Raw genomic sequence first — 57671 nt, forward strand, 5'->3', positions numbered from 1 at the left:
TGTCACCACACCCAGCAACTATCAACCAGTGGTAGAAGAACCAGATCCAGATGATATTCCGTTTTAGGTGGGGATTGGGAACTCTTAAGAAGCAGAGGGGCAGAGGGGCAGGGGAGCAGAGGAGCAGGGAGCAGGGGGAGTAAAACTCTTCAATTTTGAATTTTGTAGGCGCAAGCCTTGCCGTAGGCTATTTTGAATTTTGAATTGATTAGCCCATTGCGAATTGGTATTACGCCGCGCCCCTGCCCCAATTCCTCTTATCCCCATGCCCCACACCCAACAAATATTTAAGCTATTCTACTGAAATGCAAAACTACTGTTAAAATCCAAATAATTTTTACTCACTATTCATACCGTAATCCTATGAGAGAAACTATCCTAGAAGTTCGCAATCTCCAAGTAGAATTTTCCGGTGATGGGGATACTATCAAGGCTGTTGATGGTATTTCGTTTGAGCTAAAACGAGGAGAAACTCTAGGAATCGTAGGAGAATCTGGTAGTGGTAAATCAGTCACATCGCTAGCGGTGATGGGTTTGTTGCAGCATCCCGGTAGAATTAGCGGTGGGGAAATTAGCTTTTCTGCTCAAGCGAATGGTAAACCAATTAATTTAGTCGAGTTATCGCCAGAGGAAATGCAACTATACCGAGGCGGCGACATCGCGATGATTTTTCAGGAACCCATGACTTCCCTGAACCCGGTTTATAACATTGGATTTCAACTGACAGAAGCCATTCAGCGTCATCAAAATGTGACGACAGCCCAAGCCCAACAAATTGCGATCGCAGGTCTACAAGAGGTTAAACTGCTACCTAGTGATGAGCAAATCAAACAGCAATATATCGATACCTGGCCGCAAACTAACCCCAACACTCCCCTTGATGAATACAAGTTGGCGCAGTTAGTTAAGCAGCATAAAGAAGCTATCTTAGAACGTTACCCGCATCAACTTTCGGGTGGTCAATTACAACGGGTGATGATTGCAATGGCTATTTCCTGCAACCCATTGCTACTAATTGCAGATGAACCCACCACAGCCTTAGATGTCACAGTTCAAGCTACAATTATTGACCTCCTCAGAGAATTGCAGCAAAGCCGTGACATGGCGTTGATTTTTATCACCCACGACTTGGGACTAATTTCCGAAATTGCCGACCAAGTAGCGGTGATGTACAAAGGTAAAATTGTCGAATACGGTGCATCAGAGCAAATTTTCAACCATCCCCAGCATCCCTACACCAAAGGTTTGGTTGCTTGTCGTCCCACACTCACCCGCCATCCCCACAAACTTCTGACAGTCTCCGATTATATGACTGTGGAGGAAACAGCAACGGGACAGTTGATGATTCAGGCGAAAGAACCCTCACAACCGCCAGAAATTTCCTCCGAAGAAATCTATACGAGATTGGCAAAGTTAGAAGAACAGCCACCCCTGTTAAAAATCCAAGATTTGAAAGTTGGTTTTCCTGTACGTGCTGCATTTGGTACTAAGAAACGCTACCACATGGCAGTCAATGGTGTTTCGTTTGATGTCAAACCAGGAGAAACCTTGGGCTTAGTGGGAGAATCTGGTTGTGGTAAAACCACACTGGGCCGAACCTTGCTGCGATTAATTGAGCCAATGAGTGGTCAAATTATCTTTGATGGGCAGAATATTACCAAACTCAAAGGCGAACCATTGCAAAAACTGCGGCGAGAAATGCAAATTGTGTTTCAAAATCCCTTTAGCGCCCTTGACCCCCGGATGAAGGTTGGGGATGCAATTATGGAACCTTTGTTAATTCACTCTGTAGGTAAAACCAAAAAACAACGGTTACAAAGAGTAGCAGAACTGTTAGAAAGAGTGGGTTTAAGTGCAGATGCCATAAATCGCTATCCGCACCAGTTTTCTGGTGGTCAACGCCAGAGAATTTGTATTGCTCGTTCCTTGGCGTTAAACCCCAAATTTATTATTTGTGATGAGTCGGTTTCAGCTTTGGATGTGTCAGTACAGGCGCAGGTATTGAATTTATTGAAAGAATTGCAAGATGAGTTTCAACTCACTTATATTTTCATTTCCCACGATTTAAGCGTCGTGAAATTTATGAGCGATCGCATTTTAGTCATGAATCGTGGTCAAATTGTGGAACAAGGTACAGCCGAAAGCATCTACCGCGAACCTAAAGAAGAATATACACAAAAATTAATTGCTTCGATTCCCACAGGTAGTCCAGAACGGGTACGCTCTCGCCATATCCGCACAGCTTAAATATAGGTTACAGGCGATCGCTCAACTCATACCAATTCTCTATGAGGTTGCATCAAATAAATGATGTAGAGACGTTGCATGCAACGTCTCTACAGTACAGAATAAAGTGCATCTTGATCAAGAAACGGTATCAGCACTTCGAGTCTAGAACTTGGAATTTCGAGTTTGGAACTTGAAACTTCGAGTTTGGAACTTAAAACTTCGAGCTTGGAACTTGGAACTTCGAGCTTGGAACTTGGAACTTCGAGCTTGGAACTTGGAACTTCGAGCTTGGAACTTGGAACTTTGAGATCAGAACTGGAATGACCGAGATTTTTACTGCAATGATGGTGAAGGGAAGGCGATCGCTCTCATTATGATCACCATCTCTCCCATAATTACCAGCATCGGTGCTGTAATTATGTATTATTTTTCCCCAAGTTATACTTAACCTCAATCTCAAAATTACTTTCTGCCGAGCCTTCAGTTAAAAATGGGATGCCTGTTTTACCACCTAACTTGATGCCAAACTTAACTGTTACTTCCTCTGCTTCTGGTAAGTTCTTGAATGCACCAACAGCTAACTTGGCATAACCCCGAATCTTGTCTTGAAAGTCTTTAATATTTAGCGTAGGTAAACCATCACGATATCCTGGTTCTTCCTCTTCTATCTCTTCAGGAGCAGTCTTAGATTCTACATAGATTGTGTACTCTTGATCATCGTCCTTGACAATCAGACTTTGTACTTCTGACATTTAAGAGCCTCAGTTAGTTTTTTAGTTAATATTCTAGTAATATTACGGAAAAACATCTGCCAAGGAAATATGGCTCGATATGCTCTGGTAATTGGCATTGCCAAGTATGACAACTTCGATAACCTACCAAAAACCGTCAATGATGCCGCACAAATCACACAGCTACTCAGAGAACATGGTCGGTTTGATGTGCAGCCATTACCAAGGAAGTTAATCGAGAGTGAAAATAGTTGGCAAGTCACGCCTGATAAAAAATTAACAGGACAAGAACTCGGACAGGCATTAAACACATTTTTGTTAGAGAAAGCCAAAGGTGCTGAGGCGTTAATTTATTTTGCTGGACATGGCTTTGAAGCAACTAGCAACACAGGAGTGAAGAAAGGGTATTTAGCGACATCTGATTGTGCTAAAGATGGAGTAAAGGCGATCGCCTTTGATGATTTCAACACCCTGATTAGTAAATCCCAACTCAGCAGCTTGGTGGTACTGTTGGATTGCTGTTATGCTGGGTCGTTACTAGAGAGAAGCTTTATCAACTCTAGTTTTCCGGTGTTTAACAGTAAGACTGACTATTGTTTAATTACCGCTTCCCGTGCGTTTGAAAGAGCTAGAGAAGATGCGGAAGGCGGAATTTTTACCCAAGCTGTGCTGAAAGGATTAGCTAGTTCCCAAGCTGATGAGGCTAGGGGAGAAATTAACGTTAATGACTTGATAAGTTTCATTTCACGGGAACTGAAGGACAGCGGCCAAGAACCAATATATATGGGTGGCGGTAGATCAATTCCTTTGGTTTGGTATCCGCCGAGAAATCCGGTAGCTGTTGGGGTGGTGAGTGAAGAATGTCCCTATCGAGGCTTAGAAGCTTTTGAGAAACAACACGCCAAGTTCTTTTTTGGTCGGCAAAAAGTTGTTAACTATATCCAACAAAAACTAGCTCAAGCGAATTTTGTCCCGATTATTGGCGCGTCGGGAAGTGGTAAATCTTCTGTGGTGCGGGCGGGTTTAATTCCGGTGTTAGAAAAAAATGGTTGGCGCATCTTAGAACCAATTTTACCGGGAGTTGAACCGTTAGCTGAGTTAAAACGAGCCTTTACACAGTTGTTTGAACGCACAAAAATTAGAGAAATTTCAGCTTTGATTGACACGGAAGGTTTATCTTCAGTAATTTCGCAGCTGACTGGTTCTGAACGTTGCTTGTTGGTGGTAGACCAATTTGAAGAAATTTTTACCCTTGGTGCTAAGGAAGAAGAGAAACAGCGATTTATTGAGTTGTTAACTCAAGTTGATGAAGGGCGGTTAGCAATTGTCACCACAATGCGAGCTGATTTTTTGGAATACTGTTTAAGCTATGAGTCGCTGACACAACTAATTCAGGAACAAGCTGTGTATATGCCGCCATTACTGGGGGCAGAATTAGAAGAAGCGATCGCATCCCCAGCCATGTTACAAGGTTATCAGTTAGAAAGGGGATTATTGGGAGCGATTCAGCAAGAAGTATTAGGACAAGAGAAAGGCTGCTTACCATTATTGCAGTTTGCCCTAACTGAACTTTGGGAACAACGCGATCGCACAACTCACCAGTTAACAGTTGCTAAGTTTAACGCACTAGGTGGAGTCATTGGGGCGTTGAATCGTCATGCAGAACAGATGTATGCAGGTTTTTCCGAACAGCAGCAAGCTTGGGTAAAGCGGATTTTCTTAAAACTGGTGCGTACTGGTGCAGCAGATAAGGATACGCGACAGCGACAGCCAAAACAAGAATTGCTAAGTCTTGCTGGTGAGAACTCAGGCAATCAGGAGGCTACAAGTGACATTTTAGAGCAACTAATCCAAAGTCGTCTGTTGGTATGTGACACTGAAAATACGGGGGAAATTTGGGTCGATTTGGCGCATGAAGCTTTGATGGAAGGTTGGGAGCAGTTTGCTGAATGGCGTAAAGAAAACCGACCACTTCGACGACTGATTAACTTGGTTGAAGATGCTTTTCAAGAATGGGTGAAAAATCCGCAAGAGGAAAATTTAATGATGGGAGGATTATTAAATCAAGTAAGGAAACAATGGACACCATTAGAGTTGAATATATCTCCCCCAATAGTAGCTTTTTGCCAGTTAAGCATGGATACAGAGGTACAACTTCGTTATAAGTCAGAGGTAGGCATTCGTATAAGAGATGAGTTTTTAGCTGTAATTTCCCATGAATTACGAACTCCACTCAATGCCATCTTAGGTTGGTCACAATTGCTGCAATCTCGAAAACTGAATGAAGTACAGACTAAGCAAGGTCTAAAAACCATCGAACGTAATGCCCGATTTCAAACCCAATTAATAGAAGATTTACTGGATATATCAAGACTCGAACAAGGCAGAATGCGTCTCAATATTACAACTTGCGATCTGGTTTCTGTGATTAAGGAAGCGATGGAGACTGTACACTTAGCAGCTGAAGCCAAAGATATTAAAATTCAAGCTATGCTTAACCTTAATTCTATTAATGTGTTAGGCGACCCATTGCGTTTACAGCAAGTAATGTGGAATTTACTATCTAATGCTGTTAAATTCACTCCTTCGCAGGGACAAATTCAAATTAACTTACAAAAAACTGATGTCAATGTTGCAATTACTGTGAGTGACACAGGAGAGGGTATTAAACCTGAATTTCTTCCCCACATTTTTGATAAATTTCGTCAAGAAGACAGATCCGTTATCAGACGGTTTGGTGGACTGGGATTGGGGTTAGCAATAGTGCGCCAAATAGTAGAATTGCATGGTGGGACAGTTTCTGCCAATAGTCCAGGAGAAGGTAAAGGAGCAACTTTTATTGTTAATCTACCGATGAAAGCAGTTAGTTAATGTAAAAATTTTCAGTGGTAGTAGAAAAGTAGGTTGGGTGGAGCAACAGCGAACCCCAACAACAGTATTAGCTCAAAATATTAACTGAAATGTATTGAGATAAAAACAGAAATTTTTGAGAGAGGAACACGAAAATTCAAGCTCAGAATCCAACATCCGATATTTGATCTGCAATGTGATGGTGAGTGAAAGGCGATCGCCCAGTGTAATATTACTTCGGGTTCTCTTTTATTGGCATTGCTTGCTCATATTTGGCGATCGCTTCCTCAATGACTTCATTACCAACATCAGAAAGATCAGATTTAGAATAAATTGTAGTGAGGATGATTTCTTGTTCTGTTTTCAGATAATAAATTACTCGATAACCGCCACTTTTTCCTTTTTGGATATCGCTATTCTTGAGGCGAACTTTGAAAACCTGATATTTAACTCCAGCAATTCTATCTCCAGGAGTCTCCCCTGCTTGAAGTTGTTCAATTAATTGTTGCATATCGCTACGAATTGAACGATAACGTTTAGCTAGTTCTCGCAGATCCTTTTTAAAACGAGGAGTAAGAGAGATTTGAATTGGTGATTGTTCACTCTGCATCAATACCTTCCCACATTTCTGAGAGGGGTATAGTTTGTCCATCCAATGCCTCTCGTATGCCTTGGTGAATGCCTTCAATTACTATTTCAGTGGGTGTTTCCTCAGCAGATAACTCTCCCTTTAAGCCTATGCAAAAATAGTGAATTATGTCGTAAATTTCAGCTAATTTATCTTCGGGGATGTCTTGCAGTTCTTGGACAATTTTCTGGATCAGCATAAGTCAAATCTTTAGTATTGGGTGGTTAATCGGGTTGATGCTTCGTTTATTATGGCTCATCTTGAGAATACGGCAGAACAGCACTTTGCTATAAAAACAGGAAGTTTTGAGTTTGAAACGACTGGAGCAGCAATCATGGTGTGTAAAGAGCGATCGCCCACTGTACGCGCATTTCTCACAAACAGTAGGGGCGGGTTCACAGATATGCTCGAATCATTTATGAATATTTCGCTCAACCCGCCCCTACGGACTCTGGACTGAGGTTGCAAGAATTGGTGAGAAATCCGGGTGTAATCTTTCTTCCGGTTCTCTTCTATTGGCATTGATTGCTCATATTTGGCGATCGCTTTTTTAATGATGTTGGTTGGGAATTACCTGAATCAGTCCAGTTTGGAAGACTGCATCATAAGTGATAATGGGTAAACTTTCGAGTTCCGCTTGAGCCATAATCATGCGGTCAAAAGGATCTCGATGAGCAATTGGTAGGCTTCCGGCTCTGATTGCATGGGCTGAAGTGATGGCAAGTTCCACAAATCTTGCCTGATGTAATATCTGTGAATATTGCTCAACGAGTTGTTTTGCTTCTGATAATTTACCAATACGGTATTTAGTAGCAATTTCCCAAGCAGATGCACTGCTAACGAAAATGCGGTTATCGGGATTGCGAATGATATCTTGGCAGTCTGTATCAAGTTTTGGGTCATTAAAGAGCCACCACAATAGGATGTGTGTGTCAATCAGGTAGCTCATTCCCATTGCTGAAGCTCTTCCTCTGGTAATGGCTCAAAAAAAGCATCGCTGAGTTTTCCTGTTAGTATACCTGGGGTGCGTGGCTGTGCGGCTTCCCGATCTAAACCTATGCGAAAATAGTGAATTATGTCGTATATTTCAGCTAACTTATCTTCTGGAATATCTTGAAGTTCTTGGATAATTTTATCAATCAACATACATCAAATTCTCTGTTTGTTGCTAGTTAATTATTAATATTCTGCTTTATTTATTATCGCTCATCTCCACCGTCTTGAGATAAAAACAGGAATTTTTGAAATAGGAACACAAAAATTCAACCTCAGAACTACAACATCCGAGAGTTGAACTGCAATCATGGTGAGTGAAAGGCGATCGCTGTCATAATTACTAATGAACTACTTCTTCAGCAGTCAATGACGACACAAATGACATTTAAGGTGGAAGCATTTTGGGATTCTGAAGCTGAAGTCTGGGTTGCAACTAGCGATGATGTACCTGGATTAGTGACAGAAGCTTCTACGATAGAGATTCTGGCGCAAAAACTGCGGGTAATCATTCCAGAACTCTTGATTTTGAATCAAGTGCTGATCAGCAAATCATATAGCCGTTTGCAGTTGAGTCCAATACAGACCTAACCCCCAACCCCTTCCCTACAAGGGAAGGGGAGTAAGTTTCAAAGCCTCTCTCCTTGTAGGAGAGAGGTTTGGAGAGAGGTCAGAGTGTATTGCATATACAATGAGAATCGCTATAAATGCGATCGCCTGTTTGGTGCGATAGACAGAAGGGCTTGGAATGATAGATTATTGATGCTGACTTATAAGTACATCATTAATCAAAGCTATAGAGCCAGAATTATTATGAAATTCCTGCACCGTCCTCATCTATACGGCTGGTCCTATTTCAACCCAGCGAGAAATATTGATTTCAATGGAATTGCCTGGATTCGTCCCGGTGGTAACATCCTGATTGATCCCGTGGCGCTATCTAATCATGATTGGAATCACTTGGAATCTTTGGGTGGTGTGGATTGGATTATTATCACCAACTCTGACCATATTAGAGCAGCTAAGGAAATTGCTGATCAAACCTATGCCAAAATAGCCGGGCCTATAGCAGAAAAAGAGTCTTTTCCCTTAATGTGCGATCGCTGGCTAGGGGATGGTGATGAGTTTGTCCCAGGACTGAAGGTGATTGAACTCCAAGGTTCTAAAACTCCCGGTGAGTTAGCACTACTACTAGAAGACACTACCTTGATTACCGGGGATTTAGTCCGAGCCTACAAAGCAGGTAGCTTGGGTATCTTACCCGATGAAAAATTGCTCAATAAAGCTGAGGCTATAGCTTCAGTTCGCCGATTAGCAGATTTAGAACAAGTAGAAGCCGTATTAGTCGGAGATGGTTGGTCTATATTTCGAGATGGACGCGATCGCTTAAAGGAACTGGTCGCAACATTAGGATAAGTTACAGGCTAGCGTTATTTAGTCCCTCATCTGCAAAAAAAGCGTCTAATTTTCATGCAATTTGTGGCATAAATTTAGTGAATTTGGGCGATATGTACATAGCAGCATTGATCACTGGGTATTGAATTATGACTAACCACACCTTCAAATTAGAGGATTCCGCAATTACACTGCCGATTTCTCAAGCGGCTCGTACAACTGCTCAACAGTTTGCCCATCGCCAGCCTACTCCAGCAAAAGCTGAGGAAGTGAGACGCAATACTTTGGCTGTCTGGGTGGTGAATGACTATCTACAAATGATGGATGTTCCTACTAATCTGACAGCTAGCGATAGTTGGAACCCAATTATGCAGCTTTGTGCGAATGTGGCGGATTTGGAGGTGTCGTCAGTTGGTCGTTTGGAATGTCGTCCTGTGGGTTCCCAAGACCAAGAATGCTTGATTCCTGCGGAAACTTGGGAAGAACGAGCAGGTTATGTAATTGTGCAAATTGATGACTCCTGCCAAGAAGCAAAATTGCTAGGTTTTATCAAAACAGTGGCAACTGAAACACTACCTTTGAGTCAATTACAACCCATCGAAGCTTTAATTGATCGCCTCGGACAATTGCAAACTTCCCCAGTGGATGCGCTAGTAAATCTGAGTCAGTGGTTTGTTGGGCAAGTGGAAGCTAGCTGGCAAACAGTGGAATCTTTATGGAATTCTTTAGAAGCCAGACCAGTATACGCTTTTCGTAGTCCTTTAACTACCACAGATGGCATAGTTGGGCAGTCAGACGCAGTGACTAGAAGAGCTAAATTAATTGATTTGGGTATTCAAATTGACAATCAACCAGTCATGTTGATTGTGGAAATTGCCCCCGAAGCTAACCAAAAAACTGGTATCCGGCTGCAACTCCACTCTACAGGTAATCAACCATACTTACCAAATGGGGTGCAACTGAAAGTGTTAGATAACACTGGCGCAGTATTTTTAGAAGCTCAAGCTAGAAGTGCAGATAACTACATTCAGTTACAGTTTCGGGGTGACATTCAAGAACAGTTCAGCGTTCAGGTATCATTGGGTGATATGAGTATTACAGAGAACTTTGTCATCTAGTAGTGTATAGATTATGTTTGTCCGGTAATTGGTGATGGGTAATTCCAGAATTTTTGATGTCTAAAATTCCAGACCTGTTGGCTGGAATTGTGCATTTTCAGGGCATGAGCAGATCAGAATTTCAGTGATTGGGAATCGGAGCAGAACGACAGTCATGGCTAAGTTAGTAGTGCTGAAATTCGGAGACGGTAGTTTAGATCAGGGGTTTACTGTTACTCTCCAAATTGGGGAAGAAAGCGATCGCCCCGCCACCGAAATCACAGGTAAACTGCCGCCTTGTCCAGAAATGACGCTTTACTACACCCGTTGGCAATCTAGCTATCTCCAATTGGGTAATCGTTATCGCTTAGATGCAGACAAAATCCAGGTAACAAATGTATCAATTACCCAAGACTGTCACGAATTAGCCCATATCTTACGCGCCCGTTTTAATGCTTGGCTACAAGCAGAAGGGTTTCGTTCCCTGCGGGAAAAATGGCTAGAGAAATTGCTGCCCACAGATGAAATTAGAGTCATTCTGCAATCAGAAAACAGCCAATTGCTCAAGCTACCTTGGCACGCTTGGGATTTACTAGAACGCTACCCCACAGCAGAAATTGCCCTTTCATCTCCCAGTTACGATCGCATTCATAAACGTCACACCCCCAACTCGGTAGTCAACATTTTGGCAATAGTCGGTAATAGTCAGGGGATTGATACCCAGGCAGATCAAGCTATTTTACAAAGGTGCCGCAATGCCGATGTATGTTTTATGGTGGAACCACAACGCAAGGAATTGACAGACCACCTGTGGGGAAAAAAGTGGGATATCTTATTTTTCGCTGGACACAGTTCTAGTCAAGGCAATGATACCACTGGGAAAATTTACCTCAATCAAAGCGATAGTCTCACCATTGGTGAACTCAAGTATGCCCTCAAACAAGCGATAGAACGGGGTTTACAACTAGCAATTTTTAACTCTTGTGATGGGTTAGGTTTAGCGCGAGAACTCGCTGATTTACACATTCCCCAAATTATTGTCATGCGCGAACCAGTTCCCGACCAAGTGGCGCAAGAGTTCTTAAAATATTTCCTCCAAGGTTTCGCAGGTGGTGAGCCTTTATACCAAGCAGTACGCCACGCACGGGAACGATTACAAGGTCTAGAAGATAGATTTCCCTGTGCAACTTGGCTACCAGTGATTTGTCAGAATCCATCACAAATCCCACCTACTTGGGATGACCTGATCCAACCCCAGACCCAAGAAATAAGCTATACCCCACCAGTAGCAAGAACAAGCCATTTAAAAAAAGTGGCAGTGTCTAGTTTAGCGGTAACGGCTGTAGTTTGTGGTTTACGGTTCTTTGGGGGATTGCAAACATTAGAACTACAAGCCTTTGACCAGATGATGCGATCGCGTCCCAATGAAGGGCCAGATCCCCGCCTGTTGGTAATCACCATAGAAGATGAAGACTTAGCCAATCAGCGTCGCAATAAGGAAGTATTAAAAGGAACTTCTATCTCAGAAAAATACCTGAATAAATTACTAGCAAAGCTGAGTCAGTATCAACCCAAAGCCATCGGTTTAGACATTTACCGTGATTTTCCTGCCGAACAACCAGATTTAATCTCTCAACTCAAGCAAACCGATAACTTAATTGGAGTGTGTAAAGGCAGTGATACCACAGCGAAAACCAAAGGCATTGAACCACCACCAGAAATCCCCAAAGACCGCTTAGGATTTAGCGACTTTGTTCATGATGCTGATGGTGTAGTCCGTCGCCATCTGATGTTTATGAATCAAGAGACGGCATCATTATGTTCTGCCCCCTATGCGTTCAGTACCCAATTGGCATTTCGCTATTTAGCGTCTTTAGGAATTCAACCTAAATTTACCTCTGGCACATCTCCTAGTTTGCAGTTAGATAAGACCGTTTTTCAACGCATTTCGCCTCGCACTGGCGGTTATCAAGGCATAGATGCCAATGGCGGACAGATATTACTCAATTACCGTGCCTCTAGGACAATTGCCGAACAGGTAACGCTGACCCAGTTGTTATCTAATCCTATTAACCCCAACGCCATCAAAGACCGGATTGTGCTGATTGGAGTAGCAGCAAAAGGAGATTTTCCTGACTATTGGGGGACACCCTACGGCAAGTTGTTAGATGAGCAAATGCCGGGAGTCATGGTACAAGCCCACATGGTCAGCCAAATCATCAGTGCAGTGTTAGATAATCGCCCCTTATTACGAACTTGGTCGCCTTGGTTAGAGGTGATTTGGATAAGCGTTTGGTCGGGATTAGGGGGTTTAGTAGCTTGGCAATGGCGCTTAGTCCCCAAGTTGGCATTAGCTATTGGTGTAAGTTCTGGTGTTGTATATCTCTTGTGTTTGGGTTTGTTAATAGGAGGTGTTTGGGTTCCCTTCGTACCCTCAACTGTGTCGTTATTAGGAACCGCAACTGTAGTATCAATTCAATTATTAGGCAATAGGCAATAGGCAATAGGCAATAGTTTTTCTCCTCTGCCCCCTGCTTCCCCAATCCCCAATCCCCAATCCCCAATCCCCTGCCCTCGTCAACCATATCTAATAAAACTCTATGAAACTATTACTCTCATTAGCTGTTAGCTATACAAGTTTATTAGCATCTCAAACTTGGGTACTGGCAAAACCAGCGCCTTCCAACTCGCCTGTTACCCATACCCAAAAAGTGAGTTTTGTGCCACCGCCTGCGCCTACTTCCGAACCGCCTCCTGGGGGTCGTGTTCGTGGTGGTGCTAAACGGGGTTCTTGTCCATTAGTAAAACCGGAACTCACGGCTTTAGTACCGTTTACCGAAGATGCTCCTACGGTGACAAACGTTTGGGGATTGACAACACAGGAACATCCCACGCTGATGTTTTATGTCCCATACGCCGACAATGCCAACTATCCCACAGAATTTGTCTTGCAGGATCAGGATGATAACTCAGTTTACCAAACAGCGATCGCTCTCCCCAAAACAGCTGGAGTTATTAGCGTTTCTCTACCTAGCAATATTTCCCCATTGACCGTAAATCAACGCTATCGTTGGTTTCTCACCGTCTATTGTGACCCAGAAAAGCAATCACCACCAATTTACGTTGAAGGCGTAATCAAACGAGTTACCCTGAACCCAACAACTCTTGAGCAGTTAAAAACCGCAACTCCTCTACAACGCGTTGACATCTATATCCGAAATAAAATTTGGCATGAAGCCGCAGTTACTCTGGCACAATTACGTCAGCAAAACCCTCAAAATAAAGCCATTCAAGAACAGTGGCAGAATTTGCTCACTAGCATTGGCTTAAGTGATATTGCAACTGTACCATTGTCGTCAAATCAGCCTTAAATTGGGAATTAGACATAGCCAAAAAATTCTTTTTTGGCTATGTCTATTCCAGAGTGCGATCGCTCGTAGTCTCAATATATTTCTCCGAGACAATATCATCTCCTACTTGATGATTTTACTCTCTCCGTAGTAATAAAAGAAGATAAATTCCTTCTGCCTTCTGCCTTTCTTTGATAAATCAATAATAGTTGTTAATTAATCAGCACCGTGTAACAACTCCATTGATTTTTACCGAATTATCTCCTAGTTACCCACCTTACAAGAAAGTTTAAAGATGAGACTTGGGTAAATCCTACAGGCATTGCAATTATCTGCGTCAGAATCAGCCAGTCTTTCTCGGTAGGCGACTCAGTACAGAGTTAAGGCATTGGCTCAATGCTGAGTATTCTTGCTAGAGTGCGTGGATTCAATATATTGCACAAATTTACGTATAAAGACGCAGAAAGCAAAAAGTGCGTCAATTATTATACGTTATATTTATAGATTTTTGTCCTTAAACTAAGCTTATACACTCTATACTGAGTAGTTAATGTGTTTCACAAAATTTTTGTGAAGATGTAAGTAGAAATATTAAAAGAACAACAACTGAAATTGTACAGGGAGGAGTGCGTTATGAAAAGCTTCAGAAGCGTAGCAAAAAATTTAACTAAACGCCAATTTCCCTGGAAAAAAAGCGATTTTCAAGATTTATCTGCTAATTTTCCGGAAAATGAGGGATTAGTTGATGATTCAGGATGGAGACTAAATCCTCAGACAGGCAAAGATCCGCAAATGCAGACATCAGCGATGGATAATGATGCTTCTATAAGTGATGAAGGAGCAGTATTTGCTGAGTCTCTGCTAACAAAGAGTTTCACAGCAGCAGTATTAAAGTCTGTGCAGCTGACTGTCAGCAAAACTTCAGACGCTGTGATACTTTCAACAAATTCACATACTATAGGTTGTGCTTGCTCAGTTTGTGCGCTACCACCAGTAGAACCAGAGCTAATCCAAAATGAACAGCAAACCCTAACTGCATCCGCAACTACATCCACAACTGCATCCGCAACTTTAGATTTATCCAAAACATTTTTTCTCAACAGTTTAGCCGGAGCTAGACATACGATTTATCTAGATTTCGACGGGCATACCACCTCTGGTACTGGGTGGAATGCAAGCTATGCGGGTGGGGCGAACATTGTTACCCCTGCTTTCGACTTTGATGGAAATCCAGCCTCTTTCAGCTCGGCTGAACTCGAAAGAATCCAGTATATTTGGCAGCGAGTCGCTGAGGATTTTAGCCCGTTTAATGTTAACGTCACAACTCAAGCTCCAACAGATATTAATGATCTGATTAAGAGTAGTAGTAGCGATACTCGCTGGGGTGTACGTGTCGTTATCGGTGGTAGTAGTTCCAGCTGGTTTGGTTCTTCAGCCGGGGGAGTCGCCTATCGTGGTTCCTTCAACTGGAATACAGATACTCCCACCTACGTCTTTAGTGACAGCCTAGGTGACAACGAAAAATATGTAGCTGAAGCTATCACTCATGAAGTAGGCCATACTCTGGGACTATCCCATGATGGAAGAACTAGCCCGGCTGAGGGATACTACAGGGGACATGGTAGTGGACAGACTGGCTGGGCGCCAATTATGGGTACAGGCTATTACCAGAACCTAACCCAGTGGAGCAAAGGCGAGTATGGTTCTGCTAACAATACTCAAGATGATTTGCAAATTATTACAACCAATAATGGTTTCAGTTACCGAGCCGATGATACTGGTAATACAATTGCCACAGCAAAGGCATTGACCATTTCTGGTACAACTCTGATTGGTAGTGGCATCATCGAGCGCAATACGGATATTGATTACTATCGGTTTGCCGCATCTGCTGGTTCCATCACCATAACAGTAAATCCCTTCACTCGCGGACCCAACCTAGACATTTGGGCAGGACTATATAACTCTGGTGGGACATTAATTGCATCTTCTAATCCCACCGATTTACTATCTGCAAGTATCACAACAAGTGTCGCTGCTGGAACTTATTACTTAGCTATTGATGGCGTGGGGAAAGGAGATCCTCTTTCTACTGGCTACACAGATTATGGTAGTTTGGGGCAGTACTCTATTGAAATCGCAACTAATGAAATTCTCTATGGTAGTGCTGATGATGACACCCTGATTGGTAGTGCTGATGATTCTATCCTCATGGGTGGTTTAGGCGATGACACCTATATTGTTGATACTACCACCTATACGATTATCGAAAATGCCGGAGAAGGTATAGACACCATTGAATCCAGTGTCACCTTCAGCCTTGCTACCCTCCCCAATATTGAAAACCTCACCCTCATCGGAACAGCTGCGATTAATGGTACAGGGAATGCAGCTAATAATGTCATCACTGGCAACAGTGCTAACAATATCCTGGATGGTGGTGCTGGTAATGATACCTTGATTGGTGGTTTAGGCCACGATACCTACATTGTTAATAGTACCACTGACACGATTATTGAAAATCCAGGAGAAGGTACAGATACAATTTCTAGCAGTGTCACCTTCAGCCTAGCTGCCCTGCCAAACATCGAAAAACTCACCCTGACAGGAACATCTGCGATTAATGGCACTGGGAATGGAGCTAATAATACCATTACTGGTAACAATGGCAACAACAGACTTGATGGTGGTGCTGGTAACGATACCCTCAATGGTGGTGCTGGTATTGATACCTTAATTGGTGGTTTAGGGAATGATGTTTACAGTGTCAATACCACCACAGACACGATTATCGAAAATGCCGGAGAAGGCACAGATAGAGTTTCTAGCAGTGTCACCTTCAGTCTGGCTGCCCTGCCAAATATCGAAAACCTCACCCTGACAGGAACAACTGCGATTAACGGCACTGGGAATGGAGCTGATAATATCATCACTGGCAACAGTGGTAACAATAGCCTTGATGGAGGTGCTGGTAACGACACTCTCAATGGAGGTACTGGTAACGATACCATCAATGGAGATGCTGGTAATGACATATTAACTGGAGGAACTGGAAAAGATACTCTCACTGGAGGACTGGGAGTAGACCGTTTTGACTACCGCAAATTAGCTGATTCCCTCCTTAGCAACTTTGATGTGATTACTGACTTCAATGCTAATGCTGGCAATGATTTATTCTTCGTTTCCACTGCACGAGCCGGATTTTATGATGGGGGAACTGTTGCAACTCTTGATGCAACAGACATTGCAGCCCAATTAACCACCGCTAATTTTGCTGCTAACTTTGCGGCTTTATTCACCTTTGGTAGCCGTAGCTTTGTCGCTATTAATAACGCTACAGCAGGGTTTAGTGCAACTACTGATGCCATCATTGAAGTGACAGGATTTACTGGCACTTTGGGAATCGATAATTTTACAACTACATCAGTGTAGATTGTTCTTATTTTGCAAATATTTCATAGAGAATTGGTATAAGGACTTTAGTTCTACAAAAAGGACTAAAGTCCTTACTACATACCTTTAGTTATTTACGCTGTTCTGCTTAGATCGCAGACAATGCCTAAATGTGTCTATGGAATCACCAATTGAACGCATCAAACTTTCCCAAACAGCCAAAGACCAACTGCTCAAACTCAAACGTAGCACCAAAATTGACCAATGGAATATTCTTTGCCGTTGGGCTTTTTGTCGTTCCCTCGCTGAAGCTACTCCACCCTCACCTGTACCAATTCCTCAAGATAGTAACGTGGAAATGAGTTGGCGTGTTTTTGGTGGTGAAATGTCTGATATTCTCCTGCTTGCCCTCAAGCAACGCTGTCATAATGATGGTTATCCCACCGATAAAGAAACTCTAGCAATTCAATTCCGTCTACACTTGCATCGTGGCATAGGTTACTTAGCAGGCGATCCAAATATCAAGAAAATTGAAGATTTAATTGCACTAACGGTGAAAAGTTGAAAGGATGATGAGGAGGATGAGGGGCAACTATAGCAGTTCTCGGTTGGGTGTAGCACAGTTTTGACCTCTCTCCAAACCTCTCTCCTACAAGGAGAGAGGCTTTGAGTTGTATTCCCCTTCCCTTGTAGGCTATCCATTACCCGGATCTTTCTTAACAAAAAGTAAAAATACTTAAAAGAAGGCGAAAGGCTTGATAGGTATAGTTTTGAGAGAGGAGAGACAGGGTGTAAAAAATGGAAAAATGGGCAGCAAGGGAATTGAGGTACTTAGATTTGGGAGATAAACGGCGAAACAAGCGTCTGATAAAGCAGGCACAATCCAGAACAAAGTTGTGAAACGGTTTTCACTACAGTTGAATGGCAACGCCAGTCGCCTCAAGTCGGGAAACCCGCCCACGGCGCTGGCTCATCTTTATGTGTGAGTGTGAACAAGAACCCAATTCCACCAGCCGAGCCACCAACATTAACACAAGCTGTACGGATGATTGCTCGACTTGGTGGTTTTCTGGGTCGTAAAGGTGATGGGGAACCCGGTGTCAAGACTATTTGGCGAGGGTTACGACGATTGCACGATATTGCTGCCACTTGGAAACTAGCCCATCAAATCTCAACGCATACTTTCTGAATTTTGTCTAATCTTTATGGCAACCCCATCTCCTGTAATTCCCTCTATATTTGCTTTTCAGCCTTTATTAAGAAAGATGTGACTAATGGATAGCCTTGTAGGGAAGGGGTTAGGTCAGTATTTCATTCAACTGCAAACCGCTATATTTACTAATTAAAAATTTTGAATTTTGAATTCCCAAAGGGGTGACTATGCCCGAAACGCTAGAAATTGAGCGTCACAGAGCTGCGATCGCTCGGACTGAAATCTCTCGTCCTGTACGATTGGCTATAGAATGGGCAATCCTTAACCAAGACACCAGTTTTTTTGACTACGGTTGTGGCTATGGTGGGGATGTGCAGCGTGTAGCTAACCTCGGCTATACCAGTGCAGGTTGGGATCCTTATTACTACCCTGATGAAAGCATCACTTCCGCCGATGTGGTGAATTTGGGTTATGTCCTCAATGTGATTGAAGATATTGCCGAACGTCGCCAAAGCCTCATCCAAGCTTGGGAACTCACTCGCAAGGTTTTAATTGTGGCGGCGCAAGTTTTAATTAACGCTCCTAGTAAAGCCCAACTAGCTTACAGTGATGGGATTGTCACCAGTCGCAATACTTTCCAAAAGTATTACGAACAAGAAGAACTGAAAAAATATATTGATGAAGTTTTAAATGTCGATGCAGTCCCTGTAGCACTGGGTGTCTACTTCGTCTTTCGGGATGAAGCCGAAAAAGAAAGTTTCAAAGCTATCCGCTTTTTTTCTCGCACCTCTACACCGCGAGTCCGTATTCCTACTAAGCGGTTTGAGGATTATCAAGAACAACTACAACCCCTGATGGAGTTTTTTACTAAGCGTGGCAGATTACCTGTCAAGGGTGAACTGGAGACAGAACAGGAATTACTCAGTGAGTTTGGTAATTTCCGCCGCGCCTTTAATGTCATTTTACAAGCTACCGACGAAGCTGAATGGGATGCGATCGCCTACCGTCGTTCCTTAGATATTCAAGTTTACCTAGCCCTCACCCACTTTGATCAGCGTCCCAAATTTTCCCAACTTTCGCCAGCCATGCGCCATGACATCAAAGCCTTTTTTGGTAGTTATGAGGAAGCTTGCGAAGTTGCTGATCAAAAATTATTTAGTCTAGGTAGAGCTGGCATTGTTAAAACCGCCTGTGACAAAAGCAAAATTGGTAAACACACACGGGGTGCGCTTTACGTCCATATTTCAGCTTTAGCAGCACTTGACCCTTTACTACGCATCTACGAAGGTTGTGCTAGCCGCACCATTGGGCGTGTTGATGGTGCTACTTTAATTAAATATTACACTGACCAACCGCAAATTTCCTATTTATTTTATCCAGAATTCGACACAGACCCCCATCCAGCTTTACAAGCGAGTATAACTATTGACTTAAAAACTCTGTACGTTACTCACCGAGACTATAGTAATAGAGCAAATCCCCCGGTACTGCATCGTAAAGAAACCTTTGTCACACCTAACTATCCTCTTTATGAACAATTTGCTCAACTCACGCAACGGGAACAGGAATTAGGATTGCTCAAACAGAAAAGCGAAATAGGTACGCGTGAAGGTTGGAAGAAATGCCTAGCTGCACACGGAGTAGAAATTAGGGGACATGAAGTTTATCGGCTTAAAGAAAGTTAAAGAGTGTTACGTAATTTAGAGGATGATTTTAATGCTTTTGTGGGATGGGACGGACAGCCCGTCCTTTGTATGTTTGGGCAGGCAAGATGCCTACCCTACAAGAATTATCTCTTAATTCAGTAACGCCGTTATCAGAACCCATGACACAAGACACCAACTGTGGCAAGATATCTGCAACTCATTACAGGAACATTGGCAATTATGAATCCAGTGCGATCGCTGCTGCAAGTTTTTGGCAGTCGCAAGATGGCAGCTTTACTATTACTCGGTTTTTCCTCTGGTTTGCCATTATTTTTAACCAGTAAAACCTTACAAGCTTGGATGACTGTAGAAAAGGTTGATTTAACAGCCATCGGGTTATTTAGCCTTGTAGGATTACCTTATTCATTGAAATTTCTCTGGTCGCCGTTGTTAGACTGGTTGAAACTGCCGTATTTGGGGAGACGGCGCGGTTGGTTAATTACCCTGCAAATAGGGTTATTGATGGCGATCGCTTGCATGGCTTTGCAACAACCCAAACAAGCATTACAATTTTTAGCTATCAACGCTGTAGCGATCGCATTTTTCAGCGCCAGCCAAGACATCGCCGCCGACGCTTACCGCACCGATGTTCTAGATAAATTGGAATTGGGCGCTGGTGCAGCCGTTTTCGTTTTAGGTTATCGTATTGCCCTATTGCTGACAGGCTCTCTAGCACTGATACTAGCTGATAGCATCCCTTGGTCATCAGTTTATTTATTGATGGCAGGTGGTATGGCAATAGGGATTATAGGAACCTTATTTGCACCAGAACCAGAAGATACTCGCCCACCAGAATCTTTAGCAGCCGCCGTCATTTTGCCCTTTGGAGAATTCTTTCAACGCCAAGGTGTAGTCTACGCAGTGTTAACTTTGCTGTTCATCGTCCTTTATAAACTAGGCGATGCCTTCGTTAACAATATGTCCACACCCTTCCTGCTGCAAATTGGATTCACTCAAACCGACATAGGCGCAATTCAAGGAGGCATGGGACTAATTGCTACCATTGTTGGTACTCTAGCAGGGGGAGCAGTTTTGAGTAACATTGGACTCAATCGCTCACTTTGGTTGTTTGGTGGACTACAAGCAGTGAGTAACTTAGCTTACTTATTACTGGCTCAAGTTGGTAAAAACTACCAAGTGCTAGTGCTAACTATTAACATCGAAAACTTTTGTGCTGGTTTAGGAACAGCCGCCTTCGTGGGCTTTTTAATGAGCCTGTGTAACCAACGGTTTTCTGCTACTCAGTATGCTTTACTCTCCAGTTTCATGGCTGTTAGCCGTGATATTTTAGTTGCCCCGGCTGGTTCACTAGCAAAAAGTACGGGTTGGCCTTTATTTTTTGTGATTAGTATTGTAGCCGCAGTTCCAGGACTGCTGTTATTACCATTTTTTGCCCCCTGGAACCCAAAACCAGTGGCAGTAAATAGACCAGGACTTGAGCCAGAAGATGAGGATTTATGGGAAACCAAGTAATAATTCTGATTGGTACACTTATTCTCTTACTCACAGGGTTGTTACTTGGGTATGTTCTTTCACAGTTAGTTTTAGGTTATTTAGCCTTTAACCTGCTCACATTTTTCGGAACAGTCAGCCTGATTTTAATTTTTGGTACACTCTACTACGTATTGTTCTGGCAGTTAAAGCGAGAACAAACCCAAGTATTGCGAGAACCAATTTCTCAGCCTATCAATGAGCCTATTAATGAAGAAGTACCTGAGAGCCAGGACTATCTTAAAAGCCAACTCATTGCTAGGTTATCTGGCGATGTAGCAGCCGCAGAACGCCTAATTGAGCAAGCTAAACAGAGATATCCAGGAATGCCCGAAAATTGGTATTCTGAGCGAGTTCTCGATGACTTAGACCGTGATACCCGCTAATTCTGGTGACAGGTGATAGGTGACAGGTTACAGGTTACAGGTTACAGGTTACAGGTTACAGGTTACAGGTTTAAAAGCCTTTGATGGTAATGGTTTTATGATTTACTGATGTCCTAATCTCATTGGCTTCAGCTATAAATGTCTAAAACTTAGTCAGCAATGCTTAAAAATAGGTAAAATTAAGTCAAGTAAAATTCACAAATCTTTAATTAGATTTTTACTCCAGACCCAAAGCGATCGCAACCAAAAATATGGCTATATTTCGTCAGTACATTGCCCCCTTGCTTGTCGTCATAGTATTCATCATTGCGCTAGTAGCAGTCAGCGCCAGAATATTTTTACCCTCCGACATGGCAGCACCAGCGCCGATTGAAGAGGTGGGAGTAGGGAGTGGGGAGTTGGGAGTAGGGATTGGGGGATGAGGGGGATGTAGCTTGCTTCCCGTAGGGTGGGGGATGAGGGGGACAAAGTGAAAAAATGACTACTGACTAATTTTGAATTTTGAATTTTGAATTTTGAATTATTAATACCGGGCTACTATATTCGTCGCGGTTCTACGTTAGAGCGATCGCTGCTAGTCAAATTTATGCAGCGCACCTACCAAGACTTATTTCCTACACAAGATTTTGCCCATCTAGCTAGAACCGTTGAGCAATACTTATCCAAAGATACCCCCTTGTGGTGGGTAGATTTTTTAGGCGAATCTACATCTCCCCCCACTCCCCCATCCCCCATCGCCTGTCTCTGGGTGGGCAATGCCATAGATCAAGTCACCGGCAACCGCCATGCTCACATTTTTTTACTTTACGTCGTCCCAGAACATCGACGACGGGGTATTGGTACAGCCTTGATGCGCTATGTAGAAAATTGGGCAATGCAAAGAGGCGATCGCCAAATCGGATTGCAAGTATTTCAATCCAACCAAGCCGCATTAAACCTCTACAATCAGCTAGGTTATCAAACTCAATCCCTCTGGATGTTAAAGCAACTGGATAGGCAATAGGCAATAGGCAATAGATTAGTTTTATTCTCCTCTGCCGCTCTGCCTCCCCTGCCTCCCCTGCCTCCCCACTCCCCACTCCCCATTTCCACATTCACTGCAATGAGAGGGATGAGAAAGTGTACAATGATTTAACCCATAAAAAATAAAGCTTTAATAAATTAGTACGGGGGGTTATATAGATACCACTCCGACTTATAGAAGAAATATGTATGACGAAGAAGACCTAAGCCTACTCGATGTCGAGGAAGAATTAGAAAGCCCCTTAGATAAACTAGAGCCAATCACGGCTGAGTCAGAACTACCTAAACCTGACCCAGACGAAATGCTAGCCCTGTTGGAAAATCACCAACCACAGCAAAGGATGCTGGCGGCTCGTGCTTTTTGTGATATTGAAGACTCACGCGCTACACCCCATCTCATCCACTTATTGACTGATACCTGTCCCTTAGTGCGAGTGAGTGCAGCCTATGGCATTGGCCGCAATCCCAGTGCCGATGCGGTGGAACCGTTAATTACTCAACTCAATCGCGACTGGAACGGCTATGTACGCAAAGGCGTAGTTTGGGCTTTAGGCAACTGTCGCGATCGCCGTTGTTTAGCGCCTTTAGCAGACGCTTTAAGAACCGATATCTCCGCCGTTCGTCTTTGGTCTGCTAGCGCCTTAGCACAAATGGCAGAAGTCGGTTATGAAGCAGTTTTAGGTGCAATACCACCCCTAATTGAAGCCCTAGTCCAAGATCCAGTAGCAGCAGTCAGAAGCAACAGTGCTTGGGCGATCGGTCAATTGTGTAAAGAACTACCTTCTAATGTAGTTTATGCCACAGCGATCGATGCCTTAATTCAGTCCTTTGCCGAAGACAAAGACCTAGGCGTACGCGAAGATGCCAAAGCCTCGCTATTAGGTGTAGGCGATCCCAGAGGCTTGCAATTGATTGAAACCTTAGAACAAGAAGGCTGGTTTTAAAGGAGATTGGGGACTGGGCAGAATCAAGACAAAAGTCACAAGTCAAAATTAAAGAATACTTGGGAAAAAATCTCCCTTGCTCCTCTGCTCCCAACTCCCAACTCCCCACTCCCCACTCCCTTCTACTTACTTTCCGGTGTAGGCTTAACCAAATTCAAATCATAGGGGCGTTCTGTATCATCTTCACCTAGATATTCGCCATTTTGAATTTCTAGAATTACTAAAGGAATAGATCCTGGGTTTTCAACTTTATGCAGCGTTGCAGATGGAACATAAGTTGATTGATTACGCCCTAGTAATACTTCCTCATCTCCACAAGTTACTTTAGCAACACCAGAAACGACAACCCAATGTTCATTACGGTGATAATGTATTTGTGGTTTAATACCATGTCTCGGCTTAATTTCAACGCGACTAATTCTATAGTTTTCCCCTTCCTCAATCACCTCCACGTTACCCCAGTAACGTGCGCCTGAGTGTGAGGAAGACTCATTGGCTGTTAATTGCTCATTATCGTCATTGTGAGTCATAACTAATTTTTTTGAGCTACAAGAATATTAATGTTTTCCAGAAAACTAATTCAAACCAGAGAAAACTAAGAGCAAGCTACAGAAAAATTATAGGCAATAGGAGATAGGTAATAGGCAATAGGCAATAGTTATTCTCCTCTGCTCCTCTGCTCCTCTGCTTCCCCAATCCCCAATCCCTAACCCCCTGTATACTGAATCCGATAAATGCGATTATTGGCTTCTTCTGTGACTAATAGACTACCATCAGGCAACACAAGTAAACCCACAGGTCGTCCCCAAGTGGTTGGGACAGAGGGATCGAGCAGAAACCCAGTTAGAAAGTCTTCGTAGTAGCCTTGTGGTCGTCCTTGATTATTAAAGGGAACGAAAACAATTTTATAACCAGTACCGCGATCGCGGTTCCATGAACCCCGAAAAGCTACGAAAGCACCGTTACGATATCTTTGGGGAAAGGTGTCACCATCATAAAATTGCAACCCCAAAGCGGCTGAATGGGCTTGAAATAAAACGTCTGGGTTGAGGGTACGGGCTGCTAAGTCTGGACGTTTACTTTTATTGTTGGTTGTTTGCCGTGGATCAAGGTTGTTGGGTTTGAAGTAAGTATAAGGCCAGCCATAAAATTCTCCCTGACGAATCCGCGTCAGGTAGTCTGGAACCAAATCATCACCAATGCCATCCCGTTCATTCACAGTGGTATACAGTTCTTTGGTGACTGGGTGAAAGTCTAAACCGACTGGGTTACGTAAGCCGAAAGCAAAGGTTTGCTGCTGGGAACCGTCTAAATTCATCACCTGAACTGAAGCCCGTGGTAATTCCTCCTCGTCCACATTAGAACGGGAACCTACAGAAACATAAAGTTTGTTCCCATCCGGTGATATTACTACGTTGCGTGTCCAGTGCTGATTGTAACCACCGCCAGGAAGATCAGCTATTTTTTGACCATTACCTGTTAGTCGTTGTTGCCCTTGGCTATAAGGAAACCGTACAACTGCATCGGTATTACCCAAAAAGAAGGAATTACCAGCAAAAGCCATCCCAAAGGGAATATTTAACCCATTTTCTCGACTAGCAAAAGTTTCACGAACATCAGCTACCCCATCGCCATTAGTATCCCGTAACAAACGAATGCGGTTTTGCCGAGTTTCTGTCACCAATACATCCCCACTAGGAGTTAAAGCTAACCAACGTGGTGCATTTAAACCATCCGCAAAAACATTGACGGTAAAACCTGATGGTACTTTTAGCGTCGGGTTTTTAGGAATGGGTACAACTTGAGGAGGTTTAGAAACACTTTCTGTAGCAAAGGGTGCAGGTAAATCCTGCAAATTGATGCGGATGGGTTGCGGTGAAAATGTTTCAGTAGTAATTACATTTTTCGCCTGGGTAGAACTCTGCGCTAACTGAGCCGCAGGAGTAGATGTTGGTAATGTGGAATTATCTAATGGGGTACGAGTTTGATTACAGGCTGCTGAGGTGAACAACCCAACCAGCAATAATAAACGTCCAGAGACATTCATGAAAGTAAAAATATATACACAATTTAATTAAAATAGAATCGAAATACAGTCATTGTCACCTCTCCAAAGTCCGATTTTAGAGCTAATCCGGCAATAGACTTGCTTGTACCTCTGTGTTTTAGTGCCTCTTTGGTTAAATTCTTAATTACCTATCCTAATGAAAACAAATTTTGTTCTATCATATTTTTGATATTATGGCTTACATTACTAGCCGTGTGGAGACAATCTAAAAGTAATTTATTAGCATCCCAATACTGTTGTAGATACTGATAATCTTGCTCAAGTAACTGCCAATCATAACCAATTTGGCGAGTACGAATCATGAGCGATCGCAATTCTTCAGTCCAAGCTTGACCATGAGTGTACCACCAGATTCTTAGTGTTTCTCTATCTTCCTGAGAATGAGGTAATTCACTGGCTAGTTCTTGCAAAGATGCTTGCAGAGATGGTTGATTAGCTAACAAATACTTCAAATCAAGGGACAGATGTAAAACCGCCAAGCGTTGAGAAAATATCTCAGCACTCATTGTCAGGCTGACAGCCAGTGCATAAGTCAATGCCAAATCTAATGCTAAATCTGCCACCAAGCTACCAGCAAGTTGATGATCTAAAGTTATGGCCAAATCTTGATTGCAAGCTAGAGGATGTGTTGGTGGCAAAGCAATTGTAAAATAAAAAGCTCGCACACTAGCACAGTGATAAGCAGCATCTACTTGAGATGCTTTTTGCTCTACCCATCGCATAAATTTATGTAATTGCTCATTCTGGCTAGGTATCTGATCAATGGCTGCTTTCATGATTGTGAATAAATCATCAGCAGGATTTAACATCCCCACACTCAGCAAAAAGACTTCTCGCCAGCGTTTTTCATGGAGATGATTGACAAATTCTAATAATGTTGTCGGATTAGCATTAGCAATAATTTCTCTAGCTGTAAAGTATTCCTGGAAAATTAAATGAGAAAAAGAATAAATTCCTCTTGCTCGTTCAATTAATAAGCCATGCTGAAGTTCAATTGCTCGTAAAACTGCGGCACTTTCTATTTCTAAAGCATCTGGATCAGTATTAGCATTGGGTAAACTAGATAAGTAATCCGCAATTAAATACTGAATTTTCGCTGCGGTAATAAAGTAATTACCTTGATGGAAGCTAATTGCAGCGATATAACTCAGTAATTTAATTTTATGTAGTAAAGACAGATTGCGATAAACTTGATCTCGCTTGATTCCCCTGGCTTCATCCCAGCGTACTAATAACAAATCCACAGCTTGTTTATAAAGTTCAGAATGGTTGCTAGGGAAATCTTCTCCAGACTGAAACACTAAGCAGGTGAGATTTAATAAAATCGGTGTGGTTGCTAATTCTAGAATTTGAGCATTTTCAGCTAATTCTAGTTTTTGCATAAATTTATGTGCTAACGTCTGCGCTTGTACTGGGGAATTTTTTGTAACCGTCAAAAACCATTTATGGGCAAATGCAGCAATTTGCGCTTTATTAAAATCAGCAATTTCTACGGCTGTAAAACCAGAAAAATTAAAACTCTCGGCAGCGAGACGACAACTAATAATTATTTTGTTTTTATAGAATTTATCAATAAAATTCCGAATTTTATTAACAATAACTTCTGATGCTTCTCCAATGACTTCATCTAAGCCATCTAATAAAATTAAAGCTCTACCATGAGAGAAAACTGTAGCTAGTTCTGTCTCTGTAATACCAAGATTGATAAAATAATCATAGATATAATTAAATAAACTCAGTTGCTTACAGCTTCTATAATCTTCAACAAAGTTCTTTAAATTGATAAAAATTGGTAAATAATTTGGTTGAAAAATCCCTTGATTGCAACTAATAGCAATTGATTGTAAAAATGTAGTTTTACCGGAACCTGGTTTACCTAGCACTAAAATTTGAGAATATTTTCTGACAGCCTCTAAACCAGTAATGCGTTCTTGGTATACTTTGCTGAAACCAGAATGGTTAACTTCATAAGACTCTAGCCTTTGTAAGTCAGTAATTTCTAGCCATCTTTTGCTAGTAATTTCTTCAAAAATATTGACATCAATATATAAATCATTAAGATTAATAGGCCGGGCAATATCCAAAATATGCAAAGTGCCACACTGAGCTTGAATTCTCTCATGGTGTACATAGCGCAACTTTTGTACTAAGACATCAATATCTAATGTGTGTGGTTCAGATATTTCTACAGATATAGAATCATCGAAAGCTGAGTGTTGAGCAATTTCTGAGGTGTCTAACTCCAACACAAAGCAGATATCATTAAAGACGTGGCGATCGACTGGTTTACCAGTAAAAAATTTCCAAATCGGTTGGCGCGTTTCTAAACCTACCTCAGTTGCCAAATATTCTTGTGTCCAACCTTTGCGCTTAAAAGCTTGTTTAGCTTTTTTTATCCCTTCATCCGATGCTTGGAGCGATCGCTTTGCCATATACTGTCACAAAACTATAACTTATTGTCAACAAGAACACAACTCATACAAGTTATACGCTAACTTCTACAAAAACCCAAGGCGATCGCATACATCAGTTGCAGATAATAGTATTTGAGTCAGCCAAATCTACATACCCAACAAGCTTACGGCATTACCCAAGCAAGCTATTGCCTCTTGAGCAATGCCTAAGCTTTTATTAAACTGACAAAAGAATTAGAAGCGCCAGGGGAAAGAAAATACTGACTAAGCACGCTGTTCAACGCCAAGCTACTGCTAACAGCACTCACCACTCACCACTTTAATGATGATTGCTGGTAAGTATTTTCACTCTGACGTTCCTGAGACGCACTCAAACAAGGTAACATTACCTGCACAACTGTTTTTTCTTGTGGCTGACTGTGAATTTTCAGTTTGCCACCATGTAATTCCGCCAGGCGTTTAGCAATAGTTAACCCTAATCCTGAGCCTTGTTGCTCATACAGTTTGCGTTCAAATTGGCGATAAGCTCCTAATTCTGCTATTTGATCTGCTGTCATACCACGACCTTGATCCATAAAAGATAAAACCAATGTATTGTTAATACATTGGCTGTTTACTTGAATTACACTACCTATAGAAGAGAACTTTACGGCATTATCAATTAATTCTTCCACAATTTTAGATATTTTCTCTGGGGATATTTTGATATGGCATGAACATAAATCTATTTGTAAATCTGCTTCTCGCTCGGCTTTTTTAACTTTTTCCGTAATTATATTAATTAGTGACAGCGTAGGAAATTTTGTAGTTTTGCTTTGTAGAATTTTAATTTGCTGTGGATCTGAGGCAATAATTTCTAGTTCTGCATACAATAAAAAATTCTGAATTAATCTCAATAACCGTTCACCTGAATAATAAATAGATTCTGCCATTTCCCGGATTGATTGCGAATCTAAAACATCACTGTCTTCCATCAAAATTTGTGAAAAGCCCAAGATGCCATTGAGAGGTGTTCGCATCTCATGGGGTAGAGATAGAGCAATACTATTCCTGAGATTATCAAGTTTCTTTTGAGTTTCCTGATGAATAGTTGTTTGTTTTTCTAATCTGCAAGCAATAGCAGCTAATAATTCATTTCTTGTAAAAGGTTTGATGATATAGTCATCTGCTCCCATTGCCATACCTTGACGAAAGTCAGTTTTGTCAGATTTAGCAGTAAGGAAGATTAACGGAATAATCGCTGTTGTCGGATTTTGACGTAATGTCTTTAATACTCCATAACCATCTAATTCTGGCATCATGACATCACAAATAATCAAATCAGGCATTTGTTCCTGAGCTAATTTCACACCAATTTGTCCATTCTCTGCGGCAATCAAGTTAAATCCTTCATTTTCTAAGAGTTCTAAAATATTGTGACGAACATTGATGTCGTCTTCAATAACTAAAATGCTGTTCATATTAATTGAAAAATTAAAAAGGAAAAAATTAAATTCTGATTTCAGTGATAATTGGTAATTATGAAATATTACCTAATCCCTACTCCCTACCCCCCATTCCCTACTCCCTTTCTCAAGCTAGATAATTGCTTATTATTCCACAAAAAGTTTTCAAAATCTTCTGCTGGTAATGACCGACTAAACAAAAAACCTTGCATAGCGTCGCAGCTATTTTCTCGTAGAAAAGATAATTCTGCCTCTGTCTCTACACCTTCAGCTACTACTCTCATGTTCATATTATGCGCCATTTCGATGAGAGCTTTCGTGATGGCGGATTTTTGATGATCGTGAGCGACATTATGAATAAAATAACGGTCAATTTTTAAGGTATTAACTGGTAGATTCTTCAGGTAAACTAAAGAAGAATAACCTGTGCCAAAGTCATCAATTGCAATTCTCACTCCTAGAGATTGCAATTCATTCATAGTAAAAATTGCATTATTTAAATCTTGCATAATCATACTTTCAGTTAGCTCTAACTCTAAGTAACTTGGTTCTAAATTGTTACTTTTTAAAGCATTAATAATGTTTTGAATCAAATCTGGATGATTAAATTCAATCGCAGATAAATTGATTGTAATGTTTAAATTATTTACTCCGTCTGTATGCCATTTTCTAATTTGATTACAAACATTTGATATTACCCACTGACCAATAGGGATAATTAAACCTGTAGACTCTGCTAATGGGATAAATTCTGTGGGCTTAACTAAACCTAATTCCTGACTTTGCCAACGTAATAGACTTTCAGCAGCTACTATTTTTTCAGAGGCAATATCTACTATAGGCTGATAATGGATTGCAAATTCTTGAAATTTTTCTTGTTTAATAACACGATGTAAGCTCATTGTTATCAATTGTGTTTGAGGAGATGCAGTTTTAATGGTGGACTGATTCAGTAAATACTTTTTTAAAGTTGATTGTCTTTCTAAACGATTCATAACTGCACTCAATAATTCCGCTCGCGTAAATGGCTTTGTTAGATAGTCATCTGCCCCCATATCCATACCTTGACGGAAGTCTGCCTTAGCGGATTTAGCTGTTAAGAAAATGAAAGGAATTGTGGCAGTTAATGGTTCTTCACGCAATGCTGTCAACACACCGTAACCATCCACTTCTGGCATCATCATGTCGCACAAAATTAAATCAGGAAATTCTGCTAAAGCCAAATTTATACCTATTTTGCCATTAGCTGCTGCCACAGTTTCAAACTCTTCAGCTTCTAGTAAATCTAGAATATTTTCCCGTACAGATTCTTCGTCTTCAATTACTAAAATTTTAGTCATAGTTTACCTCATTTTATATGTAATTATTCAATGGTAAATTAACAGTAAACAATGTACCAAATCCTTGATTACTTTTTACATGAATTTCACCTTTATAAATATCTACACATTTTTTAACAATTGCTAGTCCTAAACCAGTACCTACAATATTGCCTACATTTTTGGCACGATGAAAAGTTTCAAATAAATGGGGTAAATCTTCTGCTGGAATGCCAATTCCCTGGTCTTGAATTTCAAATATGACTCTTTCATGCAAGCAGTTCAGAGAAAAATTGATATCGCTGTTTTCAGAAGAATATTTAATGGCATTAGAGAGTAAATTGCTCAGAATATGCCCTAGCAATTTATCGTCCATGCAACATATAATGGATTCGCGATCGCTCACAAAATGAACTCGTTGATGAATCAGATTCACTTGGATTTCTGCTACCACATGACGGCAGTATGCAACTAAATCAAATTGTCTGGGTGTGAACTCTAGTTTTCCCGCTTCTGCCTTGCCAATTACCAACACATCATCTAACATCTCAGTCATACGCTTAACAGCAGATTGAATCCGATGTAAGTGTGTTAGTTGTTTTTCCTCTGTCCATCGGTGACGGTAGTGTTCGAGTAACTCCGAAGAAGACAAGATGGTACTCAACGGTGTGCGAAATTCGTGGGAAGTCATAGACACAAACCGAGATTTGAGTTCACTGAGTTCTTTTTCTTTCTCTAGTGCTACTGTGATTTCTTCTTCTAATTGCTTGCGCTCTGTAATGTCTGCTGTGTAGCCAACCAATTCTATGGCGTTACCTATGTCGTCCCTAACTACCTTACCTTGGTCATACAGCCAACGATAAGTCCCGTCTTGCTGTAAAAACCGATATTCTAGTTTGTATTCCCCTTGTTCTAAAACATTGGTAAGTTGGGCAAACACGTTGGGTGAGTCTTCTGGGTGGATATAACTAGCCCAAAAGCAAGAATCTTCTGTAAATTGAGCTGCTTCATAGCCGAATACATCCCTAGCATTTTCACTGATGAACACCGCACCAAAATCACCAGCAGTTTTTCGGGCATAGATGACAGCTGGGCTAGATGTCAATAGATATTGCAGTCGCTGTTGACTGATTAGTAGTGCTGTTTCGGCTTGTTTACGCTGAGTAATATCTGTCTGAATGCCGATGTAATGGGTGAGTTTACCCGTAGCGTCATACACCGGAGAAATATTTAACTCATACCAAAACAGGCTGCCATCTTGACGATAATTTTGCAGAACTACACTACAACCTCTACCGACTTCCATAGCAGCATTGAGTTCTTCTAACCCTGGTTGATTAATATCTGCACTTTGGAATGAACGAAAATTGCGCCCAATTACCTCATCTGCTGAGTAGCCAGTCATTGATTCAAAGGCTGGATTAACATAAATAATGGGGCCGTTAGGGATGCTAGCATCAGCAATGATCATGCCATTATTACTAGCCGCGATCGCTCGATCACGCAGTCGTAAACCTTCTTCTACTTGCTTGCGCTGAGTAATGTCAGTATGAATACATACAGTGCCGATAATTTTACCACTAGCATCTTTAATGGCATCACAACGCAGGTAAACTGGCATCATCTTACCTGTGCGCGATCGCATCGTCACTTCCCCCCGCCAAGACTGACCACTATGAACACTATTCAGTATCTGGCGGCGTTCTAAAGACTGCTGAAAAATTATCCATCCTCCCCCAGCCGCCCGTAATTCATCTACGTCATAACCGTATAGATGCTTAAATGCTCGGTTAACATAAATACCATTTCCCATGATATCGCCGATAGCAACAGCGTCACTGGTGCTTTCTATGGCTTTGTGAAAGCGTAACAAAGACTCTTCGACTAATTTGCGCTCGGTGATGTCTGTTGATATGCCACACACCGCGAAAATCTCACCAGTTGAGTCTTTGAGAGGAAATTTGATAGATAAGTAGGTGCGTAAACTATCCGCTTGTGTGGTGATTTCTTCTACTTCTAGGGCTTGGCCAGTCGTTAGTACATGAGCATTATTCTTGGCGAATTCATCAGCGATATAACGGGGCCAAATATCATATATACTTTTGCTAATGATTTGTTCTTGAGTTAAATTCAGTAATTTTTCACCTTGACGATTGAGTAACAGGTATTTATTTTCAGCATCTAATACATGAATCACCGTTGGTGAATTATCTAGAATTGCCTGTAACCGCTCCTGCGTCTCCCTCAATACCATCTCTGCCTGTTTGCGAGCAGTGATATCTCTATCTATGCCTCTGTAGCCGCAAAATTTCCCCTGACTATCAAAGATTGGTACACCACTGGTTTCTAGAATCACTAAGTGACCATCTTTATGAACATTGATGTTCTCTAGACATTTAAATGGTTGTTGTGTGGCTACAATTGACTCAAAAACTTGCGTTACCCGCTCAACTTCTTCTGGTGGTAGCAATTCAAACGCACTTTTACCTATTAACTCTTGTGGTTCGTAACCTAAAATATCTCTGACTTTGGGACTGACATAGGTATAAATCACATTTTTATCAACTTCCCATACCCAATCACTGCTAGCCTCAACTAAGTTACGGAATCTTTCTTGGCTACGTCGCAGTGCTGTTTCAGTTTGTTTGCGTTGAATACCAAGAGCGATCGCATCGGCAGCAATTCCCAAAGCTTGGAAAGTAGATGCGCTTAATGCTTGGCGAGCAAACATGGCAATCACTCCCAATACTTCCCCCTCCACAATCAAGGGATAGCCAGCAAAAGCAACCATCCCTTCTTGCTTCGCCCACTCTTTGTTACTGACACGCGGATCATCCTGTACAGAGTTGGTGAGGTGGGGTTTAGCTTCTTGGGCAATTAAACCGATTTTGAATTCACCTACTGCTACACGCTGATGCTGCCCATTTATGTGGGTGTACATCCCGGAACTGACTTGTAACTCTAAGACATTCTCTTGTTTTTTTAGTAGCCAAATCCGCGCAAAAGCAGCATCTAAATGTTTGACTACAGCTGCGGTGCAGTGACGCATCAACTCTTGCAAACTCCAACTGTGGGTGAGAATGCCATCTACCTCCGCCCGAAAATCTGCTAACTGGATGCGCTCTGCTAATTCTTCCTGTGTGGATTTGTGATCATGGATATCTGTATTTGTGCCGAACCAATTGACTATGTTGCCTGCTGGATCTCGTAAAGGTACAGCACGGACTAAATGCCAGCGATAGATACCAGAACTCATTGTCAAAAGACGAAATTCCACTTCGTAATTTGCACCTGTAGCTAAACACTTACTCCAAGTTGCTAAACATATAGGTAGATCATCAGGATGTATAAATTTTTGCCATTGGCTATCTAGTATTTCTTCTAGGGTGCAGCCAAAGTATTCCAGGGTGCGGTGGTTGACATACTCAAGGGAACCATCTGGACGAGCAATCCACACTTGTTGCGGGATGGATTCTACTAAAAACCGAAACCGTTCTTCGCTGTTTGCTAGAGCTTCCTGTGTCTGCTGGCGTTCAGTAATATCTTCAAAAGTGCCGAGTACGCCAATGACATTACCTCCAGCATCGTGAAGTGGTACTTTATTCGTTTCTAACCAAATTTGTGTACCATCTGCTTGGTGTAGAGGTTCAATGATGCGATATTCAGGGGTATTGCTCTCCATTACCCTCATGTCACATTCTCGGTAACAGTCAGCATCGAGATGGTTGGGAAGTAAGTCGTAATCTGTTTTGCCGATAATCTCTTCTGGATGCTCCAAGCCTAGCATCTGGGCAAAGTGGCGATTACAGCCTAAGAACACAGAGTTTCTATCTTTCCAAAAAATACACTGGGGAACTGTATTCATGATTAGTTGCAACATTTGCTGAGATTGCCATAACTGCTCAGGTGCAACTGTATCTATTCCCGATACAAACTGCTGATTTAATGACTGTAAAACCAGGTTATGTTTTGCTAATTGCGTTTCTAGTTCTGGATTCACCTGCTGTGGGTTAACTGTTGCTTGCAATGCCTGACAAATACTTGCAGGTGTCACCGTTCCAAGCAATTGAGCTTGTTCGTCTACTACTAACAAGCAACTTGATTGATGTCTGTTGAATAATGAAAATACTGTAGTGATATTCTGCAAATTTGACAGTTTATAGCTAATAACTGTCGAATCTTGCATGACAGCAGAAATTGGAGTCTTTTGGTAATTAATGCCCGTAGCTACAAGTTTGACTACATCTTGATCTGATAAGTATCCTACTACCTGCGGATCTGTGACTATAACGATGCCAGTACCTTGTTCTGCCATTAGTGAAATTACTTCTGACACTGGTGTTTCCGGCTCAACCGTCAGTGGCGAACAGTCAATAATTGACATCAAGCATCGTAGCCAGAGAAGTTGAGGTGGTGAATACATAGATGATAATGATAGCTACTATTAAAGAATAGTTATCTAAAGCAGATGCCTTAGCTCCTGTGTAATATTTTGATGCTAAATAAATAATAATATCTGGCGTATAAATACTGTAAAGTTAGTATGAAGAAATACAACAAATAAATCTTCCCAATTTTACAGTGATAGAACCTGCTGTTAGTCGATGGGCAAAGCCCAGCCTTTCCTACGGTTCTCTACAAATAGGGCGATCGCTAGATATATTGGCTAAAACTACAAAAAATGTGAAATTTACAAATATTATTTATTTATTGGTCTGATTTTGACTATCTAACTTGAATCTTTGTTCACCATAACGCAACAACCTTTCTATCGCAGCTAAACGATTGTCCCAAGCTTTGACTTGGTAGGTATTATCCTTTCCTTGCTGACGCATCCATACCCGAAACTGAGTTTGAAAGCGTGTTATAGCGGCTCGTGTTGTTAGCAATTTACTTGTAGAAGGTGCAGCCGCTAACTGATTTAAAGCATTTTTAACTACTTCTGCTTGATGATGAAACTCTAAAATTTTTGATGGCGATATTTGCAGTTTTTCCTTTTGCAACACCAACTGCCATTCTCGTTGTAAAGCAATGTAACGTGTTACAGCAGAATTAAAAGGATGACGATGAGGAATAGGTTCGCTAATTGCAGATGGCACCTGTCCTTGAGTATTACTAAACAATTGATGTAGTTCGTTGTTTAAATTTTCTGCGGCAAACAATGCGTAACCACTGACTTGTAAATCTCTAATTAGTTGCAGTTGATCAAATGCTCCCATTGTTGGTAAAGACAGCAAACGAATTCCTGGTACTAATAAAGTAGAACCTAATTGAGTCGAAGCTATCCAAGGTTGTGCTAGGGTTTGAAATCGCACAGTATCTTGGGCATAAGTCATGGGAATAATTAAATCTATGTCCCCTCGTCGCGCCCAAACTTCCCAATGTTGTTGTAGCTTCTGGATGCGTTCGGCTTCTGGTAGGGGAAATACCGCCACTGACAAAATTAAATTAGTTCGTTTTTGACGCAACATTTGGGAGACTTGAGCCACAAAACTATCCACTTGCTGAGTCCGAAATGCTGTCCATTGCTGCCACAATTGGACTTGAGCGGGAGTAATACTAATTGGGTCTACACCTGTCAATTGTTGGAACTGCGCTCTTGCGGCTTTACCATAGCCATAGGTGCGTCCTGCACTGGGATCTTGAAAGGGATAGCGGATGTAGTCTAGCTGTAAGCCATCGACCTGATATTCGGTAACAATCTCCTCGTATAGCTTGAGTAAATATTGCCGCAATTCGGGATTAGCTGGATCAAAAAAGGGCTTTGTCTGACCGATGGGAATAGTATTCCCTTGTTGATCATTGTTAGCCCAATCAGGATGAGCCGCCAGCACAGGCCCTGGATAATTAGTATCCAGGTTCAGTAGTTGATTATGACGCTGATTACCAGCCGCAAACACCCAAACCCAAGCGTGTAATTCCATCCCTCGTTGATGGGCTAATTTCACCCCAGAGGCTAGGGGGTTCCAATCCCGAATTAAGGGGTTTTGCTGCGGTGCAACTCGGCTGGGATAAATGGGATAACCAGCATTGACAGTTTCAAAAAAGATAGTATTAATTCCCGCTTGTGCTAGCCGATCAAAAATTTTCGCCAGTCCTTTTTCGCTACCAGCCCGGACTATTGTGCCTCTATCTAACCAAACTGCGCGAATTTCTGCGGTAGCTAATCTCCTATCAGTAGGAAACTGTTTCCATAAATTTGTTCTCGCTGCTAGCCATTGTTGACGCGCTAGCGCGTAATTTTTATTAGCTATTAATCTGGGTAAGTTTTTGGCTACTACTCTAGCTTGAGCTAATACTTGCTCTTTGTTGGCTGTAGGTGCGCCAAATCTAGTAGCCACCAATTGTGTATCTTCTCCCTTGAGAGAGTGAGATTGATTGGTGCTAGGTGCATTGGCTGATGCCGCTAAATGGGCGCTTTCGATTCTACCAATCAGATTGTCTAGCTGTTGTTGCATAGCAGCTACTTCACTCTGATTAATCGGTGTATTGGAATTAGGGAGAACATCCCAACGTACTGTTTGTTCTAGTTGATCGATGGCTTCGTCTTGTTTGGGGGGAGTGGGGATTGGGGAGGAGCCACTGCGTTGGGCGGCTATGCCGACTTGTAGCAAGTGGCGTTGGGGATTGGGGATTGGGGATTGGGCATTGGGGGAAGTGGGGCAGTTTGGGGCGGTGGTGGTTGGGGTTTGGTTGCTATTTGCTGGGGTTGATAGATGACGATTGAGTGAGGCTTTTAACCAAGCAATATCTAATTCGGCGGTGGAGGCTGCATCTGTTCCCCAGCGCCAACCTAATAAGGTGGAACGCTCTGTTGATACTACGGCCGCTGGATTATCTTGGGCATTCCAGACAGCAATAACTTTTCCATCACTATCATTGGGAACTAAAACGCCGCCATGCACTTGACCAAACAGCCCATTTTGGGTGAGCCAGTTTGGTATTTTGGTTTTCGGTGGGTTGAGCTTTTGTGTATCTTTCAGGCTAAATCCCCAATAGCTGCCTAAAAGATTTTTGAGTAACTCCCGGACTCCGGGGGCTGACAGACTACCTACAGGGCCGCTAGCAATCAAGTTACCGCCCTTGTTCATCCATGTTTGTAAAGCGATCGCTTGGGCTGGTGTTAATGTTTCAATATTGGGTAAGAATAACAGTCTGCGATCGCCCCAATCTGCAACACTCCTCACATTAGACAGGGGCAGCACACAATACGGTACACCAATTGTCTGTAAGCGTTTGGTAATTCCTGCCCAATGTTGGGCATTTTCTTCACTCTGTACTACGCTCAGTACAGGTGCTGCCGTTGCTGGTTTTACTATCTGAATAGGCAAAAAAATACCAATAATAAATTGAGCCGTGAAAATGAAGAATCTCTGATTTTTCAATGACAATTTTAGATTTTTTTTCTTGTGTTGTCCCTGATTCTTCACTACTACTCACTCCCCATTTATTATTTCTTTATTATTTATGAGGCAGTATACCAATAATTCACCTCCGAAGAATGACTGATATTTAACAATCAATCATTCACGCCTCACTAATACAGGTTTTGATTAGTTCTTCTACACCTGCTACTGGGAAAATTTTTGTCTGTAATTTCTGACCTACTTCCGCAACACTGATATCATCTAGAAACACTAATTCCCCATATTTAAGCATGACATTTGGTAGCAAAATTCCTGCACCTAAATCTTGCCCTTGTAGATTTAAAAGTAAGTCATGTCCTGTAATTAAGCCTGTTACACTAATAGCTTGTCCCCAATAATCACTATTGAGAGCTTGCATATTTATTTCTAAACCTGTAACTGCATTCAAGCGTTTGACAATGGGTTGAAAGGCTTTTTCGACTGCATTACCCACAACCCAAGTTAATTTTTTAGGATAGGCAATTTTTGCAGGCAATAATTCCGCCGCCGCTATTTCAAATTGTTTAATAAATAAGCGAATTGAACCCACACCATTTTCAATTTGTGGATACTCTTCGTATTCAGATTCACTGGGTAAATCTGCCCCAGCAATCAAAAACCATTCATCAGCTAACCAAGCAATATTAGAGCCAGATTTTTGGCGAAATTCTCTTGTTAGTAATCGTACTTGGGCAATTACTTCTTGAGCTTTTTCTGGAGTTACAGGAATGAGTTCGTCTTGTTCTGGACGGAATTTGGTTAAACCTAATGGCACGACTGCCACCGATGCCACAGTAGGCACTTCACCAGTATAAAATGACGCTAAATCCCGTAGGGTTTGTTCCAGGTGTTGTCCATCATTTATACCAGGACAGACAACTACTTGAGCATGAATTTGCAAGCGTCTGGCTTGGAACCACCGCAACTGTTCTAAGATTTGTCCAGCACGCTGATTTTTGAGTAGTCTAATTCTGATGTCGGGTGCTGTGGCATGAACCGACACATACAATGGAGACAGGCGCATTTGTTCAATGCGTTGCCATTCCCTTTCCGGTAAATTAGTCAGGGTTAAATAAGAGCCATATAAAAAGCTGAGACGGTAATCATCGTCTTTTAAATACAAGCTAGAACGCTTACCGGGTGGTTGTTGATCAATAAAGCAGAATGGGCAACGATTATTGCACTGAATTAACCCATCAAACAACGCCGTCTCAAATTCTAACCCCAGGTCTTCGTCGTAGTCTTTTTCAATTTCAATATAATGAGTCTTGCCAGAGGCATCTAAAACTTCTAATTCTATAAATTCATCTGAGCAGAGAAATTTATAATCAATTAAATCACGGGGCTGTGTACCATTGATAGCTGCGATCGCATCGCCTACTTCAAAACCGATTTCAGCTGCGATCGAGTCTGGTAATACTTTAGTAATTTTGGCAGGACGAATAGTAGACATGAGTCCAAAGTCAACACTCAATAGTCATTATTAAGAAGGCAGAAGGCAGAGGGCAGAGGGCAGAGGGCAGAAGGAAATCCCCATAAATAAATTTAGGGGATTTAACAAGGACATCGTATTTTTTGCGCTACGCGCCTCAAAATACATTTTCAACTTTTGTTCATAAATGAATTTAGGAGCTTGTGACCCTTTTGGCAGAGGGCAAAAATTGCATTTTCCCCCTTCTGCCTTCTGCCTCCTGCCCTCTGCCTTTCTTTGGTCAATAGTCAACAGTCCAATAACTAATGACTATCGACCATGGGCTATTAACTATTGTTCAACAGTCCGGCACTAATTGCACCCAAGATTACCACACCAAATATCAACCGATACCAAATAAATACCCAAGTGCTTTGAGTTTTCAGGAAGCGTAGTAACCCTGCGATCGCAATATAAGAGAAGATAGCCGCCGAAATTACTCCCGCCACCAGGGAAATTATCGCCCCATCCCCCAAACTTGTGCCTAAAGCATCTTTTAATGACACTAACCCGGCTAAGGTAATGGCGGGAATCCCTAATAAAAAAGAAAACCTCGCGGCGGTTTCTCGTTGTAAACCCATAAATAATCCCCCAGTCAGGGTAGAACCAGAACGAGATACACCAGGAACTAAAGCTAATGCTTGAGTTACACCCATGAGTAGCCCGTCTTTCATTGTCAGGTGTTCAAAATCTCGCTGACGCTGGCCGAGTTTTTCTGCCAATCCCAATAAAATTGACATGACAATCGAAGCAATCGCGATCGCACCTAAGCTTCTAATGGGTGAATTATCAAAGTCAGGAATAAATCTTTTAATTAACAGTCCACATACCAAAATGGGTAAGGTTCCCAAAAGAATCCCCAATAATAGGCGCAAGTCATAGTCATCATAATTTTTTTGCGCGATCGCTCTAGTTGCCCCCTGGATAATTCTGGTTAAATCTTCCCAGAAATACCACAACACGGCGGCTATACTACCCAGCTGAATCACAGCCGTGAACGCCACCCCCGGATCACCCCAGCCTAGGGCTACTGGTACTACTTTTAAATGGGCTGTGCTACTAATCGGCAGAAACTCAGTCATACCTTGCACAAAGCCTAAAACAATCGCTTGCAAAATATTCATTTGTTGTACCCCAGTTGTTCCTGGGTTAGCTGGGGTACTGAGAACTTTTAAGGGAAATGCCACTACAGATAAAGCAGCAGAAGCTGCACCAAGAAGCACAAACCACTGACGTTTAAATAAAATCATGAGTCTACCTGCGATCGCTGTGATTACCAATAATTAAACAAACAACTATCTCAGCAAGTTGCCAGGAAAATCACCCCACAAAGCATCTCATGTTCTAGTTAGCTGTGCAAGAAGAGAAAGCAAAGAAGAAGCAGGGGGAGCAGAGGAGGTAAATTCTTCCTTGTCTCTCCTTGTCTTTCCCAGATCCTCATCCCGTAGTAATATAAATATGCCCCCCAGGGGGATTTTTACGTATGGTATTTTGTTTAATATAAAGTTTAGTAACAATTATTAAAATTTTGATTAATAATACTTTGTCTCCCTACACTACCTCTACCAACCCTATAGATCATGAGCTACACCCTAGCAACACCGGGCAGAGGAGCCTTAAAGAATTGGAATCTACATTAAAAGCCTCACCCTCTCTGCCTTTTGCCTTATATTCCCAAACAACTTGGTTAGTATTTGCGGCGGCAGTATTTTTAGTCTCAGTACCAGTATTTATCGAAGCGCCACTGGTGCGATCGCTGCCGGGTGTAAGTTTGGCAATGACAGGATTTTGGGTGTGGCTGAGTTTTAAGTTAATGTCACGTTCTAGCACTTATCTGTGGGGAGATTTGCTCTTAGGCTTTAGTTGGAGTTGGTTAGCAGGAGCAATTTATTGGGGTTGGTTACGTTGGGAACCTCTATGGCATCTGCCAGTAGAATCGATAGCATTACCCTTTGCTTGTTGGTGTTTATTTCGCAATTGGGGCAAGGTTGGTAATTGGTTTTATTTAGGTTCCTTACTCGGTACCGTCTTAACAGATGTGTATTTTTATTTAGTAGATTTGATGCCCTACTGGCGGCAAATCATGCAAGTAGAACCAGAAAATGTGTCACCGATTTTACAAGCAGCAGTCAGCCAAGTCCAAACCCCTTGGGGCATAGGCTGGGCAATTATTTTAGCCATCGGACTACTAATAGCGGGTGTTATCCCCTTAAGTAAAAAACAGCAACACTGGTATGCGTTTGGTGGTGCAGTCTTAAGTACAATCTTGGTAGATAGTTTATTTTTGTTAGCGGCTTTGACAGCATGAGGGTAGGGACTGGGGACTGGGGATTGGGGACTAGGGATTGGGGATTGGGTAAAAATTCTACCTTTTCTCCCTTGTCTCCCCTCACTCCCACCCTGTGGGAAGTTGATGCTACATCCTCCCCTGCTCCTCTGCTCCTCTGCTCCCTAGCTACCTTCTGCCTACTATAAATATTGAGGGTATTAATAAGCTGTATATTAGTTTCTGATAGCTGCTGTGTGTTGATTAAGTCATCAGCTTTTAGTCAATGGTTAATAGTTGAGAATCAATAGTCATAACTATATGATGATGGACTATAGATAGTTGGCGGCTGTTAGCTTAACACTGTTATTTCAGTTTGATGAAAGAGGTAAAAAATCGTGAAAGGATTGGTGCGTTTATTAACAGTATTTAGTTTGTTGCTAGGCTGCTGGGGATGGTTGGGAACAACTCAAATTGCCCAAGCTGGCAGTTTACAAAGTTTTTTGGTTCCTCAAGTCCCAGTTTTGGCAATTGAACGACTAAATCGGGCAGATGCCAAACTAGCAACAGATTTTGGCAAGAAAGTCGATTTGAACAATACCAACGTAAGAGCTTTTCAACAATATCCAGGGTTATATCCAACTCTGGCTAAGAAAATTATCAAGAATGCTCCTTACAAAACGGTAGAGGATGTATTGAATATAGAAGGATTGAACGATCGCCAAAAAGAACTTCTACAAGCTAATTTCGATAACTTCACAGTGACAGAACTAGAACCTGCCTTCAACGAAGGAGACGATCGCTTTAACAACGGTATCTACAGATAACCCCCAAATCAGTTAATGTAGCAAAAAGTAGCCCACTTCCCATCCTAGGGAGTGGGAATTTTCTTTAAATCAGGGGATAATTGAACCAAAAGTATTAAGACTTACCCATGAACAGGAATAATCAGGGGCTTGTTACGGAGATTTAGGGGTGTAGGGGTGTAGGGGAGCAGGGGAGCAGGGGAGGATGTAGCTTGCTTCTCTTACGATGGCGTAAGCCTACCCGTAGGGTGGGAGTGAGGGGAGATAAAGTAGACAAGGTAGAATTTTTACCCAATCCCCAATCCCCAATCCCCAATCCCCAATCCCCAATCCCCAATCCCCAATCCCCAATCCCCAATCCCCAATCCCCAATCCCCAATCCCTAATCCCTAAAATTTCTCACCTTGCCACAAATAGATATTCCTAGCCAATTTGATGTTTTAGTAATCGGTGCTGGTGCTGCTGGATTATACACAGCATTGTGTCTACCAGAATCTTTGCAAGTCGGTTTGATTACTAAAGAAACAGTAACGCTTTCAGCGAGTGATTGGGCGCAAGGTGGTATCGCCGCCGCGATCGCTCCAGATGATTCTCCTACTCTCCACATTGAGGACACATTACAAGCAGGCGCAGGTTTATGTGATCTTGCGGCTGTAGAATTTCTTGCCCAACACGCCCCTAGTTGTATTCAATCCTTGGTGAATTTGGGGGTAGCTTTTGATCGACATGGGCAAGCTTTAGCTTTAACTTTAGAAGCAGCCCATTCTCGTCACCGGGTTCTTCATGCAGCCGACACCACAGGTAGGGAAGTCACAACTACCCTCTCTGCTCAAGTATTACGTCGTCACAATATCCAAGTTATTCAGCAAGCTTTGGCTTTGAGTTTATGGTTAGAACACGAAACTGGTAACTGTCAGGGTATTAGCCTGTTTTATCAAGGAAAAATTAACTGGGTGAGGGCTAGGGCGGTAATCTTAGCCACAGGTGGCGGTGGACAGGTATTTGCCCAAACTACCAACCCGGCTGTGAGTACCGGCGATGGAGTCGCGATCGCTTGGCGGGCTGGGGCGATTCTGCGTGATTTAGAATTTGTCCAATTTCATCCCACAGCTTTAACTAAACCCGGACGCTTCCTGATTAGTGAGGCGGTTCGGGGCGAAGGCGCACACCTAGTTGACAATGAAGGGCGGCGGTTTGCTTTTGACTATCATCCGGCTGGAGAACTCGCACCTAGAGATGTAGTCAGTAGAGCTATTTTTAGCCATTTGCAAAAAACTGCCGTTGATCCCGCCACTGCTCATGTCTGGTTGGATATGCGTCCGATTCCTCCCGACAAGATTCGGCAACGTTTTCCTAATATTGTCAAAGTTTGCCAGCGTTGGGGCATTGATGTCTTTCAAGAACCCATCCCTGTAGCCCCAGCAGCCCATTACTGGATGGGTGGAATTGCCACTGATTTAAGTAATCGTACCAATATTCCGGGATTATACGCAGTGGGAGAAACTGCCAGTACGGGAGTACACGGAGCCAACCGATTAGCTAGTAATTCATTGCTGGAATGTATTGTGTTTGGAGCGCAATTCTCCCAGATTCAACTGCCCAATTCAGCTACCACATCACCATTACCAGATTTGCCATTGCGGGAATTTCAGATTGAAGCGAGGGAATGGCAGACTCAGCAAGCACAATTGGCTGTGATTCGGGAAAAATTACCCCGTCTAGTTTGGCAAAGTGCAGGTATTTGTCGAGAACAGTCGGGTTTATCTGCGGCGATCGCCTCTGTAGAATCTTGGCGACAAAATTTTGCAGCTTTGCTGTTGAGTCAATTCTTAATTTCTTTACGCCCCTACGAAGCTGTGAGCTTCCATGTTCCAGATATTGAACCGCAATTACGACTATGGGCAGAAACACGCAATTTACTGGATGTCGCTGAACTTATTCTCAAAAGTGCTGCCTTTAGAACTGAAAGCAGGGGTGGACACTACCGCCTAGACTATCCCCATGCAGATCCTCACTGGCAAGCTCACACTATAGTACAAAAATATCAATGGTGGCAATCTCCGGTCGGGAAATCTTAAAACTTGCTTAAGTATTTTCAAGTAAGTATTTTCGTTGCATATACTCTTCTTCATCGAAGAAGTACAAACACTCAATAAAATCTATGGACAGCATAACTTATTAGTATGTTGAGCCAAATTTGTAGTGCTGCAAGAGAAAACTCTTGTGACATATTACTATGGCTTATTGTGATGTGATTTGTACAAAAAAAATATTCAGCGCGTACCAGTCCCATATTCACTGTATGGAGCGCCATAGTTCGGCGGAATATAAGTGTCTTTGGAATCTTGTAAATGAAGAGCAGGGGGGTGTGTAAGTTTTCCGGTAGTGGGATTAGAAGCATTAGCAGCTAAGTAATGGAAGGTGCCGGTTGCATCTGCTACTTTTGGGATGATCAAAGAAGCACTGATGCAAAATATCACAACACCAATGATTTTCAATTTGGTTGTCATAGGCTTTGCTAAAGGGTATGTATTCTGAACTTATCCAGTGTGTTTTGTTAAATACAGTAAGCTAAATTACTTTTTCCAAAGAAGTTAAGTTTTGGTGAAAATCTACTGCTAACTGATAGCTACTTAACTGTCATTAAGTGATGTTGCGGCTAATCAAAAATTCAGGATTATGCCTTAAAAGCATCTTGACAATTAAGTAATATAACGAGAACCGATGGTTAACATCAGTCAAAAGTTAGAAGTAATTCTCAGTCAAAAGTTATATATGTTCATTAATTACCACAGGAGAATTATCTGTCTCGTATTTTTTTAATAAAAAATTAAGCTTTTTAAGTGTAATTTCTCACAGTACCAAATGTCAAACCTGTAACATTACGTAGATAGCTTTGGGTCTACACAACTGTTTTCGGTGAAAATAGGGAGACTCCGGAAATACTTTTGGGTAATTTTTAATTTTTGATAAATTTTTTGGCAAATTTAAAGTTACAGGTTATACCGTTTCTTTATGAAGATGCAATTTATAGGTTGTTGTAGAGACTTTGCATACAACGTCTCTACAGAATTTATTTGGTGAAGCTTTTCATAGAATTGGTATTACTAGCTCAGTAAAAATGGCAATTATCTAGCTCCATTATAGTACAAAAATACTAATACAGCTTGTTTTTAAACTCATAAAATGGGGAAAATACTGTAAGTATTCATTTTTAAGAAAATTCATAGCAATTCTTACCTAGATGCTTGGCACGATACATAGCAGTATCTGCTTGTTTGATTAATGTGTCAGCATCTTTGCTGTGTATAGGATAAATACTGATGCCAATACTAGCAGACACTTTAGTAGTGTATCCGTCCAAAAGAATTGGCTCAGTAATGCTGACTAAAATTTTCTCAGCAACTTTAGCAGCTACTTGCATATTAGGTATAGCTCGTAAAATCACGGTAAATTCATCGCCACCTAAGCGAGAAACAGTATCGCTAGCACGTAAAGAATTGCTGAGGCGTTGACCAATGACTACTAATAGGCGATCGCCCATCTCATGACCCAAGGTATCATTAACTTGTTTAAAGCCATCTAGGTCGATAAACAGTAAACCTAGTAGTAAATTGTGACTGTGCGCCCAATTGATCGACTCTTGCAGTTGTTCAGCAAAGAATTTCCGATTAGGTAAACCTGTGAGGGAGTCGTGATAGGCTAAATAACGTAAACGGTCTTCTTTGAGTTTTAATTCATTGTTAGAGCGAAACAACTCAGCCGCAGTCCGCTTGAGTTCCTCTTCCATCAACTTACGCTGAGTAATATCTCGAATCACCCCCACTAAAAAATAATTGCCAGCTGCATCTTTGTGGAGCGATCGCTTAGTAGCAATCAGATGCGTCTTCCCGTAAGCATCAGTAAATTCTTCTTCGTTCTCATGGGGACGCTGCGTCGTAAACACCAATTCATCTTGCTTTCGGAACACATCAACTTCGTGGGTTGGGAAAAAATCAACATCTGATTTGTCAATCAGCACAGTGTTGGGATAACCAATAAATTGACAATAAGCCTCATTTAAAACTATCCACTGACGTTGTTCATTTTTCACAAAAATCGGGTCAGCGATCGTATCTATCACTTCCTGCAAAAACTCTTTCGAGCGTTTTAACTCTTCCTGCATATAAGCAAGCTGATAAGTCATCCACACCACCGAACCACCGAAGGTGAGTAATGCTGGAATCAGTGGTATCCACCAACCAAACAAAAAAGCCAAATACGCACTAATAATCAGCAGCAAACAACAAAATAGAACCGTCAACAAACTAGGAATAGGTTTTCGGATGCGCCATGTGGTTGCAGAGCCAATATAAGACCAAGCAAAAATCCACAAATATTCCCCAAAATCTGACCAGACTTTGAGTAATGGTCTACCGTCTAAAGCTGCTGAGATTAACTGATCAACAAAATACGCTTGCAATACAATCCCAGCCACAGGCTTGGCTCCTGCCATCAGACGGCTAGAATAGGGAATAAACACACTCTCCTGCACACTAGAAGCAGTAGAGCCAATTAAGACAATGCGATCCTTAATCCAGCTTGTTGGTACTTTATTATTAAGCACATCCACCATACTCACTTGGCGATAACCACACTGACTAGGAGTATGATTGCGACAACCCGGTTTGGGAAAATTTGACAAAATTTGATAGCCTTTAGCATCAGCTTGGACATAAGCACCGTCATTTCCTTGAAACCTAGGAAATTCTGCCTTACCTAACTGTAAATACTTGGGGTTAATAGCGGCTTTCTGCGGCTTAATACCCTCTGCTTTTAAATACAATAAACCTAGTTTTAACGCAAAACTTTCGTGCAGTTGGTCGCCAATATGCAAATACAACAAACTGCGGCGAACTTTACCATCAGGATCATATAGTAAGTTGTTAAAACCTACTTGTTCACGATTCAGTTTTGGTGGAGGTGGAACACTCGCGTTCTGATTATTGGGTGCTAGTAGTTCAATCCCAACCAAATTTGGCATTGATTTATAAGCACTAACCAGAGCCTCATAACCAGGTTGTGTAGGTAAATTGCGGTAAATATCTAAGCCAATAGCACGAGGTTGGTGAACTTGTAATTTTTGTAATAATTCAGCAATGATTCCATCTGGAATGGGGAATCCTCCGCGTAAAGAAACCTCATCAATCGCTACTATCGTGATCCGCTCATCAGGTGGCTCATAGGGACGTAAATGAAAAAAATGATCCAATGTTGCCAACTCTAAGGATTGTAGTAATCCTACAGAGCGTAAAAATAGGACTAACACCATAACGCTAGAGGTAGTAATCAATTCTCTGCGTCTTCGACTAAGCGATTGTTTCAGTCCTAAAATTAACTGCACAAGACGCTTACCTAGTTGCTGACTCATTCCCATTACCTAATAGGGAGAAAGATTTTTATTGACTATGCTTAACAATAGCTATCAGATAGCTAGCACAAAGTATGACCAGCCAGAACTATAATTGACTGGTGGAAAACCCTTTAAATTCAGTGAAATTGCTCCCAATTATCGGTGTTTAGCTTTGATGACAGATAATTCATAAAATTTCATGACTAAAAAATTACAACTGGCAGTTTCTTGTTTATGAAAACAAGTTGACTGTAAATATTGTTTGTTAATAACAAAAGTATATTTTCACTAACTTGTAATTGCCAAACTTTATTTTTGACTTTGGTGTAATTCTCTACTCAAAAATCATTCATATACTGAAAAATAACTGTGAATTTAGGAATTACTGGTTGGAGTAATTATACTGGTAAACTTTTCAGCAATTAACAATGGACAATTCTATACAACTTGCTACTTTTTCCCTTTATATAAATAAAAATAAAGCAGTCAACTGAAAGCATCTTGTTGTATGTAATCAGTTGATTGATGAATTAATTGATGATTATCTAGTAATAGATATTAGTTAGTAGGGTGCGTCAGTCAAATAAAACCCTGCAATACCAAGAAAATATTCCTGCTGACGCACCCTACATATTGGATATTTTTGAATTTGGCAGTCCTCAAAATGAGGTAATCCAAACAAGGAATTAATGTGAGAGGTTATTTGAAGTATTTAAAGTTGCTAGCGCCTGTATAACCTGTAATCTTGGCTAATTCTGCTAAGTTTTGTACACCGCTATAGCTTTTACCATTAATAATCCAGGTGGGGAAGCCTGTGATTTTTGCAGCTTGACACAATTCCGGTTTACCCTTGGGACTATCAGCAGCACACTCTACCTGGACATTATTTTCCTTAAGGATATCGTAGGCTTCTTGACCAAAGAGTAGTTTTTGCTCATGGCAATGAGGACACCAATAAGCAACGTATTCCTTAGCACCTACTTTTACTAAATGTTGTGCTAGGGCGATTTCCGCTTCACCAGAAGTAGTAGTGATTTTCCAACCAAATTCAGGATTAGGATTTTCTTGGGGTATGAAGCTAATTTGTTGAGGTTTGCCATCAGTGGAACCACTTATGTTACCTGATGTGTTCACACCCGCATAAACGCCTAAAGTCCCAATGATCGTGACCATCCCTACAATGATGGCAGTAAAAACGATTTGTCCAATATCTTCCCACGAGCGACCAAGAATAGTCAGTACCAACATACTTAAAGAGAACAAAGCAGAGCCGATACAATAAGGACACACAGATCTGATTTGAACTGCCAGTACATACATTAAGTAGCCACTGAAGACGGACATAGCGATCGCTCCCACCAACAGCAGCCACCACGTCAAGTTTTCTAGTTGTTTGTGGTTACTGTTTTCTCCTGCTTTCCAGACCACAGGAGCTAAAGCTAGCACCAGCATACCTGTGTAGGCCAACAACCCAAATAAAGCCAGTGGTTGACCTAAAACCGTTGCCCAAGGGCTAGAAAGTACATCATTACAACCCTTAGTACCAGCCTCTGCTACACAAGCAGCACTACCACCTGTTAACTTTTCGATAGTTAAATAACCGGTAGTCAAGGCACCAAGTCCAGCGATCGCGGCGATGATTAAACGCGACCACTTATGAATCCAAGGAGTAGAACGGCGGCGAATCATAAACTGTGATTGGGGATTGGGGACTGGGGACTGGGGACTGGGGACTGGGGATTGGGGATTGGGGATTGGGGATTGGGGATTGGGGATTGGGGACTGGGAATTGGGTAAAAATTTTACCTTGTCTACCTTATCTCCCCTCACTCCCACCCTACGGGTAGGCTTACGCCATCGTAAGAGAAGCAAGCTACATCCTCCTCTGCTCCTCTGCTCCTCTGCTCCCCCTGCTTTCTTATCCCTACTGCCTCATTCTTAAGAATGTAGCTTTACTTGTTTTGTCGATTTGCTATCACCTTTGGAGTTCCAACTCCGACGGGCAGCTTCTACAAATTGGCTGACGCGAATTGGGTCAATTGGTTGCTCAATTCGACCTTGGCGTTTGAGGGAACTGGAAACAATCACACCATTAGCAGCCTGCAACAGTGTAGCAATATTTTCCCAGTTGGCCCCACTACCAATAAATACTGGCGTGCCATAGGCTGCACCACAAGCTAGTTCTAAATCTTCTTGGGTAGGTGGAGAGCCAGTAGCCCAACCCGATAAAATTACGGCATCTGCCAAGCCACGCTCAATTGTGTCTTTAACAGCAACAGTGAGATTGGGAGAACTGAGGGGACGAGCGTGTTTTACTAAAACATCAGCCAGAATTTTGACATCAGCACCTAACTCTCGTCGATAGCGGAGTAATTGATGGGCTTCTCCCTCAATTAATCCTTGGTCGGTAGCCATTACCCCTGTCAATACATTGACACGGATAAATTGGGCGCGGACACAACTGGCGATCGCCATTGCACTTTTGCCATCATTTCTTAAAACATTAATGCCGACAGGTAACGTCACCAAATTCTGTATCCGTTGCACAACCACAGTCATGGCACTCACAACTGCGGGATCGACCTGATTTTTTGTAAACGGCGCATCGAAAAAGTTTTCCACCATGATACCGTCCACTCCGCCACTAGCCAAAGCCGTCGCTTCTTGTTCCGCACGGTCAATGACTGCTTTGAGGCTACCTCCCCAACGTGCAGAAGTAGGGAGTGGCAGCAGGTGAACCACCCCAATAATTGGTGTTTGAGTTTTAAACAGCTGATATAAGTCCACGTCTTTAACTATTGTGAGGGCATGGGTTATTGGGAATGGGGGAGGCAGTGCGTTGGGCGGGGTTCCCGACTTATAGCAACCGCCGTCATGGGGCATTGGGGAGGCAGTACGTTGAGCGAGTTTCCCGACTTATAGCAACTGCCATCATTGGGCATAGACAAAGTTTTTCCTCCCCTGCTCCCCTGCTCCCCCGCTCCCCTGCTTCTTAAGAGTCCCCAATCCCTTCCTTACCATTAAATGTGTTTTATTATGGTTATTTTACTGCTTCCACCTGAAGACAGAATTGGGAGTAAAACTTACCATAAGATATGTTAAGATAAAACCTGGCTACAAGAGGAGTTTGCCACTCACAACACGCAAGGCAGCTTCCCTTGGTTTAGGTACATCGTCCGCGCATTGTCGTAGACCAAGCCTGAGCATTGGGGTAGCATTACTGCTTTATTGGGCGTAGTCGCAAGTGCGATTTCCCAGAGGGTAGCGACTTCTCACAACCAGCCCTTTGGGCGGCTTCCCGATGGGTAAATTAACAACGCACACGCTGCGGTAATGTAAAATACCAACAGGCGAATTGTTAAAAAAAATTACAAGTGTCAAACTTACCCAAAGACACTTAAGATTACCCTGGGAAACAAACTAATAGCAAATATCATAACATGACCTGAAATAGCCAGGGTCATAGATTTAAAGGCAGTTGCTGACAGTGGAACACCCACGCCTAGCAATGTCAGTCAGTGCAAGGGTGCGAATCACAAAGAGCGAAATTATTGCCATTTGTGTTTGGACAACAAGAAAAAACTGGAAGCTTTTTTCAAAATATGGGTGAAAAGCCAACAATAGCAATTTCTCACTTGGGCTGTGAGAAAAACCGAATTGATACAGAACATATGTTAGGGCTGCTGGTAGAAGCAGGTTATGGTGTAGATACAAATGAAGAGTTAGCAGATTATGTAATTGTTAATACTTGTAGTTTTATTGAAGCTGCGAGGGAAGAATCTGTCAAAACTTTGGTAGAGTTGGCAGAGGCGAATAAAAAAATTGTGATTACAGGCTGTATGGCGCAGCACTTCCAGTCACAGTTATTGGATGAGTTGCCGGAAGCAGTGGCTGTAGTTGGCACGGGAGATTACCATAAGATAGTTAATGTCATTGAAAGAGTAGAGCAAGGGGAACGGGTTAAACAGGTTAGCGCCGAACCAACCTATATTGCCGATGAAACTACGCCGCGCTACCGCACTACAACGGAAGGCGTTGCTTACCTCAGAGTAGCTGAAGGGTGTGATTACCGTTGTGCATTTTGCATTATTCCCCACCTGCGCGGCAACCAGCGATCGCGTACCATAGAGTCTATAGTTGCTGAAGCCAAGCAACTAGCTTCTCAAGGGGTGCAAGAGATTATTCTCATTTCCCAAATCACCACCAACTACGGTTTAGATATTTACGGTAAGCCCAAACTAGCCGAATTATTACGTGCTTTGGGGAAAGTGAATGTACCGTGGATTAGAATGCACTATGCCTATCCCACTGGACTAACCCCAGAAGTCATAGCGGCGATTCAAGAAACACCCAACGTTTTACCCTACTTGGATTTGCCCCTACAACATTCTCATCCAGAAATTCTCCGGGCGATGAACCGTCCCTGGCAAGGGCGTGTCAATGACGAGATTATCGAGCGCCTGAAAATCGCCATACCAGGAGCTGTGTTGCGGACAACATTCATAGTTGGCTTCCCTGGAGAGACAGAAGCACATTTTGAGCATTTACTACAGTTTGTCCACAGGCATGAATTTGACCATGTAGGAGTATTCACCTTTTCAAAAGAAGAGGGAACCCCCGCCTACAAACTGGCAAATCAATTGCCGCAAGCTGTCATGGATGAACGCCGCGATCGCGTCATGGCCATCCAGCAGCCCATATCTGGGCAAAAAAATCAGCAGGAAATCGGCAAAATTGTTGAAGTCCTGATTGAGCAGGAAAACCCTGAAAGTGGGAAATTAATCGGTCGTTCTGGCAGATTTTCCCCAGAAGTTGATGGTCAGGTCTACGTTAGTGGCGAGGCCAAGTTAGGAACTATCGTATCCGTCAAGATCCACGGCGCAGATGAGTACGATCTGTTTGGTCAAGTTGTCCAGTAAGGCAGGTGACAGGTGAGCCGGCGCGGTCTTGGGGGTTTCCCCCATAAGCGACCGGCGAACCCGAAGGGTGACAGGTTACAGGTTACAGGTTGCAGGTTACAGGAGGGAGAAAGGTTAAAGTAATTCGTTCTTTTCCCCAGTTCCCAATACCCAGTCCCCAATACCCAGTCCCCAATACCCAATAAAAGTTTCAATTGACAAAACGCAAAGCAAAAAAACACAATCTAGGAGAGTTGATGAATCTTTCTTTTCCAGAACTAGGCATTTCACAGGAACGCGTTGACCACTTAGAAAAAATTGGTTTTACAACACCTACCAACATTCAGGCTCAAGCTATTCCCCAACTGTTGTCAGGCCGGGATGTAGTAGGTCAATCTCAAACTGGTACAGGCAAAACAGCCGCTTTTTCCCTGCCAATTTTAGAGCGGATTGATGTGCAGCAAAGAGGTGTGCAAGCCTTAGTTTTAACTCCTACCCGTGAACTAGCCATTCAAGTACACGATGCAATGTGCCAATTTATTGGTCACAGTGGCGTGCGGGTGTCAGCAATTTACGGTGGTCAATCAATTGACCGTCAAATTTTACAACTCAAGCGTGGTGTACATATAGTAGTTGGTACTCCCGGACGGGTGATTGACTTACTAGAACGGGGCAGCCTGAAACTAGATCAAGTCAGATGGTTTGTCCTAGATGAAGCCGATGAAATGTTAAGCATGGGCTTTATTGATGATGTCGAGAGAATTCTTTCTCAAGCACCCCAAGAGCGACAAACTGCGCTATTTTCAGCTACCATGCCACCATCGATTCGGATGTTGGTCAACAAGTTTTTGCGATCGCCTGTGACAGTCACAGTTGAGCAACCAAAAGCCACCCCCAACAAAATCAATCAGGTAGCGTATCTCATTCCCCGCCACTGGACAAAAGCCAAAGCTTTACAGCCAATTCTGGAAATGGAAGACCCAGAAACCGCTTTAATCTTTGTCCGTACCAGACGTACAGCCGCCGAACTTACCAGTCAACTACAAGCTGCTGGTCATAGTGTTGATGAATATCATGGTGACTTGTCACAACAAGCACGGGAAAGGTTACTAACTAGATTCCGTAATCGCCAAGTACGTTGGGTAGTAGCTACCGACATTGCAGCGCGCGGTTTAGATGTCGATCAACTATCCCATGTGATCAACTTCGACCTCCCCGATAGCGTTGAAACCTACGTTCACCGCATTGGCCGTACAGGTCGCGCCGGAAAAGAAGGTACAGCCATCACCTTAGTACAGCCTTTTGAGCGTCGCAAACAGCAAATCTTTGAACGCCATGTGCGCCAAAACTGGCAATTGCTGTCTATTCCCACACGAGCGCAAATTGAAGCCCGTCACATTCAAAAATTGCAAGGACAAGTCAAAGAAGCCTTGACTGGAGAGCGTTTAGCTTCATTCTTGCCAATTATCAGCGAACTGATTGAGCAATATGACGCTCAGGCGATCGCAGCTGCGGCACTACAAATCGCTTACGATCAAACTCGTCCCGCATGGTTAAGTTCAGAGGTCGAAATTCCTGAAGAAGCACCTACTCCCAAACCCAAACTAGGCAAGCGTCGCGACTTCGGTGATGACAGACACCGTTCTCATTGGAATAGATCCGATAACAATGGAGATGACGACAGACGCTCAACTCCTAAGCCAAAACTACGCTCAGGTCGCCGTGAGCCTTCTGTTTCTTCTGGTAATCACAAGTTAGGCTCATCCACAGCTAGGGAATCAGCTTCATAGAGTGCTGAGTATTGTTAGCGGTAGCGCGGCGTTTAGTCGATGCTGAGTATATAACTCATAGCTCATTACTGCTAACCTTGACTAACTGTTGCTATCAGCTTGTAGGAACATAGATAATGAGGCACAATTTCTAGTCTTATGTTCACTATCTCGGACTTAGAGCAGCTACAAGCTGAACATCCAGAATGGCAGATGGAACTGGTGGATGGGAATATCCTGGTGATGGGGCCATCGGATTATGTTTCCGAAGAAATAGGTGCTGAGTTAATTCGATACTCGGCAACTGGGTACGCCCACGTAAACTTGGACGGGTAACTGGTTCGAGTGCTGGTTTTATTCTGCCTAGACTGGAAACAGAAAATGGTAGTATAGCAGGTGATAGGTGACAGGTGACAGGTGACAGCTTTAAAAGCCTCTGATGGTAATAGTTTTATGATTTCCTGAAGACAAATTAACATTAACTGTTTACCGCCTGAATCAAGAACCAATTATTTTAAAGAATAACGATAAACTGACATTACTAGATTTATTACCCGATTGGGAACTAACAATCTCAGAACTGTGGCCTCCTATGTTTAAGTAAAAGGCTAGAGGAAAGCATAATCTTGAGAAAAACTCCGCTTACCTCCGCGCTTACCTCCGCGAGACTTTGCGTTAAAAAATTACCAACCTCTCTTCCCTAACCTCTAACCTCCGTGGTGAGCCTGGGAAGCCACAGGTTTCGCTATGCTACACCTGTGGTACTTCACCTCCAAGGACGACTCACTTTTTCTAATTCCTCAACTTCATCGTCGCTTAATTTCCAACCCAAAGCACCAGCATTCTGTTGTACTTGTTCGGCGGTTTTCACCCCAGCGATAGGAATGACATTACCCTGAGCAATTAACCAATTGAGGGCAACTTGGGCAGGAGTGCGATCATATTTCTCGCCTAAATTACGTAGCAAAGAAATTACTGGTGCAATTTTTTGCAATCCTTCCTTACTAAATCTGGGATCTAATTTTCTCGCGCCGCTAGGATTATCAGCACTTTCAGGTGTATATTTGCCTGTGAGCAAGCCTTGAGCTAAAGGACTATATGCCAAAATTGTTACACCTAACTCACGGGCAGTTGCGAAAGTACCATCACCTTCAATTTGGCGAGTGAGTAAAGAGTAACGAACTTGGTTGACAGCTAAAGGTACTCCTCTGGCTGCTAATATTTGATGAGCTTCCCGCATTTGCGCTGCTGAGTAGTTACTTACACCAACGGCGGCAATTCTCCCCCGCTTCACTTCATCGGCTAAGGTGTTTAACAAAGTTTCTTGACTTAAAAAGAAAGCGAAAGGCCAATGTACTTGATACAGGGCAATACTTTCCACTTGTAGGCGTTTAAGACTATCTGTTAGCGCATCAGAAACAGATTGTCCAGTAAATCGCCAAGGTAGGGGGCCAAATTTCGTAGCAATTTGGACTGGCTGCTGTGTCTGCTGGAGAAATTGCCCCAAAAATTTTTCTGATAGTCCTAGCCCGTAAACTTCAGCAGTATCAAAGAAGGTGATACCAGCTTCTAAAGCGGCAGTAAATGCTGCTTGCAACTGTTCTGGGCCATAATCATCGCCATAATTCCAAAACAGCTTATCACCCCAAGCCCAAGTACCAAGGCACAGGGGTGTTACAGACGGGCCATTTTTCCCCAATGTGATTGTTTCCACGCTAGCAAGTTTGACTTAATTTACATTTCTTTACTTTTTTAGTGTAGCTTGACCATCATGGAGAAGTTGCTGTAAACAGCATGAAAATTGACAGCATGGGGATGGGCAGGGTTTATCTTAAGTTAAAGAAAGGCTAAATCCTATAGTGTCTTGAGTTAAGTATCAATGGCAACTAGCAACTTTGAGTCAATAAAACCTGAGTCAGTTAAAAGAGTGAATCTGTTCACAATGTTTCGACTTGGCCTATTTCAAATGGGGTTGGCCATGATGTCTATTTTGACTTTGGGTGTACTGAACAGAGTCATGATTCAAGAAATAGCGATTCCAGCGACGTTAGTATCGCTACTACTAGCATTACCCGCATTTGTATCGCCTTCGCGGATTTGGTTTGGTCAGATTTCCGATGCCAAGCCTTTGTGGGGCTATCACCGCACAGCTTATGTTTGGGTGGGTGCAGCGATATTTGCGATCGCTGCTTTTTTAGCTGTACAAGTCATGTGGCAATTAAATAGTGTAGCTAATGATCCTAATGGCTGGGTGTGGACAACGGCAACTATCGGCTGGACAGCAATTTTAGGTTTAGTTTTTGCCATCTACGGTCTAGCAATTTGCGCTAGTGGTACAGCTTTCGCTGCTTTATTAGTAGATATCTCCGAGGAAAATAACCGTTCCAAAGTGGTGGGTGTGGTATGGTCAATGCTCATGCTGGGGATTATTGTCGGCGCAGTTATTAGTTCCGGCTTACTCCGACAAATCACCCCAGAAGCCGACATCATTAATTTACAGGGAGCAATTAACAGGCTATTTATCATTGTCCCCAGCATTGTTTTTGGGCTGTCAATTGTGGCTATCTTGGGTGTAGAAAAAAAGTATTCCCTCTATAGTAGCCGTTCGACATTAGCCAACCGTGAAGACAGCATTACCTTGGGTGCGGCGTGGAAAATTTTAACAGCTAGTCCCCAAACAGCCTTATTTTTCACCTTTTTACTGGTGATGACATTCTGCTTATTTATGCAAGACCCAATTGTTGAACCTTTTGCGGGTCAAGTGTTTAAAATGCCTTTAGCAGAAAGTACCAAACTCAATGTTTTTTATGGCACAGGTCTTTTGATTGCTTACGCAGTCACAGGGTTTTTGATTGTACCGCATCTGGGTAAACGCAGAACTATACGCTTAGGCTGTATTTTGGTAGCATTTGCAGCTTTATTGTTGGGTGCGTCGGGATTTTCGGCTAATCCCAGCTTTTTGAAGTTAGGTTTGGTGTTATTTGGGTTAGCGACTGGCTTCTTAACTACGGGTGCGGTTAGCTTAATGCTGGATTTGACAGTAGCAGA

General features: G+C 42.3%; 43 protein-coding genes and 2 pseudogenes (2 of these 45 running past the window's edge). 26 read left to right on the top strand and 19 right to left on the bottom strand.

Annotated elements, in window-relative coordinates:
- Both NOS7524_RS11955 and NOS7524_RS11960 read left to right on the top strand, forming a co-directional pair.
- Window positions 1-67, top strand: the 3' end of a protein-coding gene (locus NOS7524_RS11955) for a single-stranded DNA-binding protein (RefSeq protein WP_015138742.1). It extends 467 nt beyond the left edge of the window; only the last 67 of its 534 coding nucleotides appear in the window; the start codon falls outside the window, past its left edge; the stop codon is at window positions 65-67.
- A gap of 296 nt (window positions 68-363) precedes the next feature.
- Window positions 364-2247, top strand: a complete 1884-nt coding sequence (locus tag NOS7524_RS11960; RefSeq protein WP_015138743.1) for an ABC transporter ATP-binding protein — start codon at window positions 364-366, stop codon at window positions 2245-2247.
- Window positions 2248-2645: 398 nt separating this feature from the next.
- Here NOS7524_RS11960 and NOS7524_RS11965 read toward each other — a convergent pair whose 3' ends face one another.
- Complete coding sequence (locus NOS7524_RS11965) at window positions 2646-2981, bottom strand: CU044_2847 family protein (RefSeq protein ID WP_015138744.1); 336 nt, start codon at window positions 2979-2981, stop codon at window positions 2646-2648.
- Between the two features lie 69 nt (window positions 2982-3050).
- On the opposite strand from NOS7524_RS11965, the gene NOS7524_RS11970 reads away from it, so the two are divergent.
- A complete protein-coding gene (locus NOS7524_RS11970; RefSeq protein WP_015138745.1) occupies window positions 3051-5831 on the top strand; it encodes an nSTAND1 domain-containing NTPase in 2781 nt (926 codons plus the stop codon).
- A 211-nt stretch (window positions 5832-6042) separates the two neighbouring features.
- Here NOS7524_RS11970 and NOS7524_RS11975 read toward each other — a convergent pair whose 3' ends face one another.
- The 4 genes from NOS7524_RS11975 to NOS7524_RS11995 all read right to left on the bottom strand — a co-directional run bounded on the left by NOS7524_RS11975 (window position 6043) and on the right by NOS7524_RS11995 (window position 7584).
- On the bottom strand, window positions 6043-6420 hold the full coding sequence (locus NOS7524_RS11975) for a type II toxin-antitoxin system RelE family toxin (protein WP_015138746.1): 378 nt from the start codon (window positions 6418-6420) through the stop codon (window positions 6043-6045).
- Window positions 6410-6637: a hypothetical protein gene (locus NOS7524_RS11980; protein WP_015138747.1), complete on the bottom strand. Its 228-nt coding sequence runs from the start codon at window positions 6635-6637 to the stop codon at window positions 6410-6412. Before NOS7524_RS11980 ends, NOS7524_RS11975 begins: the two co-directional genes overlap by 11 nt.
- Before the next feature lie 351 nt (window positions 6638-6988).
- Window positions 6989-7387, bottom strand: a complete 399-nt coding sequence (locus tag NOS7524_RS11990) for a type II toxin-antitoxin system VapC family toxin (RefSeq protein ID WP_235622427.1) — start codon at window positions 7385-7387, stop codon at window positions 6989-6991.
- On the bottom strand, window positions 7384-7584 hold the full coding sequence (locus NOS7524_RS11995) for a hypothetical protein (RefSeq protein WP_015138749.1): 201 nt from the start codon (window positions 7582-7584) through the stop codon (window positions 7384-7386). Before NOS7524_RS11995 ends, NOS7524_RS11990 begins: the two co-directional genes overlap by 4 nt.
- 216 nt (window positions 7585-7800) lie before the next feature.
- Here NOS7524_RS11995 and NOS7524_RS12000 point away from each other — a divergent pair, with 216 nt between their 5' ends.
- The 15 genes and pseudogenes from NOS7524_RS12000 to NOS7524_RS12065 all read left to right on the top strand — a co-directional run bounded on the left by NOS7524_RS12000 (window position 7801) and on the right by NOS7524_RS12065 (window position 23369).
- On the top strand, window positions 7801-8022 hold the full coding sequence (locus tag NOS7524_RS12000) for a DUF1902 domain-containing protein (RefSeq protein WP_015138750.1): 222 nt from the start codon (window positions 7801-7803) through the stop codon (window positions 8020-8022).
- Window positions 8023-8244: 222 nt separating this feature from the next.
- Entirely contained in the window at window positions 8245-8847 is a 603-nt protein-coding gene (locus NOS7524_RS12005) for a hypothetical protein (protein WP_041555720.1), read from the top strand.
- A 128-nt stretch (window positions 8848-8975) separates the two neighbouring features.
- Window positions 8976-9944 carry a DUF1822 family protein gene (locus tag NOS7524_RS12010; RefSeq protein WP_015138752.1) on the top strand — a complete coding sequence of 323 codons (969 nt, stop codon included), beginning with the start codon at window positions 8976-8978 and terminating at the stop codon, window positions 9942-9944.
- 154 nt (window positions 9945-10098) lie between these two features.
- Complete coding sequence (locus NOS7524_RS12015) at window positions 10099-12423, top strand: CHASE2 domain-containing protein (protein WP_015138753.1); 2325 nt, start codon at window positions 10099-10101, stop codon at window positions 12421-12423.
- A gap of 100 nt (window positions 12424-12523) precedes the next feature.
- The gene (locus tag NOS7524_RS12020; protein ID WP_015138754.1) at window positions 12524-13294 is read left to right on the top strand and encodes a DUF928 domain-containing protein; all 771 of its coding nucleotides are present in this window, start codon (window positions 12524-12526) and stop codon (window positions 13292-13294) included.
- Between the two features lie 612 nt (window positions 13295-13906).
- Entirely contained in the window at window positions 13907-16705 is a 2799-nt protein-coding gene (locus tag NOS7524_RS29990) for a calcium-binding protein (RefSeq protein ID WP_015138755.1), read from the top strand.
- 139 nt (window positions 16706-16844) lie between these two features.
- Entirely contained in the window at window positions 16845-17231 is a 387-nt protein-coding gene (gene dndE / locus NOS7524_RS12035) for a DNA sulfur modification protein DndE (RefSeq protein ID WP_015138756.1), read from the top strand.
- A gap of 233 nt (window positions 17232-17464) precedes the next feature.
- Window positions 17465-17566, top strand: coding sequence for a transposase DNA-binding-containing protein (locus NOS7524_RS31185; RefSeq protein WP_083882605.1), 102 nt, complete (start codon window positions 17465-17467; stop codon window positions 17564-17566).
- Window positions 17538-17855 (top strand): annotated as a pseudogene (locus NOS7524_RS12040) (IS4 family transposase); the annotation flags it as partial. The gene NOS7524_RS31185 and the pseudogene NOS7524_RS12040, both read left to right, overlap by 29 nt.
- Window positions 17856-18046: 191 nt before the next feature.
- Window positions 18047-19504 carry a DNA phosphorothioation-associated putative methyltransferase gene (locus NOS7524_RS12045; RefSeq protein ID WP_015138757.1) on the top strand — a complete coding sequence of 486 codons (1458 nt, stop codon included), beginning with the start codon at window positions 18047-18049 and terminating at the stop codon, window positions 19502-19504.
- A 201-nt stretch (window positions 19505-19705) separates the two neighbouring features.
- On the top strand, window positions 19706-20998 hold the full coding sequence (locus NOS7524_RS12050) for an AmpG family muropeptide MFS transporter (protein WP_015138758.1): 1293 nt from the start codon (window positions 19706-19708) through the stop codon (window positions 20996-20998).
- Window positions 20983-21402, top strand: a complete 420-nt coding sequence (locus NOS7524_RS12055; protein ID WP_015138759.1) for a hypothetical protein — start codon at window positions 20983-20985, stop codon at window positions 21400-21402. Before NOS7524_RS12050 ends, NOS7524_RS12055 begins: the two co-directional genes overlap by 16 nt.
- Before the next feature lie 251 nt (window positions 21403-21653).
- Window positions 21654-21824: a hypothetical protein gene (locus NOS7524_RS29995; protein ID WP_015138760.1), complete on the top strand. Its 171-nt coding sequence runs from the start codon at window positions 21654-21656 to the stop codon at window positions 21822-21824.
- 86 nt (window positions 21825-21910) lie between these two features.
- Entirely contained in the window at window positions 21911-22405 is a 495-nt protein-coding gene (locus NOS7524_RS12060; protein WP_015138761.1) for a GNAT family N-acetyltransferase, read from the top strand.
- 205 nt (window positions 22406-22610) lie between these two features.
- Entirely contained in the window at window positions 22611-23369 is a 759-nt protein-coding gene (locus tag NOS7524_RS12065; RefSeq protein WP_015138762.1) for a HEAT repeat domain-containing protein, read from the top strand.
- Between the two features lie 122 nt (window positions 23370-23491).
- Here NOS7524_RS12065 and NOS7524_RS12070 read toward each other — a convergent pair whose 3' ends face one another.
- From NOS7524_RS12070 to NOS7524_RS12110, 9 genes are all read right to left on the bottom strand, one after another.
- Window positions 23492-23899 (bottom strand): phosphomannose isomerase type II C-terminal cupin domain, encoded by a 408-nt coding sequence (locus NOS7524_RS12070; protein ID WP_015138763.1) that lies wholly within the window; start codon window positions 23897-23899, stop codon window positions 23492-23494.
- Window positions 23900-24075: 176 nt separating this feature from the next.
- A complete protein-coding gene (locus NOS7524_RS12075; protein ID WP_015138764.1) occupies window positions 24076-25416 on the bottom strand; it encodes a PQQ-dependent sugar dehydrogenase in 1341 nt (446 codons plus the stop codon).
- A gap of 149 nt (window positions 25417-25565) precedes the next feature.
- Entirely contained in the window at window positions 25566-27869 is a 2304-nt protein-coding gene (locus NOS7524_RS12080) for an NACHT domain-containing protein (protein WP_015138765.1), read from the bottom strand.
- Window positions 27870-28162: 293 nt separating this feature from the next.
- A complete protein-coding gene (locus tag NOS7524_RS12085) occupies window positions 28163-29311 on the bottom strand; it encodes a hybrid sensor histidine kinase/response regulator (protein ID WP_015138766.1) in 1149 nt (382 codons plus the stop codon).
- A gap of 86 nt (window positions 29312-29397) precedes the next feature.
- Window positions 29398-30636, bottom strand: a complete 1239-nt coding sequence (locus NOS7524_RS12090; protein ID WP_015138767.1) for an EAL domain-containing response regulator — start codon at window positions 30634-30636, stop codon at window positions 29398-29400.
- A 13-nt stretch (window positions 30637-30649) separates the two neighbouring features.
- The gene (locus NOS7524_RS12095) at window positions 30650-35038 is read right to left on the bottom strand and encodes a PAS domain S-box protein (protein ID WP_041555294.1); all 4389 of its coding nucleotides are present in this window, start codon (window positions 35036-35038) and stop codon (window positions 30650-30652) included.
- Between the two features lie 280 nt (window positions 35039-35318).
- Window positions 35319-38045 carry a glycoside hydrolase family 10 protein gene (locus tag NOS7524_RS12100; protein ID WP_015138769.1) on the bottom strand — a complete coding sequence of 909 codons (2727 nt, stop codon included), beginning with the start codon at window positions 38043-38045 and terminating at the stop codon, window positions 35319-35321.
- A 97-nt stretch (window positions 38046-38142) separates the two neighbouring features.
- Complete coding sequence (locus NOS7524_RS12105) at window positions 38143-39474, bottom strand: TIGR03279 family radical SAM protein (RefSeq protein ID WP_015138770.1); 1332 nt, start codon at window positions 39472-39474, stop codon at window positions 38143-38145.
- Window positions 39475-39779: 305 nt separating this feature from the next.
- Window positions 39780-40742: an undecaprenyl-diphosphate phosphatase gene (locus NOS7524_RS12110; protein WP_015138771.1), complete on the bottom strand. Its 963-nt coding sequence runs from the start codon at window positions 40740-40742 to the stop codon at window positions 39780-39782.
- A 278-nt stretch (window positions 40743-41020) separates the two neighbouring features.
- On the opposite strand from NOS7524_RS12110, the gene NOS7524_RS12115 reads away from it, so the two are divergent.
- The 4 genes from NOS7524_RS12115 to nadB all read left to right on the top strand — a co-directional run bounded on the left by NOS7524_RS12115 (window position 41021) and on the right by nadB (window position 44642).
- Window positions 41021-41800: a DUF3120 domain-containing protein gene (locus NOS7524_RS12115; protein ID WP_171815370.1), complete on the top strand. Its 780-nt coding sequence runs from the start codon at window positions 41021-41023 to the stop codon at window positions 41798-41800.
- A gap of 356 nt (window positions 41801-42156) precedes the next feature.
- The gene (gene psbU, locus NOS7524_RS12120; protein ID WP_015138773.1) at window positions 42157-42585 is read left to right on the top strand and encodes a photosystem II complex extrinsic protein PsbU; all 429 of its coding nucleotides are present in this window, start codon (window positions 42157-42159) and stop codon (window positions 42583-42585) included.
- A 191-nt stretch (window positions 42586-42776) separates the two neighbouring features.
- Window positions 42777-42950: a hypothetical protein gene (locus NOS7524_RS30000; RefSeq protein ID WP_171815371.1), complete on the top strand. Its 174-nt coding sequence runs from the start codon at window positions 42777-42779 to the stop codon at window positions 42948-42950.
- 18 nt (window positions 42951-42968) lie between these two features.
- On the top strand, window positions 42969-44642 hold the full coding sequence (nadB, locus tag NOS7524_RS12125; RefSeq protein ID WP_015138774.1) for an L-aspartate oxidase: 1674 nt from the start codon (window positions 42969-42971) through the stop codon (window positions 44640-44642).
- Window positions 44643-44837: 195 nt separating this feature from the next.
- On the opposite strand, the gene NOS7524_RS12130 is transcribed toward nadB, so the two are convergent.
- From NOS7524_RS12130 to btpA, 4 genes are all read right to left on the bottom strand, one after another.
- Complete coding sequence (locus tag NOS7524_RS12130) at window positions 44838-45074, bottom strand: hypothetical protein (RefSeq protein WP_015138775.1); 237 nt, start codon at window positions 45072-45074, stop codon at window positions 44838-44840.
- Window positions 45075-45778: 704 nt separating this feature from the next.
- Window positions 45779-47974, bottom strand: a complete 2196-nt coding sequence (locus NOS7524_RS12135) for a CHASE2 domain-containing protein (RefSeq protein ID WP_015138776.1) — start codon at window positions 47972-47974, stop codon at window positions 45779-45781.
- Between the two features lie 681 nt (window positions 47975-48655).
- Window positions 48656-49645, bottom strand: coding sequence for a vitamin K epoxide reductase family protein (locus NOS7524_RS12140; RefSeq protein WP_015138777.1), 990 nt, complete (start codon window positions 49643-49645; stop codon window positions 48656-48658).
- Window positions 49646-49894: 249 nt separating this feature from the next.
- On the bottom strand, window positions 49895-50743 hold the full coding sequence (btpA, locus tag NOS7524_RS12145; protein WP_041555726.1) for a photosystem I biogenesis protein BtpA: 849 nt from the start codon (window positions 50741-50743) through the stop codon (window positions 49895-49897).
- Between the two features lie 815 nt (window positions 50744-51558).
- Here btpA and rimO point away from each other — a divergent pair.
- The 3 genes and pseudogenes from rimO to NOS7524_RS30685 all read left to right on the top strand — a co-directional run bounded on the left by rimO (window position 51559) and on the right by NOS7524_RS30685 (window position 55227).
- Window positions 51559-52875 (top strand): 30S ribosomal protein S12 methylthiotransferase RimO, encoded by a 1317-nt coding sequence (gene rimO, locus NOS7524_RS12150; protein ID WP_041555727.1) that lies wholly within the window; start codon window positions 51559-51561, stop codon window positions 52873-52875.
- Window positions 52876-53111: 236 nt separating this feature from the next.
- Window positions 53112-54644 (top strand): DEAD/DEAH box helicase, encoded by a 1533-nt coding sequence (locus NOS7524_RS12155; RefSeq protein WP_015138780.1) that lies wholly within the window; start codon window positions 53112-53114, stop codon window positions 54642-54644.
- 138 nt (window positions 54645-54782) lie between these two features.
- A pseudogene (locus NOS7524_RS30685) lies at window positions 54783-55227 on the top strand (Uma2 family endonuclease).
- A gap of 162 nt (window positions 55228-55389) precedes the next feature.
- On the opposite strand, the gene NOS7524_RS12165 reads toward NOS7524_RS30685, so the two are convergent.
- Window positions 55390-56337: an aldo/keto reductase gene (locus NOS7524_RS12165; RefSeq protein ID WP_015138781.1), complete on the bottom strand. Its 948-nt coding sequence runs from the start codon at window positions 56335-56337 to the stop codon at window positions 55390-55392.
- Window positions 56338-56502: 165 nt separating this feature from the next.
- Here NOS7524_RS12165 and NOS7524_RS12170 point away from each other — a divergent pair, with 165 nt between their 5' ends.
- Window positions 56503-57671: the 5' portion of a BCD family MFS transporter gene (locus NOS7524_RS12170; protein WP_015138782.1), read on the top strand. The gene runs 259 nt beyond the window's last position; only the first 1169 of its 1428 coding nucleotides appear in the window; its start codon is at window positions 56503-56505; its stop codon lies off the right edge, out of view.

The organism is Nostoc sp. PCC 7524, assembly GCF_000316645.1.
Taxonomy (GTDB): Bacteria; Cyanobacteriota; Cyanobacteriia; order Cyanobacteriales; family Nostocaceae; genus Trichormus.

What these genes read in the sequence shown, in the direction of transcription:
- NOS7524_RS11960 (WP_015138743.1), top strand. Translation starts at nt 364, where the DNA reads ATGAGAGAAACTATCCTAGAAGTTCGCAATCTCCAAGTAGAATTTTCC.
- NOS7524_RS11965 (WP_015138744.1), bottom strand. Translation starts at nt 2,981, where the DNA reads ATGTCAGAAGTACAAAGTCTGATTGTCAAGGACGATGATCAAGAGTAC.
- NOS7524_RS11970 (WP_015138745.1), top strand. Translation starts at nt 3,051, where the DNA reads ATGGCTCGATATGCTCTGGTAATTGGCATTGCCAAGTATGACAACTTC.
- NOS7524_RS11975 (WP_015138746.1), bottom strand. Translation starts at nt 6,420, where the DNA reads ATGCAGAGTGAACAATCACCAATTCAAATCTCTCTTACTCCTCGTTTT.
- NOS7524_RS11980 (WP_015138747.1), bottom strand. Translation starts at nt 6,637, where the DNA reads ATGCTGATCCAGAAAATTGTCCAAGAACTGCAAGACATCCCCGAAGAT.
- NOS7524_RS11990 (WP_235622427.1), bottom strand. Translation starts at nt 7,387, where the DNA reads ATGAGCTACCTGATTGACACACACATCCTATTGTGGTGGCTCTTTAAT.
- NOS7524_RS11995 (WP_015138749.1), bottom strand. Translation starts at nt 7,584, where the DNA reads ATGTTGATTGATAAAATTATCCAAGAACTTCAAGATATTCCAGAAGAT.
- NOS7524_RS12000 (WP_015138750.1), top strand. Translation starts at nt 7,801, where the DNA reads ATGACGACACAAATGACATTTAAGGTGGAAGCATTTTGGGATTCTGAA.
- NOS7524_RS12005 (WP_041555720.1), top strand. Translation starts at nt 8,245, where the DNA reads ATGAAATTCCTGCACCGTCCTCATCTATACGGCTGGTCCTATTTCAAC.
- NOS7524_RS12010 (WP_015138752.1), top strand. Translation starts at nt 8,976, where the DNA reads ATGACTAACCACACCTTCAAATTAGAGGATTCCGCAATTACACTGCCG.
- NOS7524_RS12015 (WP_015138753.1), top strand. Translation starts at nt 10,099, where the DNA reads ATGGCTAAGTTAGTAGTGCTGAAATTCGGAGACGGTAGTTTAGATCAG.
- NOS7524_RS12020 (WP_015138754.1), top strand. Translation starts at nt 12,524, where the DNA reads ATGAAACTATTACTCTCATTAGCTGTTAGCTATACAAGTTTATTAGCA.
- NOS7524_RS29990 (WP_015138755.1), top strand. Translation starts at nt 13,907, where the DNA reads ATGAAAAGCTTCAGAAGCGTAGCAAAAAATTTAACTAAACGCCAATTT.
- dndE (WP_015138756.1), top strand. Translation starts at nt 16,845, where the DNA reads ATGGAATCACCAATTGAACGCATCAAACTTTCCCAAACAGCCAAAGAC.
- NOS7524_RS31185 (WP_083882605.1), top strand. Translation starts at nt 17,465, where the DNA reads ATGGAAAAATGGGCAGCAAGGGAATTGAGGTACTTAGATTTGGGAGAT.
- NOS7524_RS12045 (WP_015138757.1), top strand. Translation starts at nt 18,047, where the DNA reads ATGCCCGAAACGCTAGAAATTGAGCGTCACAGAGCTGCGATCGCTCGG.
- NOS7524_RS12050 (WP_015138758.1), top strand. Translation starts at nt 19,706, where the DNA reads ATGAATCCAGTGCGATCGCTGCTGCAAGTTTTTGGCAGTCGCAAGATG.
- NOS7524_RS12055 (WP_015138759.1), top strand. Translation starts at nt 20,983, where the DNA reads ATGGGAAACCAAGTAATAATTCTGATTGGTACACTTATTCTCTTACTC.
- NOS7524_RS29995 (WP_015138760.1), top strand. Translation starts at nt 21,654, where the DNA reads ATGGCTATATTTCGTCAGTACATTGCCCCCTTGCTTGTCGTCATAGTA.
- NOS7524_RS12065 (WP_015138762.1), top strand. Translation starts at nt 22,611, where the DNA reads ATGTATGACGAAGAAGACCTAAGCCTACTCGATGTCGAGGAAGAATTA.
- NOS7524_RS12070 (WP_015138763.1), bottom strand. Translation starts at nt 23,899, where the DNA reads ATGACTCACAATGACGATAATGAGCAATTAACAGCCAATGAGTCTTCC.
- NOS7524_RS12075 (WP_015138764.1), bottom strand. Translation starts at nt 25,416, where the DNA reads ATGAATGTCTCTGGACGTTTATTATTGCTGGTTGGGTTGTTCACCTCA.
- NOS7524_RS12080 (WP_015138765.1), bottom strand. Translation starts at nt 27,869, where the DNA reads ATGGCAAAGCGATCGCTCCAAGCATCGGATGAAGGGATAAAAAAAGCT.
- NOS7524_RS12085 (WP_015138766.1), bottom strand. Translation starts at nt 29,311, where the DNA reads ATGAACAGCATTTTAGTTATTGAAGACGACATCAATGTTCGTCACAAT.
- NOS7524_RS12090 (WP_015138767.1), bottom strand. Translation starts at nt 30,636, where the DNA reads ATGACTAAAATTTTAGTAATTGAAGACGAAGAATCTGTACGGGAAAAT.
- NOS7524_RS12095 (WP_041555294.1), bottom strand. Translation starts at nt 35,038, where the DNA reads ATGTATTCACCACCTCAACTTCTCTGGCTACGATGCTTGATGTCAATT.
- NOS7524_RS12105 (WP_015138770.1), bottom strand. Translation starts at nt 39,474, where the DNA reads ATGTCTACTATTCGTCCTGCCAAAATTACTAAAGTATTACCAGACTCG.
- NOS7524_RS12110 (WP_015138771.1), bottom strand. Translation starts at nt 40,742, where the DNA reads ATGATTTTATTTAAACGTCAGTGGTTTGTGCTTCTTGGTGCAGCTTCT.
- NOS7524_RS12130 (WP_015138775.1), bottom strand. Translation starts at nt 45,074, where the DNA reads ATGACAACCAAATTGAAAATCATTGGTGTTGTGATATTTTGCATCAGT.
- NOS7524_RS12135 (WP_015138776.1), bottom strand. Translation starts at nt 47,974, where the DNA reads ATGAGTCAGCAACTAGGTAAGCGTCTTGTGCAGTTAATTTTAGGACTG.
- NOS7524_RS12140 (WP_015138777.1), bottom strand. Translation starts at nt 49,645, where the DNA reads ATGATTCGCCGCCGTTCTACTCCTTGGATTCATAAGTGGTCGCGTTTA.
- rimO (WP_041555727.1), top strand. Translation starts at nt 51,559, where the DNA reads ATGGGTGAAAAGCCAACAATAGCAATTTCTCACTTGGGCTGTGAGAAA.
- NOS7524_RS12155 (WP_015138780.1), top strand. Translation starts at nt 53,112, where the DNA reads ATGAATCTTTCTTTTCCAGAACTAGGCATTTCACAGGAACGCGTTGAC.